Source organism: Burkholderia sp. MSMB1826 (assembly GCF_001526325.1).
Lineage (GTDB): Bacteria > Pseudomonadota > Gammaproteobacteria > Burkholderiales > Burkholderiaceae > Burkholderia.
Genome location: NZ_LOYN01000055.1, coordinates 1 through 55,559 on the forward strand (window position 1 = coordinate 1; position 55,559 = coordinate 55,559).

Sequence of the window (55,559 nt, forward strand, 5' to 3'; positions counted from 1 at the left end):
TGGGGACTAGATCCCCTTGAAGGGTCGTTCGAGACCAGGACGTTGATAGGTCGGGTGTGTAAGCGCAGTAATGCGTTCAGCTAACCGATACTAATTGCCCGTAAGGCTTGATCCTATAACAAGTCTGCCTTAACAGGACTTGTTGATTCTCGTGTGCGATACACACAACCCAAAATTACTGCTTCTTCCCGGATTGGTTGCGCTGCGAAGCAACGCAACAACCCTCTTTGCCTGATGACCATAGCGAGTCGGTCCCACCCCTTCCCATCCCGAACAGGACCGTGAAACGACTCCACGCCGATGATAGTGCGGATTCCCGTGTGAAAGTAGGTAATCGTCAGGCTCCCTAAGCCAAGAACCCCCGCCCGATCAGGCGGGGGTTTTTGCATTTCGGCGCCCAAAAAAACATGCGGAGAAGCGCCGTTGCGGCAGGAGCTGGATGTCGACCGAAGGTGTCGGCTCAAATCGGAATCACCTCCACGAAATTGGCGCAAATGCACCTCGCCTCTCGGGGTGCTTGCACGCCAGCAATGGGGGTTGCTGCACACACGGTCCTCTTACTTCTCGTTTGCGTGGGTGGTCATCAGATGCGCAACGAGAAATCGCCTTGGCACTTCTCCGTGGCAATCACCGCCCGGCCCTTGCGCGGAACCGACGCCAACGAGATGTTGCGAGCTCTCCTCATCCGATAATCGATCGGCGCGCGTCGATCGCCGGTGTATTTGGCCCATCTTCTACCTCGGTACGCTATGACTATCGTCTGGCAGCGGGATGTGTCTCGCGCTCGCTCTGTCCCCCCGCGCGTAGTTGGCAAGAACGGGCAGAATGTCGGCGCCGGTAAACGTTCGTTCCCCATGAAACCACGCGACTGAACTGCGTCAAGAGACGAACGATGTCGCTATCAAGCGCCACTTTTAGTCTATTCGCCGCATTTCACCTCTAAATAGACGTATCGGCGCGTGACCCACGCCTGAATCATCGGGGCAGGAGGTGCCCCCAGTCGACGATCGGCCGCGCCGTGTGCGTATCGCGGGCCAAAGAAGATCAAAGGTCGGCGCGGTTCTTCTCGATGGTCAGCTGCGGACCGTCCTGCCATGCGTAAATTTTCTTGATGAGCGTGGCAGCATCGCCTGCGTGGCCTCGCGCTTTTCCCATCGGTGTGAAGGGCGTGCTGTTTGCGTCGACGCCTGGAGCGAGGCTTGTATGTGTCGTATTCGGATCGCCGAACGGAGGGCCTCCCGCAGCGGGGACTGTGTGCTGTGTTTCGGCCGTGATTCCGGGTCAGCTCGAGCATTGCCGGGCAGTGCTCGTCGGATGTCGATGCTCCGGCGCCACATATCGGCTTTCCGACGTCTTCGGGAGTGGGAGGCATGGCCGAGGGTACTGGCGCCGAACCCAGCGCCGGCATTTGCGCCCAGCTGGACGAGTCGGGCACTGTACGAGCGGTTGCGGGTTGCGTGTACGCTGACGAGTCGCTGCGGTAAGTCGCTCCGACGACGACGCTGGGCGACTTGCACGACGATACGCGGCGGCGCCGACCAGCGGAACATTCGATGCGGCACCAAGGGGTGGAGCGGCCGGAACAGGGAGCTCGTCGTCACCAGGTAGCGGCCATCATCACATCGAGGCATGCAGAACCGCCGGATACATCCCGCGAGACGTCGTTGGGCCATCCCACTCCGTCCATCAGTTGTGCCGCGCGCTAGTCGACGCCCATCCAACCCCCCAAAAGCGCCCGGGACTTCGATCGCGACCGTTGAGCCGCTCCGAGCACCGAGCGCGCCTCGGTGTCCCGCAGTTCAGCGGTGAGCCACGCTGCTGTTGGATCACCAGATCAGTATCGAGCGGCACCAGGAGTCTGCCGAAGCCGTGGAATGTCCCGTTGCGACCCCAAAGGAATGCCGTTCCGGAGCAAGCGGGCATATGCGGAGGCGGGCAGGCGATTCCTGCAGGAATCGCCATCGAATCTCTCGCGAACCCCCGGCGCAGGCTCGCCGAGTCGGCCCGGCACGAAATTTGCCGAAATTTTGTGCGTACCGCTTGGCATTGCGCGAAAGAGGCCGTATGATGGCGGTCTTTCGTTTTTAGCGCAGATGCAGATCGGCGTTGAAGACGGAGTCTGACGAAGATGTGGCACCGATCGGCAACATCTCGCGCTTGCCTTAGCCGGGCGAGGGCGGGGATCGGTGGGAAGCGGAAGTCGGGAAGAGAATGAAAATAATCTTCCGGATGTGCTTGACAGGAGTGCGATGCACCCCCATAATCGTCAGTTCTCTACGGAGGGGTGCCCGAGTGGCTAAAGGGGGCAGACTGTAAATCTGTTGGCTTACGCCTACGTTGGTTCGAATCCAACCTCCTCCACCAAGATATCAGCGCAGTGAGCGGTAAGGAATCGTTAGTGGCCCGTGCGGGTGTAGCTCAATGGTAGAGCAGAAGCCTTCCAAGCTTACGACGAGGGTTCGATTCCCTTCACCCGCTCCAGACCGCTAAGTTGAAGCGTAGCGCCCATGTGGCTCAGTGGTAGAGCACTCCCTTGGTAAGGGAGAGGTCGGCAGTTCGATCCTGCCCATGGGCACCAGCAGTAAAAAGTCAGTGTCTTGTTTGCGCGCGGCGCAACCTGTGAAATTCCTTTTGGGAGTTGAAAATGGCCAAGGAAAAGTTTGAGCGGACCAAGCCGCACGTGAACGTTGGTACGATTGGTCACGTTGACCACGGCAAGACGACGCTGACGGCAGCGATCACGACGGTTCTGACGAAGAAGTTCGGCGGCGAAGCGAAGGCGTACGACCAGATCGACGCGGCACCGGAAGAAAAGGCGCGCGGCATCACGATCAACACGGCGCACGTCGAGTACGAAACGGCTAACCGCCACTACGCCCACGTCGACTGCCCGGGCCACGCTGACTATGTGAAGAACATGATCACGGGCGCAGCGCAGATGGACGGCGCGATCCTGGTTTGCTCGGCAGCAGACGGCCCGATGCCGCAAACGCGCGAGCACATCCTGCTGGCACGTCAGGTTGGCGTTCCGTACATCATCGTGTTCCTGAACAAGTGCGACATGGTGGACGACGCGGAACTGCTCGAGCTGGTCGAGATGGAAGTTCGCGAACTGCTGTCGAAGTACGACTTCCCGGGCGACGACACGCCGATCGTGAAGGGTTCGGCAAAGCTGGCGCTGGAAGGCGACACGGGCGAGCTGGGCGAAGTGGCGATCATGAACCTGGCAGACGCACTGGACACGTACATCCCGACGCCGGAGCGTGCGGTTGACGGCGCGTTCCTGATGCCGGTGGAAGACGTGTTCTCGATCTCGGGCCGCGGTACGGTGGTGACGGGTCGTGTCGAGCGCGGCATCATCAAGGTCGGCGAGGAAATCGAAATCGTCGGTATCAAGCCGACGGTGAAGACGACCTGCACGGGCGTTGAAATGTTCCGCAAGCTGCTGGACCAAGGTCAGGCAGGCGACAACGTCGGTATCCTGCTGCGCGGCACGAAGCGTGAAGACGTGGAGCGTGGCCAGGTTCTGGCGAAGCCGGGTTCGATCACGCCGCACACGCACTTCACGGCTGAAGTGTACGTGCTGAGCAAGGACGAAGGCGGCCGTCACACGCCGTTCTTCAACAACTACCGTCCGCAGTTCTACTTCCGTACGACGGACGTGACGGGCTCGATCGAGCTGCCGAAGGACAAGGAAATGGTGATGCCGGGCGACAACGTGTCGATCACGGTGAAGCTGATCGCTCCGATCGCGATGGAAGAAGGTCTGCGCTTCGCAATCCGCGAAGGCGGCCGTACGGTCGGCGCCGGCGTCGTCGCCAAGATCATCGAGTAAGCCAGTTATTCGTTGATCGACAGTTTTGGGGCTGGCAGCAGCCAGCCCCAGCATGGTTTAGGGGTATAGCTCAACTGGCAGAGCGTCGGTCTCCAAAACCGAAGGTTGGGGGTTCGATTCCCTCTGCCCCTGCCAAAAATCGCCACGTGTCCTACGTGGCATTTGTTTTAAGGTGTTATGGCGAATCCATCCGTCGAAACTGTAAATACCTCCGGCGATAAGCTGATGCTGGCCCTGGGCGTATTGCTGGTCTTGGCCGGATTCGTGGGCTTCTTCTGGCTGGCCAATCAGCAGTGGTATGTCCGCGGTGCCGCGTTGGCGGTAGGTATCATCGCCGGCGTGGCCGTCGGGCTCATGTCCGCTCCTGGCAAGGGTCTCATCGCGTTTGCCAAGGATTCGTACAAGGAAGTCCGGAAGGTCGTGTGGCCCACCCGCAAGGAAGCAACGCAAACCACACTCGTCGTGTTCGGTTTCGTGCTCGTGATGGCGATTTTCCTCTGGTTGAGCGACAAATCGATCGAATGGGTGATTTTCTCGGCGATTCTGGGTTGGAAATGATATGAGCGATACTCCGGCATCCCCGAGCGGAAAACGTTGGTACGTCGTGCACGCCTACTCCGGTATGGAGAAGAGCGTGCAACGTGCGCTTCAAGAGCGCATCGAGCGTGCCGGTATGCAGGACAAATTCGGTCAGATCCTGGTCCCGACCGAAGAAGTGGTTGAAGTCAAAGGCGGTCACAAGGCTGTGACCGAGCGTCGTTTCTTCCCTGGCTACGTGCTGGTGGAAATGGAAATGACGGACGAAACGTGGCACCTCGTGAAGAACACCGCGAAGGTCACCGGTTTCGTCGGTGGGGCACGTAACCGCCCGACCCCGATTTCCCCGAAGGAAGTCGAGAAGATCATGTCGCAGATGCAGGAAGGCGTCGAAAAACCGCGCCCGAAGACCCTATTCGAAGTCGGCGAGATGGTGCGCGTCAAGGAAGGCCCGTTCACGGACTTCAACGGCACCGTCGAAGAAGTCAACTACGAGAAATCGCGCGTGCGTGTGTCGGTCACCATTTTTGGCCGCTCCACCCCCGTCGAACTCGAGTTCGGTCAGGTCGAAAAAGTTTGATCCCGATTCGGTGGGCAGCCCAGGCTGCCCACCTTCGCGCTTACGGCCCGCGTCATGGCCGTTGAGGAGCGTCAGTAGCCAGCGGCGAAAGCGCGTTATCACTCACCGAACGCCTTCCCCGGCGTTCCAATGAGGTTTCAAATGGCAAAGAAGATTATCGGCTTTATCAAGCTGCAGATCCCTGCAGGTAAAGCCAACCCGTCGCCGCCGGTCGGTCCGGCACTGGGCCAGCGCGGCCTGAACATCATGGAGTTCTGCAAGGCGTTCAACGCGCAGACTCAAGGTATGGAGCCGGGTCTGCCGGTGCCGGTGGTCATCACGGCATTCGCGGACAAGAGCTTCACGTTCGTGATGAAGACGCCGCCGGCGACCGTCCTGATCAAGAAGGCGGCGAAGGTGGACAAGGGTTCGAGCAAGCCGCACACCGACAAGGTCGGTTCGATCACGCGCGCTCAAGCCGAAGAAATCGCGAAGACCAAGATGCCGGACCTTACGGCAGCTGACCTGGACGCAGCCGTTCGCACCATCGCTGGTAGCGCACGCTCGATGGGTATCACTGTGGAGGGCGTGTAAATGGCTAAGATCTCCAAGCGCCGTCAGGCATTTGCCGCCAAGGTCGACCGTCAGAAGCTGTACGCGATCGAAGACGCACTGAGCCTCGTGAAGGAATGCGCGAGCGCGAAGTTCGACGAGTCGATCGACGTCGCAGTCCAGCTCGGCATCGATGCGAAAAAGTCGGACCAAGTCGTTCGTGGTTCGGTCGTTCTGCCGGCAGGTACGGGCAAGTCGGTTCGCGTTGCCGTGTTCGCGCAAGGCGAGAAGGCCGAGCAGGCCCGTGCAGCAGGCGCGGAAATCGTCGGTATGGAAGACCTGGCAGAGCAGATCAAGGCTGGCCAGATGGACTTCGACATCGTGATCGCTTCGCCGGACACGATGCGTATCGTCGGTACGCTCGGCCAGATCCTCGGCCCGCGCGGCCTGATGCCGAACCCGAAGGTCGGTACGGTCACGCCGGACGTCGCAACCGCCGTCAAGAACGCGAAGGCTGGTCAGGTGCAATTCCGTGTCGACAAGGCCGGTATCATCCACGCGACCATCGGCCGTGCATCGTTCGAGCCGACCGCACTGCGTTCGAACCTGTCGGCGCTGATCGACGCGCTGCAGAAGGCAAAGCCGGCAACGAGCAAGGGCGTGTACCTGCGCAAGATCGCACTGTCGAGCACGATGGGCGTCGGCGTGCGTGTCGACCAGGCTACGCTGGCAGCACAGTAAGCAAGTATTCGGGCCGCTTCGTTCGCGAAGCGGCCCACATGGGCTTTGGGCGGTTGTTCGTGCAGCAGGGCGGACAACCGGTTATCAAAGACCGTTGGTGGGGCGCAGCAGTCAGGTGATCCCTTAATTCAAGCCAACGCAGATGGCGAACCCGAAAAAGTTTTGCAGTGGTGAAGCCGCAGGCCGCGAAGCGATTCGCGGCGTGAGGTGGAAATACTCCTAACGAGGTCGGACGCCGTTGTTGAACGAGGTACGTGAGGTTTCGACCATGCCGGTCGCGCCCAACGTATCGTTTCTGGAGGCTAACCGTGCCGCTTAATAGAGAAGACAAGCAAGCCGTCGTCGCTGAGGTTTCCGCGCAAGTCGCGAAGGCCCAGACCGTTGTGCTGGCTGAGTATCGTGGAATTGCGGTTGGCGATCTGACCAAGCTGCGCGCGCAAGCGCGTGAGAAGCAGGTGTACCTGCGCGTGTTGAAGAACACGCTGGCGCGTCGCGCCGTTGAAGGTACGCCGTTTGCTCCGCTGGCAGAGCAGATGACTGGTCCGCTGATCTACGGCATCTCGGAAGATGCAATTGCCGCTGCTAAGGTCGTCAACGACTTCAGCAAGAGCAATGACAAGTTGGTCATCAAGGCTGGTTCGTTCGATGGCAAGGTGATGGACAAGGCTGGCGTGCAAGCGCTGGCAAGCATCCCGAGCCGTGAAGAACTGCTCTCGAAGCTGCTGTTCGTTATGCAAGCGCCTGTTTCGGGCTTCGCGCGTGCTCTGGCCGCGCTGGCCGAGAAGAAGCAAGCGGAAGCTGCGTAATCGAGCGTGCATCAGCGTCACTGATCGCTGGCTGTATCCGAATTCAATTTAGGAGTATTTCAAATGGCAATCGCAAAAGAAGACATCCTGGCAGCAGTCGAAGGGATGACCGTTCTGGAACTGAACGAACTGGTCAAGGCGTTCGAAGAGAAGTTTGGCGTGTCGGCAGCTGCAGTGGCAGTCGCTGGCCCGGCAGGCGGCGGCGCAGCTGCTGCAGCAGAAGAGAAGACCGAATTCACGGTCGTCCTGGCTGAAGCCGGCGCCAACAAGGTTTCGGTCATCAAGGCCGTTCGCGAACTGACGGGCCTGGGCCTGAAGGAAGCGAAGGACCTGGTTGACGGTGCACCGAAGCCCATCAAGGAAGGCGTCGACAAGGCTGCTGCTGAAGAAGCCAAGAAGAAGCTGGAAGAAGCTGGCGCGAAGGTCGAAGTCAAGTAAGTTTCGGCGCGCTGTGCGAAGGCTGGCGGTATTTTCACCGCCGGCCTTTTTGTGCTTTGTGGGGACGTTATTCTGGCACTCATTCGGGAGCCCGAATAATCGGCCCCAGAAGCCAAAGAAAACCGCCTGATCGTTGTGATGCATCACGCACGATTGGCGGTTCTCTTTGTCTTCTGAAGCGACTGCAGAAGGCAAGTTTGGTCGGGTAGCGGGCAACACAGGCATCCGCTGCCGTCAGCCAGCGGTTGGTAGCGGCCAACCACCAAGCTTCTCGGCTCGTTCAAGCCGTCGAACGGCCATCGGGTCTCAGTCGGTGAACACTCGGGTTTGAAACGTCCAGGTATTCCGCCTCGATAGCACCCGCCGTGATTCGGAGATCGTATGCAATATTCCTTCACCGAGAAGAAGCGCATTCGCAAGAGTTTCGCGAAGCGCCCCATCGTTCACCAAGTTCCGTTCTTGCTGGCTACTCAGCTTGAATCATTCAGCACGTTTCTGCAAGCCGATGTGCCGGCGACGCAACGCAAGCCTGAAGGTTTGCAGGCCGCGTTCACATCGGTATTTCCCATTGTTTCGCACAACGGTTTCGCGCGCCTCGAGTTCGTGAGCTATGCGCTGTCCTCGCCGGCATTCAACATCAAGGAATGCCAGCAGCGTGGCCTGACGTACTGCTCCGCGCTGCGCGCGAAGGTCCGCCTCGTCATCCTCGACAAGGAATCGCCGAACAAGCCGGTCGTCAAGGAAGTGAAGGAGCAGGAAGTGTACATGGGCGAAATTCCGCTCATGACGCCGACGGGCTCGTTCGTCATCAACGGCACCGAGCGTGTCATCGTCTCGCAGCTGCACCGTTCGCCGGGCGTGTTCTTCGAACACGACAAGGGCAAGACGCACAGCTCGGGCAAGCTGCTGTTCTCGGCACGGATCATTCCGTACCGCGGCTCGTGGCTCGACTTCGAATTCGATCCGAAGGACATCCTGTACTTCCGCGTCGACCGTCGCCGCAAGATGCCGGTCACGATCCTGCTGAAGGCCATCGGTCTCACGCCGGAACAGATCCTCGCGAACTTCTTCGTGTTCGACAACTTCACGCTGATGGACGAAGGCGCGCAACTCGAGTTCGTGCCCGAGCGCCTGCGTGGCGAAGTCGCGCGTTTCGACATCACGGATCGCGACGGCAAGGTCATCGTCCAGAAGGACAAGCGGATCAACGCGAAGCACATTCGCGACCTCGAAGCCGCGAAGACCAAGTTCATCTCGGTGCCGGAAGACTATCTGCTCGGCCGCGTGCTGGCGAAGAACGTCGTCGACGGCGACACCGGCGAAGTGATCGCGAGCGCGAACGACGAAGTCACGGAAAGCGTGCTCGAGAAGCTGCGCGAAGCGGGTATCAAGGACATCCAGACGCTCTACACGAACGATCTGGATCAAGGTCCGTACATCTCGTCGACGCTGCGTGTCGACGAAACGACCGACAAGACGGCCGCGCGCATCGCGATCTACCGCATGATGCGCCCGGGCGAGCCGCCGACCGAAGAAGCGGTCGAGGCCCTGTTCAACCGTCTGTTCTACAGCGAAGAAGCGTACGACCTGTCGAAGGTCGGCCGCATGAAGTTCAACCGCCGCGTCGGCCGTGACGAGATCGTCGGCCCGATGACGCTGCAGGACGACGACATCCTCGCGACGATCAAGATCCTCGTCGAGCTGCGCAACGGCAAGGGCGAAGTGGACGATATCGACCACCTCGGCAACCGTCGCGTGCGTTGCGTCGGCGAACTGGCGGAAAACCAGTTCCGCGCGGGCCTCGTGCGTGTCGAGCGCGCGGTCAAGGAGCGCCTCGGCCAGGCCGAAAGCGAAAACCTGATGCCGCACGACCTGATCAACTCGAAGCCGATTTCGTCGGCGATCCGCGAGTTCTTCGGTTCGTCGCAGCTGTCGCAGTTCATGGACCAGACCAACCCGCTGTCGGAAATCACGCACAAGCGCCGTGTTTCCGCACTGGGCCCGGGCGGTCTGACGCGCGAGCGCGCAGGCTTCGAAGTGCGCGACGTGCACCCGACCCACTACGGCCGCGTGTGCCCGATCGAAACGCCGGAAGGTCCGAACATCGGTCTGATCAACTCGCTCGCGCTGTACGCGCACCTGAACGAGTACGGCTTCCTCGAGACGCCGTACCGCAAGGTCGTGGACGGCAAGGTGACCGACCAGATCGACTACCTGTCGGCGATCGAGGAAGGCCGTTACATGATCGCGCAGGCGAACGCCGCGATCGACGAAGACGGCCGACTGATCGACGAACTCGTGTCGTCGCGTGAAGCCGGCGAAACGATGATGGTCACGCCGGACCGTATCCAGTACATGGACGTCGCGCCGTCGCAGATCGTGTCGGTCGCAGCGTCGCTGATCCCGTTCCTCGAGCACGACGACGCGAACCGTGCACTGATGGGTTCGAACATGCAGCGTCAGGCCGTGCCGTGTCTGCGTCCGGAAAAGCCGGTCGTCGGGACGGGCATCGAGCGCACCTGCGCGGTCGACTCGGGCACGACGGTCCAGGCGTTCCGCGGCGGTGTGGTCGATTACGTCGACGCAGGCCGTATCGTGATTCGCGTGAACGACGACGAAGCGGTCGCGGGTGAAGTCGGTGTCGACATCTACAACCTGATCAAGTACACGCGTTCGAACCAGAACACGAACATCAACCAGCGTCCGATCGTGAAGATGGGCGACAAGGTCTCGCGCGGCGACGTGCTGGCCGACGGCGCCTCGACGGACTTGGGCGAGCTCGCGCTCGGCCAGAACATGCTGATCGCGTTCATGCCGTGGAACGGCTACAACTTCGAGGATTCGATCCTGATCTCGGAGAAGGTCGTGGCCGACGATCGCTACACGTCGATCCACATCGAAGAGCTGAACGTCGTTGCACGTGACACGAAGCTCGGGCCGGAAGAAATCACGCGCGACATCTCGAACCTGGCGGAAGTCCAGCTCGGCCGTCTCGACGAATCGGGCATCGTGTACATCGGTGCCGAAGTCGAAGCGGGCGACGTGCTGGTCGGCAAGGTCACGCCGAAGGGCGAGACCCAGCTGACGCCGGAAGAGAAGCTGCTGCGCGCGATCTTCGGCGAGAAGGCGTCGGACGTGAAGGACACGTCGCTGCGCGTGCCGTCGGGCATGAGCGGTACCGTGATCGACGTCCAGGTGTTCACGCGCGAAGGCATCCAGCGCGACAAGCGTGCGCAACAGATCATCGACGATGAACTGAAGCGTTACCGCCTCGACCTGAACGACCAGCTGCGCATCGTGGAAGGCGACGCGTTCCAGCGTCTCGCCCGCATGCTCGTGGGCAAGGTCGCGAACGGCGGTCCGAAGAAGCTCGCGAAGGGCACGAAGATCGACCAGGCTTACCTGGAAGACCTCGACCATTACCACTGGTTCGACATCCGCCTGGCGGACGACGAAGCAGCGGCGCAGCTCGAAGCGATCAAGAACTCGATCGAGGAAAAGCGTCACCAGTTCGACCTCGCGTTCGAAGAGAAGCGCAAGAAGCTCACGCAAGGCGACGAACTGCCGCCGGGCGTGCTGAAGATGGTCAAGGTGTACCTGGCGGTGAAGCGCCGTCTGCAGCCTGGCGACAAGATGGCAGGCCGCCACGGTAACAAGGGTGTCGTGTCGAAGATCGTCCCGATCGAAGACATGCCGTACATGGCCGACGGCCGTCCGGCAGACGTCGTGCTGAACCCGCTCGGCGTTCCGTCGCGGATGAACGTGGGTCAGGTTCTGGAAGTGCACCTCGGCTGGGCCGCGAAGGGCCTCGGCTGGCGTATCGGCGAAATGCTGCAGCGTCAGGCGAAGATCGAGGAACTGCGCGCGTTCCTGACGAAGATCTACAACGAGTCGGGCCGCCAGGAAGATCTGGAAAGCTTCACCGACGACGAGATCCTCGAACTCGCGAAGAACCTGCGCGAAGGCGTGCCGTTCGCGACGCCGGTGTTCGACGGTGCGACCGAGGAAGAAATGGGCAAGATGCTCGACCTCGCGTTCCCGGACGACATCGCCGAACAGCTCGGCATGAACCCGTCGAAGAACCAGGTCCGCCTGTACGACGGCCGCACGGGTGAAATGTTCGAACGTCGCGTGACGCTCGGCTACATGCACTACCTGAAGCTGCACCACCTGGTCGACGACAAGATGCACGCGCGTTCGACCGGCCCGTACTCGCTCGTCACGCAGCAGCCGCTGGGTGGTAAGGCGCAGTTCGGCGGCCAGCGTTTCGGTGAAATGGAAGTGTGGGCACTCGAAGCGTACGGCGCGTCCTACGTGCTGCAGGAAATGCTGACGGTGAAGTCGGACGACGTGACCGGCCGGACGAAGGTGTACGAAAACCTCGTCAAGGGCGATCACGTGATCGATGCAGGCATGCCGGAATCCTTCAACGTGCTCGTGAAGGAAATCCGCTCGCTCGGTATCGATATCGATCTCGACCGCAATTAATCGGACTACGGAGAGAAAGCAATGAAAGCTCTGCTCGATCTATTCAAGCAAGTCCAACAGGAAGAAGTTTTCGACGCGATCAAGATCGGTCTGGCCTCGCCCGACAAGATCCGTTCGTGGTCGTTCGGCGAAGTGAAGAAGCCGGAGACCATCAACTACCGTACGTTCAAGCCGGAACGCGATGGTCTGTTCTGCGCGAAGATCTTCGGGCCGATCAAGGACTACGAGTGCCTGTGCGGCAAGTACAAGCGCCTGAAGCACCGCGGCGTGATCTGCGAGAAGTGCGGCGTCGAAGTGACGCTGGCGAAGGTGCGTCGCGAACGGATGGGCCACATCGAGCTGGCCTCGCCGGTCGCGCACATCTGGTTCCTGAAGTCGCTGCCGTCGCGTCTGGGCATGGTGCTCGACATGACGCTGCGCGACATCGAGCGCGTGCTGTACTTCGAAGCGTACGTGGTGATCGAACCGGGCATGACGCCGCTGAAGGCGCGGCAGATCATGACCGAAGAGGATTACTACAACAAGGTCGAGGAATACGGCGACGAATTCCGTGCCGAGATGGGCGCGGAAGGCGTGCGTGAACTGCTGCGCGCGATCAACATCGACGAGCAGGTCGAGACGCTGCGCACCGAGCTGAAGAACACCGGCTCGGAAGCGAAGATCAAGAAGTACGCGAAGCGCCTGAAGGTCCTCGAGGCATTCCAGCGCTCGGGCATCAAGCCCGAGTGGATGATCCTCGAAGTGCTGCCGGTGCTGCCGCCGGAACTGCGTCCGCTCGTGCCGCTGGACGGCGGCCGTTTCGCGACGTCGGACCTGAACGACCTGTATCGCCGCGTGATCAACCGTAACAACCGGTTGAAGCGCCTGCTCGAGCTGAAGGCACCTGAAATCATCGTCCGCAACGAAAAGCGGATGCTGCAGGAAGCCGTCGACTCGCTGCTCGACAACGGTCGTCGCGGCAAGGCGATGACGGGCGCGAACAAGCGTCCGCTGAAGTCGCTCGCCGACATGATCAAGGGCAAGGGCGGCCGTTTCCGTCAGAACCTGCTGGGCAAGCGCGTCGACTACTCGGGCCGTTCGGTCATCGTGGTCGGCCCGACGCTGAAGTTGCACCAGTGCGGTCTGCCGAAGCTGATGGCGCTCGAACTGTTCAAGCCGTTCATCTTCAACAAGCTGGAAGTGATGGGCGTCGCGACGACCATCAAGGCTGCGAAGAAGGAAGTCGAGAACCAGACGCCGGTGGTGTGGGACATCCTCGAAGAGGTGATCCGCGAGCACCCGGTGATGCTGAACCGTGCGCCGACGCTGCACCGTCTCGGTATCCAGGCGTTCGAGCCGGTGCTGATCGAAGGCAAGGCAATCCAGCTGCACCCGCTCGTCTGCGCGGCGTTCAACGCCGACTTCGACGGTGACCAGATGGCCGTTCACGTGCCGCTGTCGCTCGAAGCGCAGATGGAAGCGCGCACGCTGATGCTCGCGTCGAACAACGTGCTGTTCCCGGCCAACGGCGATCCGTCGATCGTGCCGTCGCAGGATATCGTGCTGGGTCTGTACTACGCGACCCGCGAAGCGATCAACGGCAAGGGCGAAGGCCTGTCGTTCACGGGCGTGTCGGAAGTCATCCGCGCGTACGAGAACAAGGAAGTCGAGCTGGCCTCGCGCGTCAACGTCCGGATCACCGAAATGGTCCGCAACGAGGACACGTCGGAAGGCGCGCCGGAGTTCGTGCCGAAGATCACGCTGTACGCGACGACCGTCGGTCGCGCGATCCTGTCGGAGATCCTGCCGCACGGCCTGCCGTTCTCGGTGCTGAACAAGCCGCTGAAGAAGAAGGAAATCTCGCGCCTGATCAACACGGCGTTCCGCAAGTGCGGTCTGCGTGCGACGGTCGTGTTCGCCGATCAGCTGATGCAGTCGGGTTTCCGTCTCGCGACGCGCGCCGGCATCTCGATCTGCGTGGACGACATGCTCGTGCCGCCGCAGAAGGAAACGATCGTCGGCGACGCCGCGAAGAAGGTGAAGGAGTACGACCGCCAGTACATGTCGGGTCTCGTCACCGCGCAGGAACGCTACAACAACGTGGTCGACATCTGGTCGGCAACGTCGGAAGCGGTCGGCAAGGCGATGATGGAGCAGCTGTCGACGGAGCCGGTGACGGACCGCGACGGCAACGAGACGCGCCAGGAGTCGTTCAACTCAATCTACATGATGGCCGACTCGGGCGCCCGGGGTTCGGCGGTTCAGATTCGTCAGCTGGCCGGTATGCGCGGCCTGATGGCGAAGCCGGACGGCTCGATTATCGAGACGCCGATTACCGCGAACTTCCGCGAAGGTCTGAACGTGCTGCAGTACTTCATCTCGACCCACGGTGCACGTAAGGGTCTGGCTGATACGGCACTGAAGACCGCGAACTCGGGTTACCTGACGCGTCGTCTCGTCGACGTCACGCAGGATCTGGTCGTGGTGGAAGACGATTGCGGCACGTCGAACGGCGTGGCGATGAAGGCACTCGTCGAAGGCGGTGAAGTCGTCGAAGCGCTGCGCGACCGTATTCTCGGCCGCGTCGCGGTTGCGGACGTCGTGAATCCGGAAACGCAGGAAACGCTGTACGAATCGGGCACGCTGCTCGACGAAACGGCAGTCGAGGAAATCGAACGCCTCGGCATCGACGAAGTGCGCGTGCGCACGCCGCTGACCTGCGAAACGCGTTACGGCCTGTGCGCATCCTGCTACGGCCGCGACCTCGGCCGCGGCTCGCTGGTGAACGTCGGCGAAGCAGTCGGCGTGATCGCGGCACAGTCGATCGGCGAACCGGGCACGCAGCTGACGATGCGTACGTTCCACATCGGTGGTGCGGCATCGCGTGCGGCAGTGGCTTCGTCGGTCGAAGCGAAGAGCAACGGTATCGTCCGCTTCACGGCGACGATGCGCTACGTCACGAACGCGAAGGGCGAGCAGATTGTCATTTCCCGTTCGGGCGAAGCGATGATCACCGACGACTTCGGTCGCGAGCGCGAGCGTCACAAAGTGCCGTACGGCGCGACGCTGCTGCAGCTCGACGGCGCGACCATCAAGGCCGGCACGCAGCTCGCCACGTGGGATCCGCTGACGCGTCCGATCATCACCGAGTACGGTGGTACGGTGAAGTTCGAGAACGTCGAGGAAGGCGTGACCGTCGCGAAGCAGATCGACGACGTGACCGGCCTGTCGACGCTGGTCGTGATCGACGTGAAGCGCCGCGGTTCGCAGGCTTCGAAGAGCGTGCGTCCGCAGGTGAAGCTGCTCGACGCGAACGGCGAAGAAGTGAAGATTCCGGGCACGGAGCACGCGGTGCAGATCGGCTTCCAGGTCGGCGCACTGATCACCGTGAAGGACGGCCAGCAGGTGCAGGTCGGTGAAGTGCTCGCACGTATCCCGACCGAAGCGCAGAAGACGCGTGACATTACCGGCGGTCTGCCGCGAGTGGCGGAGCTGTTCGAAGCGCGTTCGCCGAAGGATGCCGGCATTCTCGCGGAAGTCACCGGTACGACGTCGTTCGGTAAGGACACGAAGGGCAAGCAGCGTCTCGTCATCACGGATCTCGAAGGCAACCAGCACGAGTTCCTGATCGCGAAGGAAAAGCAGGTTCTGGTTCACGATGCCCAGGTCGTCAACAAGGGCGAAATGATCGTGGACGGTCCGGCCGATCCGCACGACATCCTGCGCCTGCAGGGTATCGAAGCGCTGTCGCGCTACATCGTCGACGAAGTGCAGGACGTGTACCGTCTGCAGGGCGTGAAGATCAACGACAAGCACATCGAGGTGATCGTTCGCCAGATGCTGCGTCGTGTGCAGATCACCGACAACGGCGATACGCGCTTCATCCCGGGCGAACAGGTCGAGCGTTCCGACATGCTGGACGAGAACGATCGCATGATCGCCGAGGGCAAGCGTCCGGCTTCGTACGACAACGTGCTGCTCGGTATCACGAAGGCGTCGCTGTCGACCGACTCGTTCATCTCCGCGGCATCGTTCCAGGAAACGACCCGCGTGCTGACCGAAGCGGCGATCATGGGCAAGCGCGACGATCTGCGCGGCCTGAAGGAAAACGTGATCGTCGGCCGTCTGATTCCGGCCGGTACGGGTCTCGCGTTCCACAAGGCACGCAAGGCGAAGGAATCGTCGGATCGCGAGCGTTTCGACCAGATCGCAGCGGAAGAGGCATTCGACTTCGGCACGCCGAGCGCGCCGGCGGAAGAGCCGCAACACCCGGCAGCCGAGTAAGGGCGGGGGGCGCAAGCCGCCTTGCCTTGCTGTCATCGCTGTCACCGAAACCGCCCGGTTTTGCCGGGCGGTTTTTTTTCATCCTTCGTTCACGTGCATCACGGGCCGGCACAGCGCCGGCGCATGCGTCGCGATCGCGTCCGGTACGGGCGCGGCAGGCCCGTGATGCACGCGAACGAACCCTGACCGAACGGCCAACATCGCGCGATTCGCCCCGCGTCGCGCGAGCGGGTTGTTAAAATTGCGGTCATCGCTTAGCCGTCCCTGCTCTCATTCATGTCCCGCGCCCTCGAAATACTCGACGAAGTCTTTGGTTATTCCGCCTTTCGCGGCCAGCAGGGCGAGATCGTCGAGCACGTCGCCGGCGGCGGCGATTGTCTCGTGCTGATGCCGACCGGCGGCGGCAAGTCGCTGTGCTACCAGATTCCCGCGCTGCTGCGCCGCGAGGCCGGGCAGGGCGCCGGCATCGTCGTGTCGCCGCTGATCGCGCTGATGCAGGACCAGGTCGCCGCGTTGAGCGAAGTCGGCGTGCGCGCGGCCTATCTGAATTCGACGCTGTCGGGCGCCGAGGCGGCGGCCACCGAGCGCGCGCTGCGCGAGGGCGAAATCGACCTGCTGTACGTCGCGCCGGAGCGGTTGATGACGGGGCGTTTCCTCGAGCTGCTCGAGCGCGCGAAGATCGGCCTGTTCGCGATCGACGAAGCGCACTGCGTGTCGCAATGGGGGCACGATTTCCGCCCGGAATACATCCAGCTGTCGGTGCTGCACGAGCGCTTCCCGTCGGTGCCGCGCATCGCGCTCACCGCCACGGCCGATGCGATCACGCGCGACGAGATCATCCATCGTCTCGCGCTCGACGACGCACGCGTGTTCGTGTCGAGCTTCGACCGGCCGAACATCCGCTACCGGATCGTCGAAAAGGACAACGCGCGCGCGCAGCTGCTCGATTTCATTCGCGCCGAGCACACGAATGCCGACGGCACGACGGACGCGGGTGTCGTCTATTGCCTGTCGCGCCGCAAGGTCGAGGAAACGGCCGAATGGCTGAAGGCGCAGGGCGTGCGCGCGCTGCCGTATCACGCGGGCATGGAGTTCGAGGTGCGGCAGAAGCACCAGGAAATGTTCCAGCGCGAGGAAGGCATCGTGATGTGCGCGACGATCGCGTTCGGCATGGGCATCGACAAGCCCGACGTGCGTTTCGTCGCGCATCTCGACTTGCCGAAGAGCGTCGAAGGCTACTACCAGGAAACCGGCCGCGCGGGCCGCGACGGGCTGCCGGCGAACGCGTGGATGGCGTATGGCCTCGGCGACGTCGTCCAGCAGCGCAAGATGATCGACGAGTCCGATGCGGACGATGCGCACAAGCGCGTGCAGACGTCGAAGCTCGATGCGCTGCTCGGCTTGTGCGAGACGATCTCGTGTCGCCGCGTGCGGCTGCTGAACTACTTCGGCGAGGCGAGCCAGCCGTGCGGCAACTGCGACACGTGCCTCGAGCCGCCCGCGTCGTGGGACGCGACGCGCGAGGCGCAGATGGCGCTGTCGTGCGTGTTCCGCGCGCAGCGCGCGAGCGGCTTCAACTTCGGCTCGAGCCATCTGATCGAGATCCTGCGCGGCGGGCGCACCGAGAAGGTGTTGCAGCGCGGCCACGATCAGCTCAGCACGTTCGGCATCGGCGCGGCGCTGTCCGAGCCCGAGTGGCGCGCGATTTTCCGGCAGTTGGTCGCATACGGCTACCTGGCCGTCGACCATGGCGGCTTCGGCGCGCTGATGCTCACCGAGGCCGCGAAGCCCGTGCTGAAGAACGAGGAAAAGGTCACGCTGCGCCGCTATGTGAAGCCGCAACGCACCCGTCAGTCGTCGAGCCGAAGCGCCACGCGCGTCGATCCGACGGCTGGCATGGGCGCTCGCGAGCGCGCACGGTGGGATGCGCTGCGTGCATGGCGCGCGGAAACCGCGAAGGCCGACGGCGTGCCGGCCTACGTGATTTTCCATGACGCGACGCTCGCCGAAATCGCGCGCAATGCGCCGGAGACGATCGAGGATCTTCGCCACATCCCCGGCATGGGCGTGCGCAAGCTCGAACGCTTCGGCGACGAGATCATCGACGTCGTCGAATCGGCCTGACACAGGTGTTCCGCCCCTTTCTGTCAACCGCGCGGTCGGTCGGCGCATCACGCAAGCCGTTGACTTAGTTGGTATTTCCGGAATATCATGTTGGGTTCCGGTATTCGGTGGGCCGAGTCGCGTTCGAAGGTTCGTGTCCGTCTCGCCGGTTCGGAAGTCAACTGTGCGCCGATTCTCGCTTTGCCCGAAATCGATGCGCAGATTTTGTTCAATTTCAGGAATAAACAATGCCAACCATCAACCAACTGGTTCGCAAAGGCCGTCAGTCGGAAACGACGAAGAGCAAGAGCCCGGCCCTGCAGGACTGCCCCCAGCGTCGCGGCGTGTGCACCCGTGTGTACACGACGACGCCGAAGAAGCCGAACTCGGCACTCCGTAAGGTCGCCAAGGTTCGTCTGACGAACGGCTTCGAAGTGATTTCGTACATCGGCGGTGAAGGCCACAACCTGCAGGAGCACTCGGTTGTGCTGATCCGCGGCGGCCGTGTGAAGGACTTGCCGGGTGTGCGTTACCACATGGTTCGCGGCTCGCTGGATACCCAGGGCGTCAAGGACCGTAAGCAAGCGCGCTCGAAGTACGGCGCGAAGCGTGCAAAGGCTGCCAAGTAAGCAGTTTTTGATCAGGGATCGCCGCAGGGCGGTCAAGGCGGGAGTGCCGGATTGCCGGTGCTGTCGAGTAAGTGGTCACCCGGCCAAGCTGGTTAGTCGTGAAGATGTGATCGGGTTTGTTGGTGGCCGCGGAGCTGGTTGCAGCTCCAACTGAACAAGTAAAGGAAGAATCATGCCGCGTCGTCGCGAAGTCCCCAAGCGGGAAGTGTTGCCGGATCCGAAGTTCGGTAACGTTGATGTTGCCAAGTTCATGAACATGCTGATGCTGTCCGGCAAGAAGTCGGTCGCAGAGCGCATCGTTTATGGCGCATTCGAACAAATCCAGACCAAGGGTGGCAAGGACCCGCTGGAAGTGTTCACGGTTGCGCTCAACAACGTGAAGCCGGTGGTCGAAGTGAAGAGCCGCCGCGTTGGTGGTGCCAACTATCAAGTTCCGGTCGAAGTGCGCCCGTCGCGTCGTATGGCATTGGCGATGCGCTGGCTGCGTGAGGCTGCGAAGAAGCGCAGCGAGAAGTCGATGGCTCTGCGCCTGGCAGGCGAACTCACCGAAGCGGCCGAAGGCCGTGGCGGCGCGATGAAGAAGCGCGATGAAGTTCACCGCATGGCAGAAGCCAACCGCGCGTTCTCGCATTTCCGTTTCTAAGCGCCTGGCTGGGCTGTTTGCGGAAATAAATTCCGGGCGGGTGCGCTTTTCAGGCGCCTCGCCCGTTTGTGTTGAGGCGTGATGCAGCAGGGCTGCATCACGTCATCCCAGTAGAGGATCAAAGTGGCTCGCAAGACTCCTATCGAGCGCTACCGCAATATCGGTATTAGCGCTCACATCGACGCCGGCAAAACGACGACGACCGAGCGCATTCTGTTTTACACCGGTGTGAACCACAAGATCGGTGAAGTCCACGACGGCGCAGCCACGATGGACTGGATGGAGCAGGAACAGGAACGTGGCATCACGATCACGTCCGCTGCTACCACGGCCTTCTGGAAGGGCATGGGCGGCAACTATCCGGAACACCGCATCAACATCATCGACACCCCGGGCCACGTCGACTTCACGATCGAAGTGGAGCGTTCGATGCGCGTGCTCGACGGCGCGTGCATGGTGTACTGCGCAGTGGGCGGCGTGCAGCCGCAGTCGGAAACGGTGTGGCGCCAGGCGAACAAGTACAAGGTGCCGCGTCTCGCGTTCGTCAACAAGATGGACCGTACCGGCGCGAACTTCTTCAAGGTCTACGACCAGCTCCGTCTGCGCCTGAAGGCGAACCCGGTTCCGGTCGTGGTGCCGATCGGCTCGGAAGAAAACTTCAAGGGCGTGGTCGACCTGATCAAGATGAAGGCGATCATTTGGGACGAAGCGTCGCAAGGCACGAAGTTCGACTACGTCGACATCCCGGCCGAACTCGCAGAGACCTGCAAGGAATGGCGCGAAAAGATGGTCGAAGCGGCTGCCGAAGCCAGCGAAGACCTGATGAACAAGTACCTGGAAGAAGGCGATCTGCCGGAAGCCGACATCGTCAAGGCGCTGCGTGATCGTACGATCGCGTGCGAAATCCAGCCGATGCTGTGCGGTACCGCGTTCAAGAACAAGGGCGTGCAGCGTATGCTCGACGCCGTGATCGACTTCCTGCCGTCGCCGGTCGACATCCCGCCGGTCAAGGGCGAGCTCGAAAACGGCGAAGAAGCAGAGCGCAAGGCATCGGACGAAGAGAAGTTCTCGTCGCTCGCGTTCAAGATCATGACCGACCCGTTCGTCGGCCAGCTGATCTTCTTCCGTGTGTACTCGGGCGTCGTCAACTCGGGCGACACGCTGCTGAACTCGACCAAGGGCAAGAAGGAACGCCTCGGCCGTATTCTGCAGATGCACGCGAACCAGCGTGAAGAAATCAAGGAAGTCCGCGCAGGCGACATCGCTGCAGCGGTCGGCCTGAAGGAAGCCACCACGGGCGACACGCTGTGCGACCCGGCGAACCCGATCGTTCTCGAACGCATGGTGTTCCCGGAGCCGGTGATTTCGCAGGCGGTCGAGCCGAAGACCAAGGCCGACCAGGAAAAGATGGGCCTCGCACTGAACCGTCTGGCTCAGGAAGACCCGTCGTTTCGCGTGCAGACCGACGAAGAGTCGGGCCAGACCATCATTTCGGGCATGGGCGAGCTCCACCTCGAAATTCTGGTCGACCGGATGAAGCGTGAATTCGGCGTGGAAGCGACCGTCGGCAAGCCGCAGGTTGCGTACCGCGAAACGATCCGCTCGACGGCGAAGGACGTCGACGGCAAGTTCGTCAAGCAGTCGGGTGGTCGCGGCCAGTACGGTCACGCGGTCATCACGCTCGAGCCGAACGAACAAGGCAAGGGCTACGAGTTCTTCGACGAGATCAAGGGTGGTGTGATTCCGCGTGAATACATCCCGGCGGTCGACAAGGGTATCCAGGACACGCTGAAGTCGGGCGTGCTGGCTGGCTTCCCGGTCGTCGACGTGAAGGTTCACCTGACGTTCGGTTCGTACCACGACGTTGACTCGAACGAAAACGCGTTCCGCATGGCCGGTTCGATGGCGTTCAAGGAAGCGATGCGCAAGGCGAACCCGGTCGTGCTCGAGCCGATGATGGCTGTCGAAGTCGAGACGCCGGAAGACTACATGGGCAACGTGATGGGCGACCTGTCGGGCCGTCGCGGTATCGTCCAGGGCATGGAAGACATGGTTGGCGGCGGCAAGATCGTGCGCGCCGAAGTGCCGCTGTCGGAAATGTTCGGTTACTCGACGTCGCTGCGCTCGCTGACGCAAGGTCGTGCAACGTACACGATGGAGTTCAAGCACTACGCTGAAGCTCCGCGCAACGTTGCCGAAGCGATCATCAGCGCGAAGTCGAAGTAAATCTTTAGCTACCAATCGATTATTTTTTGAAAGAAGAGAATCATGGCAAAAGAAAAGTTTGAGCGGACCAAGCCGCACGTGAACGTTGGTACGATTGGTCACGTCGACCACGGCAAGACGACGCTGACGGCAGCGATCACGACGGTTCTGACGAAGAAGTTCGGCGGCGAAGCGAAGGCGTACGACCAGATCGACGCGGCACCGGAAGAAAAGGCGCGCGGCATCACGATCAACACGGCGCACGTCGAGTACGAAACGGCTAACCGCCACTACGCCCACGTCGACTGCCCGGGCCACGCTGACTATGTGAAGAACATGATCACGGGCGCAGCGCAGATGGACGGCGCGATCCTGGTTTGCTCGGCAGCAGACGGCCCGATGCCGCAAACGCGCGAGCACATCCTGCTGGCACGTCAGGTTGGCGTTCCGTACATCATCGTGTTCCTGAACAAGTGCGACATGGTGGACGACGCGGAACTGCTCGAGCTGGTCGAGATGGAAGTTCGCGAACTGCTGTCGAAGTACGACTTCCCGGGCGACGACACGCCGATCGTGAAGGGTTCGGCAAAGCTGGCGCTGGAAGGCGACACGGGCGAGCTGGGCGAAGTGGCGATCATGAACCTGGCAGACGCACTGGACACGTACATCCCGACGCCGGAGCGTGCGGTTGACGGCGCGTTCCTGATGCCGGTGGAAGACGTGTTCTCGATCTCGGGCCGCGGTACGGTGGTGACGGGTCGTGTCGAGCGCGGCATCATCAAGGTCGGCGAGGAAATCGAAATCGTCGGTATCAAGCCGACGGTGAAGACGACCTGCACGGGCGTTGAAATGTTCCGCAAGCTGCTGGACCAAGGTCAGGCAGGCGACAACGTCGGTATCCTGCTGCGCGGCACGAAGCGTGAAGACGTGGAGCGTGGCCAGGTTCTGGCGAAGCCGGGTTCGATCACGCCGCACACGCACTTCACGGCTGAAGTGTACGTGCTGAGCAAGGACGAAGGCGGCCGTCACACGCCGTTCTTCAACAACTACCGTCCGCAGTTCTACTTCCGTACGACGGACGTGACGGGCTCGATCGAGCTGCCGAAGGACAAGGAAATGGTGATGCCGGGCGACAACGTGTCGATCACGGTGAAGCTGATCGCTCCGATCGCGATGGAAGAAGGTCTGCGCTTCGCAATCCGCGAAGGCGGCCGTACGGTCGGCGCCGGCGTCGTCGCCAAGATCATCGAGTAATATCGACGATCCGCGGATCCCGGCGGGGTCCGCGATTCCACGGTAAGCAACTGCGTACCGTAGAAACCGGGTGTCCAGTTCGATCTGGCACCCGGTTTTTCTTTGTGGCGTGCGAGCCGCTCTATTGACAAACGCCCACCGCCGCGAATTTTCGTGTAGAATCGCGGGCTTAGCAGTGGAAGTACCGCCCGGAACCTGATGCTTCGCTCCCCGCTGGCGTCATGTTTCACGTTCTTTTAGTGTCCGGCGATGCAACATCGCCTCGCTCTTTTCAAGGAATCGTCATGCAGCAACAGAAAATCCGCATTCGCCTGAAGGCATTCGACTATCGTCTGATCGATCAATCGGCTGCCGAAATCGTCGATACCGCGAAGCGGACTGGCGCAATCGTCCGTGGCCCGGTGCCGCTGCCGACGCGCATTCAGCGTTTTGACATCCTGCGCTCGCCGCACGTCAACAAGACGTCGCGCGATCAGCTCGAAATCCGCACCCACCAGCGCCTGATGGACATCGTCGACCCGACGGACAAGACCGTTGACGCGCTGATGAAGCTCGACCTGCCGGCTGGCGTCGACGTGGAAATCAAGCTGCAGTAAGGCTTCCAGCGCCGGCCGGCGTGCCGGATGGTGCTAAGTCTTTGTATTGCTTGCGGAAATCGAGAAGTCGGGCTATACTGCTTGGCTTTTCGCGTATTCGCGTAAAAAAGTTGGGCCTTGCGTGCCCGGCATTTTGTAAATCAGCCCCGACCAATCGCAGTCGGGAATGGAGAAAATGATGAGCCTTGGACTCGTAGGTCGCAAGGTTGGCATGACCCGTATCTTCACGGCTGAAGGGGATTCGATTCCCGTCACCGTGCTGGACGTGTCGGACAACCGCGTGACGCAGATCAAGACTGTTGAAACCGACGGCTACACGGCCGTGCAGGTTGCATTCGGCTCCCGCCGCGCATCGCGCGTGACGAAGCCGCTGGCAGGTCATCTCGCCAAAGCCGGTGTCGAAGCCGGTGAAATCCTCAAGGAATTCCGCATTGACGCGGCCAAGGCAGCCGAGCTGTCGAATGGCGCCGTGGTCGGTGCAGATCTTTTCGAAGTGGGCCAGAAGGTCGACGTGCAAGGCGTGTCGATCGGTAAGGGCTACGCCGGTACGATCAAGCGTTACAACTTCTCCTCCGGCCGTGCCACGCACGGTAACTCGCGCTCGCACAACGTGCCGGGCTCGATCGGTATGGCGCAGGATCCGGGTCGTGTTTTCCCGGGTAAGCGCATGACGGGTCACATGGGTGACGTGACGGTGACGGTGCAGAACCTCGAAATCGCCCGTATCGACGCAGAGCGCAAGCTGCTGCTCGTGAAGGGTGCGATTCCGGGCGCGAAGGGCGGCAAGGTCTTCGTGACGCCGGCCGTCAAGACCAAGGGGGCGAAATAATGGAACTCAAGCTCCTGAACGAAAATGGTCAGGAAGGTGCAGTGGTCAACGCATCGGACGTCGTGTTCGGTCGTGACTACAACGAAGCGCTGATCCACCAGGTCGTCGTCGCTTACCAGGCGAATGCTCGCCAGGGTAACCGCGCACAGAAGGACCGCGAGCAAGTCAAGCACACGACCAAGAAGCCGTGGCGCCAGAAGGGTACGGGCCGCGCTCGTGCCGGTATGTCGTCGAGCCCGTTGTGGCGTGGCGGTGGTCGTATCTTCCCGAATTCGCCGGAAGAAAACTTCTCGCACAAGGTCAACAAGAAGATGCATCGCGCAGGCCTCTGCTCGATCTTCTCGCAGCTGGCCCGCGAAGGCCGTCTGTCGGTCGTCGAGGACATCATCCTCGAAGCGCCGAAGACCAAGCTGCTGGCCGACAAATTCAAGACCATGGGTCTCGACTCCGTGCTGATCATCACCGACACGGTTGACGAAAACCTGTACCTGGCATCGCGCAACCTGCCGCACGTGGCAATTGTCGAGCCGCGCTACGCTGACCCGCTGTCGCTGATCTACTTCAAGAAAGTGCTGGTCACGAAGGCTGCGGTCGCCCAGATCGAGGAGTTGCTGTCATGAGCGAGATTCGCAAGAACGATCATCGTTTGATGCAGGTCCTGCTCGCACCGGTGATTTCCGAAAAGGCGACGCTGGTTGCCGACAAGAACGAGCAAGTCGTGTTCGAAGTCGCACCGGATGCCACGAAGCAGGAAGTGAAGGCGGCTGTCGAGCTGCTGTTCAAGGTTGAAGTTGATTCGGTCAACGTGCTGGTTCAGAAGGGCAAGCAAAAGCGCTTCGGCCGTTCGATGGGCCGCCGCAAGGACGTGAAGAAGGCGTACGTCTGCCTGAAGCCCGGCCAGGAAATCAACTTTGAAGCGGAGGCCAAGTAATCATGGCAATCGTGAAAGTTAAACCGACTTCGCCGGGTCGCCGCGCGATGGTCAAGGTGGTCAACAAGAATCTGCACCAGGGCAAGCCGTACGCGGCACTGCTCGACTCGCAGAGCTCGACCGCCGGCCGTAACAACAACGGCCGTATCACCACGCGTCACAAGGGTGGTGGTCACAAGCAGCACTATCGTATCGTCGATTTCCGTCGCACGAAGGATGGCATCCCGGCAAAGGTCGAGCGTCTCGAGTACGACCCGAACCGCAGCGCGAACATCGCGCTGGTGCTCTACGCAGACGGCGAGCGTCGCTACATCATCGCCCCGAAGGGCCTGACCGTCGGCCAACAGCTGATGTCGGGTTCGGAAGCGCCGATCCGTGCAGGCAACACGCTGCCGATCCGCAACATTCCGGTCGGTACGACGATCCACTGCATCGAGATGCTGCCGGGCAAGGGCGCGCAAATGGCGCGTTCGGCTGGCACGTCGGCCATGCTGCTGGCGCGTGAAGGCGTCTACGCGCAGGTTCGCCTGCGTTCGGGCGAAATCCGCCGCGTGCACATCGAGTGCCGTGCAACGATCGGTGAAGTCGGCAACGAAGAGCATAGCCTGCGCCAGATCGGCAAGGCTGGCGCGAACCGCTGGCGCGGTATCCGCCCGACGGTGCGTGGCGTTGCGATGAACCCGGTCGATCACCCGCACGGTGGTGGTGAGGGCAAGACGGCTGCAGGTCGCGACCCGGTGAGCCCGTGGGGTACGCCGGCTAAGGGTTACCGCACCCGCAGCAACAAGCGCACGACGACGATGATCGTCCAGCGCCGTCACAAGCGTTAAGGAGTAGGCAATGGCACGTTCTGTAAAAAAAGGTCCGTTCTGCGACGCCCATTTGCTGAAGAAAGTTGAGGCGGCTGCAGCTTCGCGCGACAAAAAGCCGATCAAGACCTGGTCGCGTCGCTCGACGATTCTGCCGGATTTCATCGGCCTGACGATCGCCGTTCACAACGGCCGTCAACACGTTCCGGTGTACATCTCGGAAAACATGGTCGGCCACAAGCTTGGCGAGTTCGCACTGACCCGTACGTTCAAGGGTCACGCAGCCGACAAGAAGGCCAAGAAATAAGGGGCAATCAAGATGGAAGTGAAAGCAATTCATCGCGGTGCCCGCATCTCGGCGCAGAAAACGCGCCTTGTGGCTGACCAGATCCGCGGTTTGCCGGTCGACAAGGCGCTGAACGTTCTGACGTTCTCGCCGAAGAAGGCGGCTGGCATCGTGAAGAAGGTTGTGCTGTCGGCAATCGCGAATGCGGAGCACAACGAAGGCGCTGATATCGACGAGCTCAAGATCAAGAGCATCTACGTCGACAAGGCTGCATCGCTCAAGCGTTTCACCGCGCGCGCCAAGGGCCGCGGTAACCGCATCGAGAAGCAATCCTGTCACATCACTGTGACGGTCGGGAATTAAGGAGCCATACGATGGGACAGAAAATTCATCCGACTGGCTTCCGCCTGGCTGTCAGCCGCAATTGGGCTTCGCGTTGGTACGCGAACAACAACAATTTCGCGGCGATGCTGCAGGAAGACATCGGTGTTCGTGAATACCTGAAGAAGAAGCTGAAGAACGCTTCGGTCGGTCGGGTGGTCATCGAGCGTCCGGCGAAGAACGCGCGCATCACGATTTACAGCTCGCGTCCGGGCGTGGTCATCGGCAAGAAGGGCGAGGACATCGAACAGCTGAAGACGGAACTGCAACGCCGCATGGGCGTGCCGGTTCACGTCAACATCGAGGAAATCCGCAAGCCGGAAACCGATGCTCAGCTGATCGCTGACTCGATCACGCAACAGCTCGAGCGCCGGATCATGTTCCGTCGCGCGATGAAGCGTGCGATGCAGAACGCGATGCGTCTGGGTGCCCAAGGCATCAAGATCATGAGCGCAGGCCGTCTGAACGGTATCGAAATCGCTCGTACGGAGTGGTATCGCGAAGGTCGCGTGCCGCTTCACACGCTGCGTGCTGATATCGACTACGCGACTTCGGAAGCGAAGACGACTTACGGGATCATCGGCGTCAAGGTGTGGGTCTACAAGGGCGATACGCTCGGCCGCAACGATGCACCGGTGGTGGAAGAAGTAGCCGAAGACAAGCGTCCGCGTCGCAATGCGCGTCCGGGCGACCGTCGTCCGCGCCGTGACGGCGAAGGCGGCGCTCCGGGTGCTCGTCGTGGCGCACCGCGCCGTGGCGCCGGCAAGCCCGAAGACGGCAAGACTGGAGAATAACGATGCTGCAACCGAAACGCAGAAAGTATCGTAAAGAGCAGAAGGGTCGTAACACCGGCAAGGCGACGCGCGGCAACGCCGTGTCGTTCGGTGAATTCGGCCTGAAGGCGATCGGTCGCGGTCGTTTGACCGCACGTCAAATTGAAGCGGCGCGTCGTGCAATGACGCGTCACATCAAGCGTGGCGGCCGCATCTGGATCCGGATCTTCCCGGACAAGCCGATTTCGCAGAAGCCGGCCGAAGTGCGTATGGGTAACGGTAAGGGTAACCCGGAGTACTACGTCGCCGAGATTCAGCCGGGCAAGATGCTCTATGAAATGGACGGCGTATCCGAAGAACTGGCACGCGAAGCGTTCCGTCTGGCTGCAGCCAAGCTGCCGCTCAAGACGGCATTCATCGTGCGCCAGCTCGGCGCCTAAGGAGAAAACATGAAGGCTTCCGAACTTCTCCAGAAAGACCAGGCCGCGCTCAACAAGGAGCTGGCGGACCTGCTGAAGGCGCAATTCGGCCTGCGCATGCAACTCGCGACCCAGCAGCTCACGAACACGAGCCAGCTGAAGAAGGTTCGTCGCGACATCGCACGTGTGCGGACCGTCATGACTCAGAAGGCGAACCAGAAATGAACGATAGCGTGAAAACCTCGCTGAAGCGGACGCTGGTCGGTCGGGTCGTCAGCAACAAGATGGACAAGACCGTCACCGTGCTGATCGAGCACCGCGTCAAGCATCCGATCTACGGCAAGTATGTCGTGCGTTCGAAGAAGTACCACGCGCACGATGAAGCGAACACCTACAACGAAGGCGATCTCGTCGAAATCCAGGAAACGCGTCCTGTTTCGAAGACGAAGGCCTGGACGGTGTCGCGCCTCGTCGAAGCCGCTCGCGTCATCTAAGCGGGCAGCGCAGTAGGCAGTAACGGGCACTTCTCCACGAAGTGCTTGAAATCGCAAAGTTTTTGCTTGCGTGACCGGGATTATTTGTTATAATCCCGGTCTTCCCTCTTTATGGGAGCCCCGTCGCGGGCGAAGTTGGTGGGGGAAGCGGACTGGCGCCTGCCTGTCCGAAAGATTCACCGAATTGCGATGGCGGGTTTCGTTTGCCGTCGCTGCTGTTCCAACCCAAGCAGCCGATTGGCTGACGGGACCAAGACTGACCGAATGCATCATGGTGGTGCATCCGGATTAAGTTGGGAAAGACAAACCATGATCCAGACCGAATCTCGGCTCGAAGTAGCCGACAACACGGGTGCACGTGAAGTCCTGTGCATCAAGGTGCTCGGCGGCTCGAAGCGTCGTTATGCCGGCATTGGCGACATCATCAAGGTGAGCGTCAAAGAGGCAACGCCGCGCGGGCGCGTGAAGAAAGGCGAAATTTACAACGCCGTGGTGGTCCGCACCGCCAAGGGCGTGCGCCGTCAAGACGGCTCGCTGATCAAGTTCGACGGCAACGCCGCTGTGCTTTTGAATAACAAGCTCGAGCCGATCGGCACCCGTATCTTCGGGCCGGTGACGCGTGAGCTGCGTAGCGAACGATTCATGAAGATCGTTTCGCTGGCGCCGGAAGTGCTGTAAGGAGTCGCGATGAACAAGATTCGCAAAGGTGACGAAGTCATCGTCGTCACTGGCAAGGACAAGGGCAAGCGCGGCGTCGTGCTGGCTGTCGGTGCTGAACATGTGACGGTTGAAGGTATCAACCTCGTCAAGAAGCATGTGAAGCCGAACCCGATGAAGGGTACGACGGGCGGCGTGGAAGCGAAGACGATGCCCCTGCATATTTCGAACGTCGCACTGGTCGACGCGAATGGCAAGGCGTCGCGTGTTGGCATCAAGGTCGAGGAAGGCAAGAAGGTTCGCTTCCTGAAGACGACCGGTGCCGTACTGAGCGCCTGACGCAGCGGAGTAAAAAATGGCTCGTTTTCAAGAGTTTTACAAAGAAAAGGTTGTGCCCGGCCTGATCGAGAAGTTCGGTTACAAGTCGGTCATGGAAGTGCCGCGCATTACCAAGATCACGCTGAACATGGGTCTTGGCGAAGCGATCGCTGACAAGAAGATCATCGAGAACGCCGTTGGCGACCTCACGAAGATCGCCGGCCAGAAGCCGGTCGTCACGAAGGCCCGCAAGGCAATCGCAGGCTTCAAGATCCGCCAGGGTTACCCGATCGGCGCGATGGTGACGCTGCGTGGCCGCGCGATGTACGAATTCCTCGACCGTTTCGTGACGGTTGCCCTGCCCCGCGTGCGTGACTTCCGCGGTGTGTCGGGTCGTGCTTTCGATGGCCGTGGCAACTACAACATCGGTGTGAAAGAGCAGATCATTTTCCCCGAAATCGATTACGACAAGATCGACGCACTGCGTGGGCTGAACATCAGCATCACGACGACTGCGAAGACCGACGACGAAGCAAAGGCTCTGCTCGCCAGCTTCAAGTTCCCGTTCAGAAACTGAGGTTACCGTGGCTAAACTGGCACTGATCGAACGTGAAAAGAAGCGCGCCCGCCTGGTCGCGAAGTTCGCAGCAAAGCGCGAAGCGCTGAAGGCGATCGTCGAAGACCAAAGCAAGTCGGAAGAAGAGCGCTACGAAGCACGCCTGGAGCTGCAGCAACTGCCCCGCAACGCAAACCCGACCCGCCAGCGTAACCGCTGCGCGATCACGGGCCGTCCGCGTGGCACGTTCCGTAAATTCGGCCTCGCGCGTAACAAGATTCGTGAAATCGCGTTCCGTGGCGAGATTCCTGGCCTGACCAAGGCGAGCTGGTAATAGGAGAAACGTAAATGAGCATGAGTGATCCTATCGCCGATATGCTGACTCGCATCCGCAACGCGCAGATGGTCGAGAAGGTATCGGTCGCGATGCCCTCGTCGAAGGTCAAGGTTGCAATCGCGCAAGTCCTGAAGGACGAAGGTTATATCGACGATTTCGCCGTGAAGGCGGAAGGTGCGAAGTCCGAACTGAATATCGCGCTGAAGTACTACGCAGGTCGCCCGGTCATCGAACGCCTCGAGCGCGTGTCGAAGCCTGGTCTGCGCGTGTACCGCGGCCGTAACGACATTCCGCAGGTCATGAACGGCCTCGGTGTGGCAATCGTGTCGACGCCGAAGGGCGTGATGACCGACCGCAAGGCGCGCGCTACCGGCGTCGGCGGCGAAGTCATCTGCTACGTCGCTTAAAGCCGAGGAGAGAGAAACATGTCTCGAGTAGGTAAGAGCCCGATCGCGCTGCAAGGCGCGGAAGTCAAGCTGGCCGACGGTGCGATCACCGTCAAGGGCCCGCTGGGCACCATCACGCAAGCGATCAATCCGCTCGTGAACGTGGCGAACAACGACGGCACGCTGAATCTGTCGCCGGTCGACGAAAGCCGCGAAGCAAATGCACTGTCGGGCACGATGCGCGCGATCATCGCGAATGCCGTGCACGGCGTGACCAAGGGTTTCGAGCGCAAGCTGACGCTGGTTGGCGTCGGTTACCGTGCGCAAGCGCAAGGCGACAAGCTGAACCTGTCGCTGGGTTTCTCGCACCCGGTGGTGCACCAGATGCCGGAAGGCGTCAAGGCTGAAACCCCGACGCAAACCGAAATCGTGATCAAGGGGATCAACAAGCAACAAGTCGGTCAAGTGGCTGCGGAAGTCCGCGGTTACCGTCCGCCGGAGCCCTACAAGGGCAAGGGCGTGCGTTATGCCGACGAGGTTGTGATCCTCAAAGAAACGAAGAAGAAGTAAGGGTGCGCAATCATGGATAAGACTCAATCTCGCCTGCGCCGCGCTCGCCAGACGCGTATCAAGATCGCTGAGCTGCAGGTCGCGCGTCTCGCCGTGCATCGCACGAACACGCACATCTACGCTCAAGTGTTCTCGCCGTGCGGCACCAAGGTGCTCGCCAGCGCGTCGACGCTCGAAGCAGAAGTGCGCGCAGAACTGGCCGACAAGTCGGGCAAGGGCGGCAACGTCAATGCTGCGACGCTGATCGGCAAGCGTATTGCCGAAAAGGCAAAGGCTGCCGGCATCGAATCCGTCGCCTTCGACCGCTCGGGCTTCCGCTACCACGGCCGCGTCAAGGCGCTGGCTGAGGCAGCTCGCGAAGCTGGGCTCAAGTTCTAAGGAAGGAATTCGTCATGGCAAAGATGCAAGCGAAAGTTCAGGCTGACGAGCGCGACGACGGCCTTCGCGAAAAGATGATTTCGGTCAATCGCGTGACCAAGGTCGTGAAGGGTGGCCGTATTCTCGGCTTCGCCGCACTGACCGTGGTCGGCGACGGTGATGGCCGCATCGGTATGGGCAAGGGCAAGGCGAAGGAAGTGCCGGTCGCTGTCCAGAAGGCAATGGAACAAGCTCGCCGCAACATGTTCAAGGTGCCGCTCAAGAACGGCACGCTGCAGCACGAAGTGCACGGCAAGCATGGCGCATCCGCTGTCCTCCTCGCTCCGGCGAAGGCAGGTACGGGCGTGATCGCCGGCGGCCCGATGCGCGCAGTGTTCGACGTGATGGGCGTTCAGAACGTCGTGGCGAAGAGCCACGGTTCGACGAACCCGTACAACCTCGTTCGCGCCACGCTGGACGGTCTGCGCAAGCAGTCGACCCCGGCAGACATCGCGGCGAAGCGCGGCAAGTCCGTCGAAGATATTTTGGGCTAAGCCCGGGTGGTCACCATGTCTGAAAAAACTGTCAAGGTTCAGCTCGTCAAGAGCCTGATCGGGACCCGCGAATCGCACCGCGCAACCGTGCGTGGCCTGGGCCTGCGCCGACTCAACTCGGTTAGCGAGCTGCAGGACACGCCGGCGGTCCGCGGCATGATCAACAAGGTCTCGTACCTCGTTAAGGTCATCGCGTAAGCGGCCCTACGGATCAAGGAGTTGATATGGAATTGAATAACCTGAAGCCGGCCGCTGGCGCCAAGCACGCCAAGCGTCGCGTCGGTCGTGGCATCGGTTCGGGCCTCGGCAAGACGGCTGGCCGTGGTCACAAGGGTCAGAAATCGCGTTCGGGCGGCTTCCACAAAGTCGGTTTCGAAGGCGGTCAGATGCCGCTGCAACGTCGTCTGCCGAAGCGCGGCTTCACGTCGCTGACGAAGGAATTCGTCGGTGAAGTGCGCCTGGGCGACCTCGAGAAGCTGCCGGTCGACGAGATCGATCTGCTCGCACTGAAGCAAGCCGGCCTGGTCGGCGAGCTGACGAAGAGCGCAAAGATCATCGCGACGGGCGAACTGAAGCGCAAGATCGTCGTGAAGGGTCTCGGTGCCACCAAGGGTGCGCGCGCTGCGATCGAAGCGGCTGGCGGTTCGTTCGCCGAGTGACACGCGTAGCGCGTCGTCACTTGCATTCATCGGAGAAGGTACTTGGCTAACAGCCCGAGTCTTGCAAAACCCGGTCGAAGCACGGCGAAATTCGGCGATCTGCGCCGGCGAGCGATGTTCCTGCTCCTGGCGCTGATCGTCTATCGCATCGGCGCGCACATTCCCGTGCCGGGCATCGATCCGGATCAACTGGCTAAGCTGTTCCAGAGCCAGGCGGGCGGCATCCTGGGCATGTTCAACATGTTCTCGGGTGGCGCGCTTTCCCGCTTCACGATCTTTGCGCTGGGGATCATGCCGTACATCTCGGCGTCGATCATCATGCAGTTGCTGGCGATCGTTTCGCCGCAGCTCGAGGCGCTGAAGAAGGAAGGGCAGGCAGGGCAACGGAAGATCACGCAGTACACGCGGTATTTCACCGTGGTGCTCGCGACCTTCCAGGCATTCGGTATCGCGGCTGCGCTGGAAAACCAGCCGGGCCTCGTCACCGATCCCGGCATGCTGTTCCGTCTGACGACGGTCGTGACGCTGGTTACGGGCACGATGTTCCTGATGTGGCTCGGCGAGCAGATTACCGAGCGTGGTCTGGGCAACGGTATCTCGATCATCATCTTCGGCGGGATCGCAGCAGGGTTCCCGAATGCCGTGGGTGGGTTGTTCGAGCTGGTGCGTACGGGTTCGATGAGCATCATTTCGGCGATCATCATCGTCGTTCTGATCGCCGCGGTGACTTACCTGGTCGTGTTCATCGAACGCGGTCAGCGCAAGATCCTCGTGAACTACGCGAAGCGTCAGGTCGGCAACAAGATCTACGGTGGGCAGTCGTCGCATCTGCCGCTGAAGCTGAACATGTCGGGCGTGATTCCGCCGATCTTTGCATCGTCGATCATTCTGTTCCCGGCAACGATTCTCGGCTGGTTCAGTACCGGTCAGCCGACAGGAAGCTGGATTTCCAATACGTTGCATAACGTTGCGGAAGCGCTGAAGCCGGGCCAGCCGGTCTACGTGCTGCTGTACACGCTGGCAATCGTGTTTTTCTGCTTCTTCTACACCGCACTGGTGTTCAACAGCAGGGAGACCGCAGACAACCTGAAGAAGAGCGGCGCGTTTGTTCCGGGCATCCGTCCGGGCGATCAGACCGCACGATATATCGACCGCATCCTCACGCGTCTGACGCTGGCCGGTGCGATCTACATCGTCTTCGTGTGTCTGCTGCCGGAATTCCTGGTGCTGCGCTGGAACGTGCCGTTTTATTTTGGTGGAACGTCGCTGCTGATCATTGTCGTCGTCACGATGGACTTTATGGCGCAGGTGCAGTCGTACGTTATGTCGCAACAGTATGAGTCGCTGCTCAAGAAGGCTAACTTCAAGGGCGGCAACATCCCGATGCGTTGAAAAGGACTATGGCCAAAGACGATGTAATCCAGATGCAGGGTGAGGTCATTGAAAACCTCCCGAATGCGACCTTCCGCGTGAAGCTGGAAAACGGCCATGTCGTGTTGGGGCATATTTCCGGGAAGATGCGGATGCACTACATCCGCATCCTGCCGGGCGACAAGGTGACGGTTGAATTGACGCCTTACGATCTGTCTCGTGCGCGGATCGTGTTCCGGGCGAAGTGATTTGAAAAAAGGGTATTATCATGAAAGTGATGGCATCGGTTAAGCGCATTTGCCGCAATTGCAAGATCATCAAGCGCAAAGGCGTCGTTCGCGTGATCTGCAGCTCGGATCCGCGCCACAAGCAGCGCCAAGGCTGACCGCGCGTTTGTTTGCGCTTTTTGTTTGAGGAAAAACAATGGCTCGTATCGCAGGGGTTAACATCCCGAATCACCAGCATACCGAGATCGGCCTGACGGCTATCTTCGGTATCGGCCGCACCCGTTCGCGCAGCATCTGCGTGGCAGCTGGCGTCGATTTTTCGAAGAAGGTCAAGGATCTGACCGACGCAGACCTGGAAAAGCTGCGTGAAGAAGTAGGCAAGTTTGTCGTCGAAGGCGATCTGCGCCGTGAAGTGACGATGAACATCAAGCGCCTGATGGACCTCGGTTGCTACCGTGGCGTCCGTCATCGCAAGGGCCTGCCGATGCGCGGTCAGCGTACGCGTACGAACGCACGTACCCGCAAGGGTCCGCGTCGTGCAGCGCAAGCGCTGAAGAAGTAAGCGGAACTGACAGTTACAGGAAAACGTAATGGCTAAGGCTTCGAACACCGCGGCGCAACGCGTTCGCAAGAAGGTTAAGAAGAACGTCGCTGAAGGCGTGGTTCACGTTCACGCGTCGTTCAACAACACGATCATCACGATCACCGATCGCCAAGGCAACGCTCTGGCATGGGCGACGTCGGGCGGTCAGGGCTTCAAGGGCTCGCGCAAATCGACGCCGTTCGCTGCTCAGGTCGCAGCCGAGTCGGCTGGCCGCGTCGCGATGGAATACGGCGTGAAGAATCTGGAAGTGCGGATCAAGGGCCCGGGCCCGGGTCGCGAGTCGGCAGTGCGCGCACTGCACGGCCTCGGCATCAAGATCACCGCTATTTCGGACGTCACCCCGATTCCGCACAACGGCTGCCGTCCGCCGAAGCGTCGTCGTATCTAAGGATGTGCTGGCACGTTCGTGCTAGCGCATTGCCTGTCGCCGCTCAGCGTCGACGGGCGTTGCTTTTTTGATTGACTAAGCCCACCGTTCGCCCCAAAGGGAGCGGACTAGCGCGGATTTCGATCCGCGTGACTGATTGATAAAGGAATGCAAAGTGGCACGTTATATCGGCCCCAAAGCCAAGCTTTCCCGCCGTGAAGGCACCGACCTGTTCCTGAAGAGCGCACGCCGCTCGCTCGCCGACAAGTGCAAGCTCGACAGCAAGCCGGGTCAGCACGGCCGTACCTCGGGCGCACGTACGTCCGACTACGGTACGCAGCTGCGCGAGAAGCAGAAGGTCAAGCGTATCTACGGCGTGCTGGAACGTCAGTTCCGTCGCTACTTCGCTGAAGCCGATCGCCGCAAGGGCAACACGGGTGAAAACCTGCTGCAACTGCTCGAGTCGCGCCTCGACAACGTCGTGTATCGCATGGGCTTCGGCTCGACCCGCGCCGAAGCGCGTCAGCTGGTGAGCCACAAGTCGATCACCGTGAACGGCGTCGTCGCAAACGTGCCGTCGCAGCAAGTGAAGGCGGGTGACGTCGTCGCGATCCGCGAAAAGGCGAAGAAGCAGGCGCGTATCGTCGAAGCGCTGTCGCTGGCCGAGCAAGGCGGCATGCCGAGCTGGGTTGCAGTCGATGCGAAGAAGTTCGAAGGCACGTTCAAGCAAATGCCGGAACGCGCTGAAATCGCAGGCGACATCAACGAAAGCCTGATCGTCGAATTGTATTCGCGTTAATCCGATTGACGGCCGAGGTACCCCGATTGCGTTGCGCAAGGACGGGCCTCGGCTGTTTATTTTCTGGTTGTTACCGGTCAGCCTTATCGGTGTAACGAGCCGAGGGTATTGAAAAGGAAAGCCCATGCAAACCAGTTTGCTGAAACCCAAGATCATCGCCGTGGAATCGCTGGGCGAGAACCACGCGAGGGTGGTCATGGAACCGTTCGAACGCGGTTACGGCCACACCTTGGGCAATGCGCTTCGCCGCGTGCTGCTGTCGTCGATGGTGGGCTACGCGCCGACCGAAGTCACGATCGCAGGCGTGGTGCACGAGTACTCGACGCTGGATGGCGTGCAGGAAGACGTCGTCAACCTGCTGCTGAACCTGAAGGGCGTGGTGTTCAAGCTGCATAACCGCGACGAAGTGACGGTTACGCTGCGCAAGGAAGGTGAAGGCGTCGTGACGGCCGGCGATATCGAGCTGGCTCACGATTGCGAAGTCATCAACCCGAATCACGTGATTGCGCACCTGTCGAAGGGCGGCAAGCTCGACGTTCAGATCAAGATCGAAAAGGGTCGCGGCTACGTGCCCGGCAACGTCCGTCGCTACGGCGAAGACACGGCCAAGATCATCGGCCGCATCGTCCTCGACGCATCGTTCTCGCCGGTTCGCCGCGTGAGCTACGCTGTCGAAAGCGCGCGTGTCGAGCAGCGTACCGACCTCGACAAGCTCGTGATGAACATCGAGACGAGCGGCGTGATCACGCCGGAAGAAGCGATCCGCCAGTCGGCCCGCATCCTGGTCGACCAGTTGTCCGTGTTCGCGGCGCTGGAAGGCACGGAAACGGCAGCCGAAGCGCCGTCGCGTGCACCGCAGATCGATCCGATCCTGCTGCGTCCGGTGGACGATCTCGAGCTGACGGTTCGTTCGGCGAACTGCCTGAAGGCCGAGAACATCTACTACATCGGCGACCTGATCCAGCGCACGGAAAACGAGCTGCTGAAGACGCCGAACCTCGGTCGCAAGTCGCTCAACGAGATCAAGGAAGTGCTCGCTTCGCGCGGTCTCACGCTGGGCATGAAGCTCGAGAACTGGCCGCCGGCTGGTCTCGACAAGTAAGCCCGGTCGTAGCCTGGCTATAGCCGTAGTTGGCAAAGATGCGGATTTTCCTTTAAAATCCGCATCTTGCTTTTTTTCGTTACCGGCCCGTGCGCCTTCCGAGGTGCGATAGAAGAGCTGGACCAAAACTTTGAATCAAGGAAACTGAAATGCGCCATCGTCATGGTCTGCGGAAACTGAACCGCACGAGCAGCCACCGTCTGGCTATGCTCCGTAACATGTCCAACTCGCTGATCGAGCACGAAGTCATCAAGACGACGCTGCCGAAGGCGAAGGAACTCCGTAAAGTCGTCGAGCCGCTGATCACGCTCGGCAAGAAGCCGTCGCTGGCGAACCGTCGCCTGGCGTTCAACCGCCTGCGCGATCGTGACTCGGTCGCGAAGCTGTTCGACGTGCTCGGTCCGCGTTTCGCGAACCGTCCGGGCGGCTACCTGCGCGTGCTGAAGTTCGGCTTCCGCGTGGGCGACAACGCACCGATGGCACTGGTCGAACTGCTCGACCGTCCGGAAGTCGACGAAACGGAAAACGTGCAAGAAGCCGAGTAAGCTTCCGGTACGCAGCAGGATCAGAAAGGGGCCGAGCGTTTTGCTTGGCCCTTTTTGTTTTTGAGATGCCGGCTGCGATCGATTGTCGCAGGCCGGTGCCGGCAGCGTTGCGCGGGCTGCGCTACGATACGGGGCAACCGGTGCGGTCGCCGAGCGGGTAACCGGCGCCGACAGGAGCCGGCAGACCAGTGAGGAGGGCGCGGATGATAGTGGTGCTGATGCTGACGACGGTACCCGATGCGGCGACGGCCGCGGTGCTCGCCGACGGCGCGCTCGACGCGCGCCTTGCCGCGTGCGTGTCGGAGCTCGGTGCGATCAAGTCGCGCTATCACTGGCAGGGCAAGGTCGAAACGGCCGACGAGATCCAGTTGCTGTTCAAGACGAGCCCCGTCCGGGCGCTCGAACTGGAGCGATTTATCCTCGCGCGTCATCCTTACGAGACACCCGAAATCGTCTCGTGGCAGACGACGGCATCGGCCGCGTATGGCCAATGGGTGACCGGCGAAACTCAACGTCTATTTCATGTTTAACGGTATGGCGCTTTCGATGCGCGTGCGTGCGCTGCGGTTTGTTGCGGTCCTGTTGTCGTTCGTGATGCTGGGCGGCCTGTCCGTCGCGCGCGCGGCCGACGATTTCCTCGATCCGGCGGTTGCGTTCAAGTTCAGCGCGAGCGAATCGCCGGGGCAGGTGGACGTTCGTTTCAAGATCGCCAACGGCTATTACATGTACCGCGAGCGGTTCGCGTTCGCGGTGAAGAGCGGTCAGGCGACGCTCGGCGAACCGCAATTCCCGGCCGGCCACGTGAAATTCGACCAGACGTTCCAGAAGAACGTCGAGACCTATCGCGATGAAGTCGTTGTTCACGTGCCGGTGAAGCAGGCAGCCGGGCCGTTCGAGCTCGCGGTGACGTCGCAAGGGTGTGCGGACGAAGGGATCTGTTATCCGCCGGCCGAGCACGTCATGAAGGTCGATGGCGCCGCGCTCGGCGCCGCATCGTCGTCCGGCGATACGGCTGCCGCCGGCAATTGGTTCGACAAGGTCACGAGCGCGGATTTCGCGCAGTCGCTGCTCGAAGGCCAGGGCTTCTTCACCATCGTCGCGCTCTATTTCGTCGCGGGTGTCGTGCTGAGCCTCTTGCCGTGTTCGTACCCGATGATTCCGATCGTGTCCGCGATCATCATCGGCCAGGGCACGCGTGCGACGCATGCACGCGGCTTCGCGCTGTCGCTGACCTACGTGGTCGGCATGGCGCTGGTCTACACGGTACTCGGCATCGCGGCCGCGCTGGTCGGCCAGAGCCTCGGCGCATGGCTGCAGAACCCGTGGGTACTCGGCGCGTTCGGCGTGCTGCTGACCGCGTTCGCGGTGTCGCTGATCTCGGGCAAGGACATCGCGCTGCCGGCGCGCTGGCAGAACGGCGCGGCCGAGGCATCGAGCGCTCGCCAGGGCGGCCACTTCGTCGCGGTTGCGACAATGGGCGCGTTGTCGGCGCTGGTCGTCGGGGCGTGCATGACGGCGCCGCTGTTCGCCGTGCTCGCTTTCATCGCGCACACCGGCAATGCGTTGCTCGGCGGCGCGGCGCTGTTCGCGATGGGGCTCGGGCTCGGCGTGCCGCTGCTGGTCGTCGGCGTCGGGGCCGGGACGGTGCTGCCGCGCGCAGGTGCGTGGATGGACGGCGTCAAGGTGTTCTTCGGCATCGTGCTGCTCGCGGCCGCGCTGTGGATCGTGTGGCCGGTGCTGGCGGCCGGGCTGAAGATGGTGCTCGCGGCGTTGTGGCTGCTGATCGCGGCCGCGGCGCTCGGCCTGTTCACGCCGAATGCCGGTGCTGCGTCGGTCTGGCGCCGCCTGGGCCGCGGCGTGGGCGCCGCGCTCGCGATCTGGGCCGCGACGTTGCTCGTCGGCCTGGCCGCGGGCTCGACCGATCCCGTCAAGCCGCTGGCCGTGCTGGCGGCGCGTACGGCAGCCTCCGGCGGTGCGGCGGCTGCCGGCGCGGCTGCCGCGCAGGACGGCCCGGCGTTCGCCCCGGTGCGCTCCAGCGGCGAACTCGACACGCTGCTGAAGACGTCGGGCCGGCCCGTGATGCTCGACTTCTACGCCGACTGGTGCGTGAGCTGCAAGGAGATGGAGCATCTGACGTTCACCGACGCGCGCGTGCAGGCGCGGCTCGCGCAGCTTCACCTCGTGCGTGCGGACGTCACCGCGAACAATCCGGACGATCAGGCGCTGCTCAAGCGCTTCAACCTGTTCGGGCCGCCGGGCATCATCTTCTTCGATCGCCATGGCAACGAGATCGGCCGCGTGGTCGGCTATCAGGCGGCCGACACGTTCCTGCGCAGTCTCGATCGGGCGGTCGTTCCGACGGCATGACGGTGGCCGGCCGGAGCGAGCCGGCGAACGGAGGCTTCGGGGCCGGCTGACGGCTTCGATCGACGGTCAACGAAAAACGGCGGAACACCGAGGTGTCCCGCCGTTTTTACTGGTGCCGCCGGCGTGCGCGATCAGCGCTGCGCTTTCAGCAGACGCGCGGCATCGAGCGCGAAGTACGTGAGCACGCCGTCGGCGCCTGCACGCTTGAACGCGAGCAGCGATTCGAGCACGACCTTGTCGTGGTCGAGCCAGCCGTTCATCGCGGCCGCCTTCAGCATCGCGTATTCGCCGCTCACCTGGTACACGTAGGTCGGGAAGCGGAACTCGTCCTTCACGCGGCGCACGATGTCGAGATACGGCATGCCGGGCTTGACCATCACCATGTCGGCGCCTTCGTCGATGTCGAGGCGCACTTCGCGCAGCGCTTCGTCGCTGTTCGCCGGATCCATCTGGTAGGTCATCTTGTTGCCCTTGCCCAGATTGGACGCCGAACCGACCGCATCGCGGAACGGGCCGTAGAACGCCGATGCGAACTTCGCCGAATAGGCCATGATCCGCGTGTGGATGTGGCCGTCGCTTTCCAGCATCTCGCGGACCGCGCCGATGCGACCGTCCATCATGTCCGACGGCGCGACGATGTCGACGCCGGCTTCTGCCTGCGCACGCGCCTGGTCGACCAGGATCTCGATCGTGTCGTCGTTGATCACGTAGCCGTTTTCGTCGAGCACGCCGTCCTGGCCGTGGCTCGTGTACGGGTCGAGCGCGACGTCGGTCAGCACGCCCAGTTCGGGGAAGCGCTTCTTCAGCTCGCGCACGGCGCGCGGGATCAGGCCTTCCGGATTGGCCGCTTCGCGGCCGTCGGGCGTTTTCAACGACGGCTCGATGGCCGGGAACAGCGACAGCACGGGCACGCCGAGTTCGACGCACTGCTCGGCGACGTGCATCAGCAGATCGACCGACACGCGTTCGACGCCGGGCATCGACGGGACCGGCTGACGTTCGTTGGTGCCTTCGACGACGAACACCGGGTAGATCAGATCGTCGGTGGTCAGGCGGTTTTCGCGCATCAGGCGGCGAGAGAAGTCGTCGCGGCGCATCCGGCGCGGACGATGAAGCGGATGGAAGCTCATGGCGATTTGGCAGAAATCAGGGCAAGAAGGACCTTACGGAACCCTTAGGTCATTTTCGAGATCGTTGGTATATGATAGCGATCGAGCGGTACGCGTTGCGTGCAGCTCCCCGCTTCTCCTCCCTGAGCGGGTGCCTGTCGTTTTTCGATTAGGCTGTTTGACCCGCCGTTCAACGGCGGGTTTTTTTATGAGCCGGCCGAATTCGCAGGTGCCGTCAGGTGCGCACGACCGATCCCAGCCGCGCGTTGCCCGCTCATTGTGCTACAGGCTCGCTTTTTTCGTCGGCGACGGACGGCCGCAGCCAGCTCTCGATCAGTTCATGGGCCTCGTCGAGCCCCGTGCGCTTCAGCGCCGAGAACAGCTGGACCGTCAGCTTGCCCTGCACGCCCTGGTCGCGATACGCGTCGAGCCCCTTCTGCGTATTGCGCAACGCGTTGATGCTTTCCTGGCGCGTCAATTTGTCGCACTTGGTCAGCAGCGTGTGGATCGGCTTGCCGGTCGGCGCGAACCACTCGATCATGCGTCGATCGAGATCGGTCAGCGGACGGCGCGAATCCATCATCAGGATCAGGCCGCAAAGCTGCGAGCGCGTCGCGAGATAGGACGACAGCAGCATTTCCCAATGCGCCTTCGCGGCGCCGGGCACTTCCGCATAGCCGTAGCCGGGCAGGTCGACGAGGTTCGCGACGGGCTCGGCGGCCGGGCCGACGGAGAAGTAGTTGATATGCTGCGTGCGGCCGGGCGTCTTCGACGCGAAGGCCAGCCGCTTCTGGTTGCAGAGCACGTTGATCGCCGTCGACTTGCCGGCATTCGAGCGGCCCGCGAACGCGATTTCCGGCTGAACCGTCGGCGGCAGGTCGCGCAGATGGTTGACGGTCGTGTAGAAGCGGGCTTGATGGAGCAGAAAGGCCATGGGAACCGGAAGGACGGGCGGCGCGAGCCGCTTGGTGGAGGCGGGGTAGCCCCGATAGGCGCGGGAGCTTTCAGCACGATATTGTACAATACGGCGGTTTTACCGAAGCCCACCGGGCGCCTGCCTCGCGCTTTTATGTGGCTTCTGCGGTAGACTGGACGCCGTCGTTTTTTGCAGAACCTCAAATTCCCACAAGACGAAACAGGGTGTGCGAATGAATCGACTGTGCAAGTCTCTGATGGTGCTTCAGGTTGCAGCAGGGTTCGTAGGTTTCGTAGCGGAGGCAAATGCGGCAGATGCGGCCAAGCCGGATCTCAACCGCGGCAAGGCGATTGCCGGGCAAGTCTGCGCGTCGTGTCACGGCGCCGACGGCAATAGTGCGTCGGGCAGTTTCCCGAAGCTTGCCGGCCAGCATCCCGAATATCTGGTCAAGCAGTTGAACGACTTCAAGACGCAGCCGGGCGCGAAGGGGCCGGTGCGGAACAACGCGGTGATGGTCGGATTCGCGAGCGCGTTGAGCGCGGACGACATGCGCAACGTCGCCGCGTACTACGGGTCGCAGACGACGAAGCTCGGTACCGCACGCGATGCGGCGACCGTGCCGGTCGGCCAGAAGATCTATCGTGGCGGCATTGCGGAAAAGGGCGTACCCGCTTGCGCGAGCTGCCACGGCCCGACGGGGCAGGGGATCCCGGTCCAGTATCCGCGTCTGTCGGGGCAATGGGCCGATTACACGGTCGCGCAGTTGACCGCGTTCCAGCAGGGTGCCGGCGCGCGCAACAACAACGAGGCGATGCATCAGATCGCGTCGCGGCTGTCGGATACCGAGATCAAGGCCGTCGCGGATTACATCGCGGGCCTGCGTTGAGCGGTCGGCCGCGAATGGAATGACCGGGCGCCCGAAGGGCGGCCGGAGTCAGAACAAGAAAAGGGTGGGGCGCCGCGCCGTCGCGGTTGCCTCGCCCTTCTTTTTTGTCGGCACTCGCCGGGCCGAGCCGGATGGAGCGGCTTGCCGGCGATGGGGGGCTGCGCCCCCGAAGCGAACATAGTGAGCGTGGGGGTTGTTTCCCCTTAGTCGGAGTTTGAATGAGCGTTACCACGTCGGGGTTGCAGTCGAAGTCGAGTCAGGGTGCGTCGAAACGCGCGGTCGAGCTGCTGAGCTCGATGCGCTTCGCGATCGCGCTGCTGGTGGTGCTGTCGATTGCGAGCATCATCGGCACGGTCCTGACCCAGGACGATCCGTATCCGAACTACGTGAACCAGTTCGGGCCGTTCTGGGCGGACATCTTCCGCTCGCTCGGCCTGTACAACGTGTACAGCGCGTGGTGGTTCATGCTGATCCTGATCTTCCTCGTCGCGTCGATCTCGCTGTGCGTGATCCGCAACGCGCCGAAGATGCTCGCCGATGCGAAGAGCTGGAAGGACAAGGTCCGCGAAGGCAGCCTGCGCGCATTCCACCACAAGGCCGAGTACACGGCGTCCGGCACGCGCGCGAGCGTCGCGGCCACGCTCGCCACGTTCGTCGCGAAGGCCGGCTACAAGCACGTCGTGCGTGAAACCGACGGCGCGACGCTGATCTCCGCGAAGCGCGGCGCGATGACCAAGTGGGGCTACATCTCCGCGCACCTCGCGATCGTCGTGATCTGTATCGGCGGCCTGCTCGACAGCAACCTGCCGATCAAATTCCAGATGTGGATGTTCGGCAAGAGTCCGGTCAACACGAGCGCGACGATCAGCGAGATCTCGCCCGACCATCGCCTGTCCGCGTCGAACCCGACGTTCCGCGGCTATGCGTGGGTGCCGGAGGGTCAGTTCGTGTCGACCGCGATCCTGAACCAGCCGAGCGGCTCGCTGATTCAGGATCTGCCGTTCTCGATCCAGCTCGACAAGTTCATCGTCGATTACTACACGACGGGCATGCCGAAGCTGTTCGCAAGCGACATCGTCGTGATCGATCGCGAGACCGGCCGGAAGATCCCGGCGCGGGTCGAGGTCAACAAGCCGTTCACGTACAAGGGCGTGTCGATCTACCAGTCGAGCTTCCAGGACGGCGGCTCGCAAATGCAGATGACGGCCTATCCGATGACGGGCAGCCACGCGGCGACCTTCCCCGTGAAGGGCACGATCGGCAGCTCGGCGCCGCTGCAGGTCCCGGGCGCCGACGGCGATACGATCGAGTTCTCCGATTTCCGCGCGATCAACGTCGAGAACATGGCCGACGCGAGCGGCAAGCCCGATGTGCGCGGCGTCGCGACGACGAGTTCGCTGAAGGAAGTGTTCGACGAGCGGCTCGGCTCGGGCGCAAAGACGTCGAAGCCGACGCAGCTCCACAACATCGGCCCGTCGGTGCAGTACAAGATCCGCGGCAAGGACGGCCAGGCGCGCGAATTCAACAACTACATGCTGCCCGTCGACATGAACGGCGAGCGCGTGTTCCTCGCCGGCGTGCGCGCGAGCCCGAACGACCCGTTCCGCTACATGCGGATTCCGGCCGACAGCCAGGATTCGATCGGCGAATGGATGCGCCTGCGCGCCGCGCTCGAGGATCCGGCCGTGCGCACGGAAGCCGCCGCACGCTTCGCGCAGCGCTCGCTGCCGGGCGATGCGTCGCTGCGCGGCCGTCTGCAGGACAGTGCATCGAAGGTGCTGACCCTTTTTGCGGCGAGCGACGACAGCGTCGGTCGCGGCGCGGACGGCCAGCCGGTCGGCGGCTTCCAGGCAGTGGCGACCTTCATCGACCGCTCGGTGCCGAAGGGCGAGCAGGAGAAGGCCGCGAGCCTGCTGCTGCGGATGCTCGAGGGCTCGATGTGGGAGGTCTGGCAGATCGCCCGCGAGCGTGCCGGCGAGCCGGCGGCGCAGCAGGGCACCGACACGATCCGCTTCGTGCAGAACGCGATCAATGCGCTATCCGACAGCTTCTTGTATGGATCGCCGGTCTATTTGCAGCTTGACTCGTTCAAGCAGGTGCAAGCTTCGGTATTTCAGCTGACGCGCGCACCCGGCAAGAATCTGGTGTATCTTGGCAGCCTGTTGCTGGTCGCCGGCATCTTCTCAATGTTCTACGTGCGCGAGCGGCGACTCTGGTTCTGGCTGAAGGACGCCGGTTCGGGCGTCGATGTGGTGATGGCAATGTCCACGGCCCGCAAGACCTTCGATTTCGAGAAAGAATTCGTGCAGACGCGCGACGCGGCCGGCGCCGCCTTGCGCGCCGCACCTCGCGACGCCGCGCCCGCCGGTGCGGCGTCGACGGCCCGACCGCCTGCCGGCGGCGGTTCCGATTCCGAGAATTCCACCCGGTAACATCATGGATCTCACGCAAGTTTCCTCTTCCCGTACGGCGCCGGCTGCGGCGCCGGCATCGTCGCCGCTGTTCGACGACCGTCCGTTCCTCGCGCGCCTGTCGCTGTTCGACTGGCTGTTCGCCCTGGCGCTGGTGGCGGGCGCGGGCTATGCGCTCGTGCACTACAACGCGCACATGGATTACTACGACAAGGCGGTGATGGTCGGCACCGTGCCGGCGCTCGTCGCGCTCGGCTGGCGCTGGAAGCCCGCGCGGCTGATGATGGCGTCGATCGCCGTGCTGTCGCTGCTGTCGATCCAGATCTACCAGGGCGATCTCGCCCGCGCCGATTCGGCGTTCTTCCTCAAGTATTTCCTGTCGAGCCAGTCGGCGATCCTGTGGATGAGCGCGCTGTTCGTGCTCGCGACGATCTTCTACTGGATCGGCCTGCTCGCCCGCTCCGAAACGGGCGCCGCGATCGGCCAGAAGCTCACGTGGGTCGCCGTGCTGATGGGCTTCACGGGGTTGATGGTGCGCTGGTACGAGTCCTACCTGATCGGTGCGGACGTCGGGCACATTCCCGTGTCGAACCTCTATGAAGTGTTCGTGCTGTTCAGCCTGATCACCGCGCTGCTTTATCTGTATTACGAAGGCCACTACGGCACGCGCTCGCTCGGCGCGTTCGTGCTGCTGGTCATCAGTGCGGCGGTCGGCTTCCTGATGTGGTACTCGGTCGCGCGCGATGCGCAGCAGATCCAGCCGCTCGTGCCGGCGCTGCAAAGCTGGTGGATGAAGATCCACGTGCCGGCGAACTTCATCGGTTACGGCAGCTTCGCGCTGTCGGCGATGGTGTCGGTCGCGTACCTGATGAAGGAGCGCGGGATCCTCTCCGATCGCCTGCCGACGCTGGAAGTGCTCGACGACGTGATGTACAAGTCGATCGCGGTCGGTTTCGCGTTCTTCACGATCGCGACGATCCTTGGCGCGCTGTGGGCGGCCGAAGCGTGGGGCGGCTACTGGAGCTGGGACCCGAAGGAAACCTGGGCGCTGATCGTATGGCTGAACTACGCGGCGTGGCTGCACATGCGGTTGATGAAGGGCCTGCGCGGCGCGGTGGCCGCGTGGTGGGCGCTCACCGGCCTGCTGGTCACGACGTTCGCGTTCCTCGGCGTCAACATGTTCCTGTCCGGGCTGCACAGCTACGGCAAGCTGTAAGATTTCCGCCGCTCGTCCGACCCTACGACCGCCGGTGCACTGCGTGCCCGGCGGTTTTCTTTTGTAACGGGCGGGCGAACCGGGCGTCGAACGGCGCGTGACGGGCCGGGTCGAACGCTCATGAAGCATGCGCGCCGCGCATGTGGGAGGAACTGCACGATGTGGATCAAACGCCCTTTGCGTAACGTACTGACCGGCGCGGATATCGCGCCGAGCGAGATCACCCCGCGCGCGGTGTTCGAGAACCGGCGGCGCGTGTTGCAGGCGGCCGGCCTCGCGGCCGCGGGCGGCCTGTTCGGCGCCAGCGGCGCGGCGCTCGCCGCGTATGCGTCGCCCGACCCGCGGGCGGCGAAGCTCGCGGCAAAAACGAACCCGACATTCGTCGCCATCGACAAGGTGACGCCGTTCAAGGACATCACGTCCTACAACAACTTCTACGAATTCGGCACCGACAAGCGCGATCCGGCGCAGAACGCCGGCACGCTGCGGCCGCGCCCGTGGCGCGTGAGCGTCGAAGGCGAGGTGCAGCACCCGAAGGTATTCGATCTCGACGAGTTGCTGAAGCTCGCGCCGCTCGAGGAGCGCGTGTACCGGCTGCGCTGCGTCGAGGGCTGGTCGATGGTGATTCCGTGGATCGGCGTGCCGCTGTCCGAGCTGATCAGGCGCGTGCAGCCGACCGGCAACGCGAAATACGTGCAGTTCGTCACGCTGGCCGATCCGTCTCAGATGCCGGGCCTGTCGACGCCCGTGCTCGACTGGCCGTATTCGGAAGGGCTGCGCATGGACGAGGCGATGCATCCGCTGACGCTGCTGACGATGGGCGTCTACGGGCAGGTGCTGCCGAACCAGAACGGCGCGCCGGTGCGGATCGTCGTGCCGTGGAAGTACGGCTTCAAGAGCGCGAAGTCGCTCGTGAAGATCCGCTTCGTCGACAAGCAGCCGAAGACGAGCTGGAACACGTACGCGGCGAACGAATACGGTTTTTATTCGAACGTGAACCCGAACGTCGATCATCCGCGCTGGAGCCAGGCGACCGAGCGGCGTATCGGCGAGGACGGCTTCTTCACGCCGAAGCGCAAGACGCTGATGTTCAACGGCTACGGCGATCTGGTCGCATCGATGTATCAGGGCATGGACCTGAAGAAGAATTTCTGAGCGCGCCCGTGAGAAACGACATGCCTCCTTCGACGCTCACGTCCGCCCGCGCCGCGGGCGACGGGCCGGCCGCGCGCATGGCGCGGGCCGGTGCGAGCCGTCCCGCCGCGCCGCGCTGGCTCGCACCGGCCAAGGTGCTGGTGTTCGCGGCCGGCCTCTATCCGCTTGCGCGCATCGTGCTGTTCGGGCTGACCGATCGGCTCGGCGCGAACCCGATCGAATTCGTCACGCGCTCGACGGGCTTGTGGACGCTCGTCCTGTTGTGCATCACGCTTGCCGTCACGCCGGTGAGGCGCATGACGGGTTTCGCGCCGCTGCTGCGCTTTCGCCGGATGATCGGGCTGTTCGCGTTCTTTTACGCGACGCTGCATTTCACGACCTACCTGTGGTTCGACAAGTGGTTCGACGTCGTCGCGATCCTGAAGGACGTCGGCAAGCGCCCGTTCATCACGGTCGGATTCGCGGCGTTCGTGCTGCTGATTCCGCTCGCCGCGACGTCGCCGCGCGCGATGGTGCGCCGGCTCGGTCGCCACTGGGCGACGCTGCACCGCGCGATCTATGCGATCGCGCTGTTCGGCGTGCTGCACTTCTGGTGGATGCGGGCCGGCAAGCACGATCTCGCGCAGCCGAAGCTCTACGCGGCGATCGTCGCCGCGCTGCTCGGCTGGCGACTGGTTGCGTGGGGATGGCGGCGCGTGCGCGCATGACGGGGCGGCCCGGAAAAAGCAAAAGGCGATGACCGAATGGTCATCGCCTCGTTTCGAGCGCCGCGCGGGCGGCAGCGCGGCGTTACTTCGTGGCGGCCGAGCCCGATGCCGGGGCGGGCAGCGTCGATGCACTGCTCGACAACTCGGGCGACAGCGCGAGCGGCGAGCCGGACGTGTCGGGCGTCTCGTCGGACGACGCGTTTTCGTCGGTCGGTTTCACGTCCGACGGCGGCGTGTCCTGTTGCTGGATCGGCTTGGGCATCGGCGGCACGGTGGGCAGATAGAGCGCGCCGCTTTGACCGCAGCCGGCAAGAATCGCCAAAGCCGCTACAATCGCGCTCATCCGGAAAACGACTCGCATGATCGTCCCTGAACAATTTAACCGATAGAGTTTAGCATGTCCGATACCGAATACCTGGCCCGTGCAGAGGCCGTGCTGGCGGCCGTCGAGCGTACCGTGGACGTCGCGAACGACGGCGATCACGACATCGACCTGGAGCGCAACGGCAGCGTGCTGACGCTGACGTTCGAGAACGGCTCGAAGATCATCGTCAACCTGCAGCCGCCGATGAAGGAAGTGTGGATCGCCGCGAAGGCGGGCGGATTCCACTACCGTTTCACCGACGGCGCATGGCGCGATACGCGCACGGGCACCGAGTTCTTCGCGGCGCTCACCGAGTACGCGACCCAGCAGGCAGGCCTGCCGATCACGTTCAGCGCGTGACGGCCGGGGCACTGCCCCCCAACGTCGTGCCCAACGAAAAAGCGCCCCGTGGGGCGCTTTTTTCATGGCCGGGGCCGCGGGTCAGTGGCCGCGGAACAGGTTCATGATGTCCTGCTTTTCCTGTTCGTCGACGTGCGGTACGGCCTCGTCGACGTTCTGTGCGGCCGGCGCCTGCGGCACGCCGACCGTCGACACGAAGCCGTGACCCGGCGTGAACTCGGTGAAGTACAGCTCGCCGCCGAGCGATTCGACGCCGTCGGGCGCCGTCGGCTTGAACTCGGGCACGCCCTTGAGCGCCGCACCCATGTAGTCGATCCAGACCGGCAGCGACAGGCCGCCGCCGGTTTCGCGATCGCCGAGGCTGCGCGGGTTGTCGTAGCCGATCCACGCGATCGCGGCGAGCGTGTGCTGGTAGCCGGCGAACCACGCGTCGTGCGAGTCGTTCGTCGTGCCGGTCTTGCCCGCGAGGTCGGTGCGCTTCAGCACGTTGGTCCGCGCGCCCGTGCCGCGCTGCGCGACGCTCTGCAGCAGGCTGTTCATCACGTAGGCGTTGCGCGCGTCGATCGCGCGCGGCGCGTTCTGCTCGGCGACGAGCGGCTGCGCGCGCGCGACGATCGCGCCGTTCGGATCGGTGACTTCGGCGATCAGGTACGGATTGATGCGGTAGCCGCCGTTCGCGAAGACCGAATACGCGCCCGCCATCTGCAGCGGCGTGACCTGGCCGGCGCCGAGTGCCATCGGCAGGTAGGCGGGATGGCGCTCGGCGTCGAAGCCGAAGCGCGTGATGTATTGCTGCGCGTATTTCGTGCCGATGTGGTTCAGGATTCGGATCGAAACGAGGTTGCGCGAGCGCTGCAGCGCGGTGCGCATCGACATCGGGCCCTCGAAGCCGCCGCCGTAGTTCTTCGGCTCCCACGGCTGGCCGCCGGTTTCCGCGGCGCTGAAATACAGCGGGCCGTCGTTGATCACGGTGGCCGGCCCGAGGCCCTTGTCGAGCGATGCCGAGTAGATGAACGGCTTGAACGACGAACCCGGCTGCCGCCACGCCTGCGTGACGTGGTTGAACTTGTTCTTGTTGTAGTCGAAGCCGCCGACGAGCGAGCGGATCGCGCCGTCCTGCGGGACGATCGACAGGAACGCGCCTTCGACCTGCGGCAACTGCGTGATCGACCATTTGCCGGCGTCGTTCTTCACGACGCGGACGATCGCGCCGGGGCGGATGCGGCGGTTCGGCTGCGCGTTGGCGGACAGCGCGCCCGACGCGAAGCGCAGGTTGTCGCCCTCGATCGTCGCCGTGCTGCCGTCGATGAACGCAACCGTGATCTGGCGCGGGCTCGCGGCCGTCACGACCGCGGCGATCAGCTCGCCGTTGTCGGGGTGCTCGAGCAGCGCGTCGTCGATCGCCTGTTCGCGATCGTCGGCACCGGCCGGCAGCTCGATGAAGCCCTCCGGCCCGCGATAGCCGTGGCGACGCTCGTAATCCATGATGCCCTTGCGCAGCGCGGTGTACGCGACCTGCTGGTCCGCGGAATCGATCGTCGTGACGACGTTGAAGCCGCGCGTGTAGGTTTCCTCGCGATACTGCGCGTACATCATCTGTCTGACCATTTCGGCGACGTACTCGGCATGCACGCTGAAATCGCGGCCCGGCCCCTTGACGACGAGCGGCTGCGCGGCGGCTTCGTCGTACTGTTCGCGCGTGATGAAGTTCAGCTCGAGCATCCGCTGCAGGATGTATTCCTGACGCACCTTCGCGCGCTTCGGGTTCACGACCGGGTTGTACGCGGACGGCGCCTTCGGCAGCCCCGCGAGCATCGCGGCTTCCGCGAGCGTGATGTCCTTCAGGTCCTTGCCGAAATAGACCCGCGCGGCGCTCGCGAAGCCGTACGCGCGCTGGCCGAGATAGATCTGATTCATGTAGACCTCGAGAATCTGATCCTTCGTCAGCGCGCGCTCGATCCGGTACGCGAGCAGCATCTCGTAGATCTTGCGCGTGTAGGTCTTCTCGCTCGACAGGAAGAAGTTGCGCGCGACCTGCATCGTGATCGTGCTCGCGCCCTGCGACGCATGGCCGTTCGTCAGCGCGACGAAGCCGGCGCGGATGATGCCGGTGAGATCGACGCCGCCGTGATCGTAGAAGCGCGCGTCCTCGATCGCGAGGATCGCCTTCTTCAGCGAGTCGGGCACGTCCTTGAAATGGACGACGTCGCGGCGCTCCTCGCCGAATTCGCCGATCAGCACGTGATCCGACGTATAGATGCGCAGCGGCACCTTCGGCCGATAGTCGGTCAGCGCGTCGAGCGACGGCATGTTCGGCCACGCCACGACGAGCGCGTAGCCGAGCACGAGGCCGCCGGCCACGACGAGGGCCACGCACATCGCGGCGAAGCCGAGCAGGACTTTTTGCCACCAGGGTCGCTTCTTCGGCTCCGGGGCGGGAGGCGGGGACGTAGGAGTCGTGGATTGCATAGGCATACCGGAAAACAGTCCCGCGATTATAGCTGCCCGGTAAGACCGGTCCTGACGCGGGGGCCGCCCGTCGGAAAGCCGCGGGTCGGCGTGCCGTCAGCATAGTCCAGGCGCGGCCGCCACGAGCGGATACTGGCCGTCTGGCCGACTGTCGGCCGCACGCGTCGCTTTGCAGAATCAGGTCTCGGAAACGCGGCGTGGGCCGCGACGATCTCGGGAGGCTGGGATGGTAGGACGATGGGTGGCGCGGTTTGCACCGGGCAGGCATCGGTCGACGGGAATCGACGTCGGTGCGCACGAAGTGAGGGTGGCCGTGCTGAGCCGGCGCGGCCGGGACGCGGACGTGCGCGTCGAGGGGCTCGAGCGTGAACCGGTCGGGTTGGCGGACGGGCCGGAAGACGCGCGCTGGGCGGCGGTCGCGCGGTCGCTGGCGGCAGCCGTGGCGCGGCTGTCGGCGTCCGATGTGCGGTGCGACGCGCACGGCGTGATGGCGCTGCACGACGACGAGATGCGCACCGCGACGCTCGATCTGGCCGGGCGCGGCGACATCCCGGATGCCGCGCGGCAGGCGGCCGAGCGCATCTCGGGGCTGGCGCCGGACAGTCTCGCGTTCGACTGGCGGCACTACGGCGGCGCGCGGTCCGGCGAGATCGCGGTGGCGGTGGCGCCGCTGGCACTGCTCGAGCGGCGGATCGACGTGGCCGCCCAGGCCGGTATCGACCTGACGGTGATCGACGGCGAGTCGGCCGCCGTGCTGCGCGCGCTGCGCTATGCCGCGCAGTTCGAACTCGACGCGCAGGGCGCCTACGCGGCGCTCTGGTTCGGCGACACGGGCGTGCGCGGCTGGCGAATCGAGGGCCCGTCGACCACCCCTGCGCTCGCGCTGTCCGGCACGTTGCCGGAGGCACTTCCCGATGCGTTGCGCCGACGTGTGTTCGGGGCCGTGCGTTGCGTACTCGTTGCCGGGGACGAGCGATCTATCGCCCGCTTCGATACGTCCGTCGCCGAGATTGGCGACGTGCTCGGCACGGCGGCGGTCCCGTTCGACTGTGCGGGCTGGGACGGCCAGCCGCGCGCGCGCGCCGGCATGCCGGGCGGCCCGGCGTTTGCCGTCGCAGTCGGGTTGGCGTTGCGCGGGGTGTGGGAATGACGGCCGATCACGTGGCGGCGAACGGAGGCGGGGCGGTGGCGGCCGGGCAGGCGGGACGGGCGATATTCGGCGACTTCAACCTGCTGCCGTACCGCGAACGATTGGCGCAGGCCTTACGGCGCCGTCGGGCCGCGCAGTGCGGTGTGGCGATCCTGCTCGGCATGCTCGGCGCCGGCCTGTGGACGGGTGCCGCCGTGTTGTCGCGGTGGCGAGTGGACGCCGAGCGCGCCGGCGTGGAGGCGCGGCTGCGGCAGTTGCAGCCGCAAGTGGCCGTTGCGACGCGCGCCGCCCATGCCGCCGCCGCCATCGCGCAGCGCGAAGCGCAGGCGGCTGCGCTGGCTGCGCCTTACCGGCGCGTGGCAGGATTGCTGGCAACCCTGAAGCAAGTGCGCGCCGATCATGTCCGGCTCGACGCACTGCGCATGACGACGACCGGCGCCGTGCTCGACGCGCGCGCCGCGAGTTACCGGGCGGCTGCGCGGTGGCTCGCCGCGATGGCGCGCGAGCAGCGCGACTGGCGGATCGATATCGAGACGTTGAAGCCTGCGTCGGATGCGCCGGCTTCCGCGGCCGGGATGCCGTTCCTTTTCTCGGTGCAGTTGCGCTGGCACGACGCGATGTCGTCGCGGACGGTGTCGGGTGGTGGCGCATGACGGCGCTCGTGCATCGGCCGGCGCTGCACGCAGGCGCCGGGCTGGGCCGCATGCCGCGCGTGTCGCCGGCGGCCGTGCACGTCGCGGGTTGCGTGCTGGCATTCGTTGCCGTGTCGGCCGGCGGCATTCATTTGGCGAATACGGCCGACTGGAGCGGGCTGGCACACGGTCGCGCGTTGCTCGCCGCAGCGCAGGCGCGTGAGGCCGACGCGCAACGCGTGCTGGCTTCCGCCGGGCAACGGCGTGACGGGCATCGTGCGTCGACGCGCAACGATCGGTTGCCGGATGCGCCGGAATGGGCCGAGTTGATGCTGGAGCTGGCCGATGTCGCTGCATCGAGCGGGCTGCAGGGTGTGTCGATCGAACCGCAGCGCGCCGATGGCGCGGCACCGGACGGCCGGCGCACCGTGCGCATCGTCGCGGATGGCGGCTTTGGCGCGCTCGTGCAAATGGTCGGCGGGCTGGCGCGCTTGCCGGTGTTGGCCGTACCGTCGGCGCTGCGTATCGAGCGTGGCATGTCGGCGGTGCGGGTGGATATGTCCGTCGACGTGTTTCCGGCGCTGCCGGCAGCCACCGCCGCGGCGGCCGACACGCCGGTTCGTGCCGCTGCGTCCGACGCCGATCCGTTCGGCGAGGCTGGCCCGACCGAAGCGGCGGGGCGCGCAGCTCGTCTTGCCGGCACGATTCGCAATGCGCGTACCGGTCTCGCGTTGTTCGACGACGGCGACGGCGCGTTCACGACCGTCGCGCCCGGCGAGGTGCTGGGGGCCGCGCGCGTGGTGCGCGTCGATCGCGCTGCCGTGACGCTTGCGACGGCGGACGGATCGCAGCGGCTCGTCCTGGACGACGGAGGCCGGCCATGACGAAACACGGCTGGTGGGTGTTTGTCGTCTGGGCCGGCATGACGACGGCTGATGCAAGCGCGTCGTTGCCGCCGCTGCCGGCGGTCTGGCCGGCCGGGTCGACGGAGGTATCGGTGCCGGGCCTGTCGCAGCCGTTGCGCGTGGCTGACGGCGTGGACGGCGCGGTAGCGGAGGACGCCGACCCGTCGCCGTTCGATCAGGCGGCGCGTGCGGCGCGGCAGACGGAAACCGCCGCACCGCTCCCCACGCTGGAGGGGCCGCCGATCCCGCTGGCGCCACCGGCCCGAATGAGCGACCCCGCGGCGCGGCAACCCGGCGATGCAGACGACGCGCGGCGGATCTCGCTGAATCTGCAGGGCGCCGGCCTCGCGGCTGCGTTCGACGCGATCGCGCGGTTCACGGGGCTCAATATCGTCGTCGGCGAGCAGGTGCGCGGCACGGTGACGTTACGTCTGAACAACGTCCGCTGGCGCGAAGCGTTCGACACGCTGCTCGACACGCACGGGCTCGCGATGTCCCGGCGCGGCAACGTGATCTGGGTCACGCCGGCAACCGAACTGGCTGCGCGCGAACGCGAGCGCTTCGAAATGCATGCGCGGGCCGCCGATCTGGAGCCGCTCGCGAGCCGTACGTTCGCGCTGCACTATCCGCGCGCGCAGGACGTGCAACGGCTGCTGGCCGGCGCGACCGGCCAGCGCCTGCTGTCGAAGCGCGGCGCCGCGGCGGCCGATCCGCGCACGAACCTGCTGTTCGTGACCGATCTCGCGCCGCGCCTCGCTCAGATCGCGGGCCTGATCGACGCGATCGACCGGCCGTCGCGGCAGGTCCGCATCGAGGCCCGCATCGTCGAGGGCGAGCAGGGTTTCTCGCGCAACCTTGGCGCGCGCGTCGCGCTGCGTGCGCAGGCGCGGCCGTCGTCGGCCGAGGGTGCGTCGTTCACGGCGGATGCGCGC

59 protein-coding genes, 4 tRNA genes and 2 rRNA genes (1 of these 65 running past the window's edge) are annotated in these 55,559 nt (G+C 63.0%); 61 read left to right on the forward strand and 4 right to left on the reverse strand.

From position 1 onward, the window contains the following. From WS95_RS29085 to dsbD, 51 genes are all read left to right on the forward strand, one after another. Positions 1–115 (forward strand): 23S ribosomal RNA (locus tag WS95_RS29085); the annotation flags it as partial. Between the two features lie 115 nt (positions 116–230). Further along, positions 231–343, forward strand: a 5S ribosomal RNA gene (rrf, locus tag WS95_RS29090). Positions 344–2,278: 1,935 nt separating this feature from the next. Then, a tRNA-Tyr gene (locus tag WS95_RS29095) sits at positions 2,279–2,364 on the forward strand. Between the two features lie 43 nt (positions 2,365–2,407). Further along, positions 2,408–2,481 (forward strand) — tRNA-Gly (locus WS95_RS29100). Between the two features lie 22 nt (positions 2,482–2,503). Beyond that, a tRNA-Thr gene (locus tag WS95_RS29105) sits at positions 2,504–2,578 on the forward strand. 66 nt (positions 2,579–2,644) lie between these two features. After that, positions 2,645–3,835, forward strand: a complete 1,191-nt coding sequence (gene tuf, locus WS95_RS29110; protein ID WP_034209732.1) for an elongation factor Tu — start codon at positions 2,645–2,647, stop codon at positions 3,833–3,835. Positions 3,836–3,894: 59 nt separating this feature from the next. Next, positions 3,895–3,970, forward strand: a tRNA-Trp gene (locus tag WS95_RS29115). A 42-nt stretch (positions 3,971–4,012) separates the two neighbouring features. After that, the gene (gene secE / locus WS95_RS29120) at positions 4,013–4,393 is read left to right on the forward strand and encodes a preprotein translocase subunit SecE (RefSeq protein WP_006753590.1); all 381 of its coding nucleotides are present in this window, start codon (positions 4,013–4,015) and stop codon (positions 4,391–4,393) included. A 1-nt stretch (position 4,394) separates the two neighbouring features. After that, on the forward strand, positions 4,395–4,952 hold the full coding sequence (gene nusG, locus WS95_RS29125) for a transcription termination/antitermination protein NusG (RefSeq protein ID WP_006400672.1): 558 nt from the start codon (positions 4,395–4,397) through the stop codon (positions 4,950–4,952). 141 nt (positions 4,953–5,093) lie between these two features. After that, complete coding sequence (rplK, locus tag WS95_RS29130) at positions 5,094–5,525, forward strand: 50S ribosomal protein L11 (protein WP_006477201.1); 432 nt, start codon at positions 5,094–5,096, stop codon at positions 5,523–5,525. Beyond that, positions 5,526–6,224 (forward strand): 50S ribosomal protein L1, encoded by a 699-nt coding sequence (gene rplA, locus WS95_RS29135; protein WP_034209724.1) that lies wholly within the window; start codon positions 5,526–5,528, stop codon positions 6,222–6,224. A 308-nt stretch (positions 6,225–6,532) separates the two neighbouring features. After that, the gene (gene rplJ, locus WS95_RS29140; protein ID WP_034209725.1) at positions 6,533–7,030 is read left to right on the forward strand and encodes a 50S ribosomal protein L10; all 498 of its coding nucleotides are present in this window, start codon (positions 6,533–6,535) and stop codon (positions 7,028–7,030) included. A gap of 63 nt (positions 7,031–7,093) precedes the next feature. Then, a complete protein-coding gene (gene rplL / locus WS95_RS29145; RefSeq protein ID WP_006482911.1) occupies positions 7,094–7,468 on the forward strand; it encodes a 50S ribosomal protein L7/L12 in 375 nt (124 codons plus the stop codon). A 381-nt stretch (positions 7,469–7,849) separates the two neighbouring features. Beyond that, positions 7,850–11,956: a DNA-directed RNA polymerase subunit beta gene (gene rpoB, locus WS95_RS29150; RefSeq protein WP_034209726.1), complete on the forward strand. Its 4,107-nt coding sequence runs from the start codon at positions 7,850–7,852 to the stop codon at positions 11,954–11,956. 21 nt (positions 11,957–11,977) lie between these two features. Further along, complete coding sequence (gene rpoC, locus WS95_RS29155; protein ID WP_034209727.1) at positions 11,978–16,219, forward strand: DNA-directed RNA polymerase subunit beta'; 4,242 nt, start codon at positions 11,978–11,980, stop codon at positions 16,217–16,219. Between the two features lie 276 nt (positions 16,220–16,495). Further along, the gene (gene recQ / locus WS95_RS29160; protein WP_059780718.1) at positions 16,496–18,343 is read left to right on the forward strand and encodes a DNA helicase RecQ; all 1,848 of its coding nucleotides are present in this window, start codon (positions 16,496–16,498) and stop codon (positions 18,341–18,343) included. A 227-nt stretch (positions 18,344–18,570) separates the two neighbouring features. Next, positions 18,571–18,951, forward strand: coding sequence for a 30S ribosomal protein S12 (gene rpsL / locus WS95_RS29165; protein WP_006400662.1), 381 nt, complete (start codon positions 18,571–18,573; stop codon positions 18,949–18,951). Between the two features lie 172 nt (positions 18,952–19,123). Further along, positions 19,124–19,594 carry a 30S ribosomal protein S7 gene (rpsG, locus tag WS95_RS29170; RefSeq protein WP_034209730.1) on the forward strand — a complete coding sequence of 157 codons (471 nt, stop codon included), beginning with the start codon at positions 19,124–19,126 and terminating at the stop codon, positions 19,592–19,594. A 123-nt stretch (positions 19,595–19,717) separates the two neighbouring features. Then, positions 19,718–21,820: an elongation factor G gene (gene fusA / locus WS95_RS29175; RefSeq protein ID WP_034209731.1), complete on the forward strand. Its 2,103-nt coding sequence runs from the start codon at positions 19,718–19,720 to the stop codon at positions 21,818–21,820. A 42-nt stretch (positions 21,821–21,862) separates the two neighbouring features. Further along, the gene (gene tuf, locus WS95_RS29180; protein WP_034209732.1) at positions 21,863–23,053 is read left to right on the forward strand and encodes an elongation factor Tu; all 1,191 of its coding nucleotides are present in this window, start codon (positions 21,863–21,865) and stop codon (positions 23,051–23,053) included. Between the two features lie 284 nt (positions 23,054–23,337). Further along, on the forward strand, positions 23,338–23,649 hold the full coding sequence (gene rpsJ / locus WS95_RS29185) for a 30S ribosomal protein S10 (RefSeq protein ID WP_004199280.1): 312 nt from the start codon (positions 23,338–23,340) through the stop codon (positions 23,647–23,649). Between the two features lie 178 nt (positions 23,650–23,827). Beyond that, positions 23,828–24,478, forward strand: a complete 651-nt coding sequence (gene rplC / locus WS95_RS29190) for a 50S ribosomal protein L3 (protein WP_006482922.1) — start codon at positions 23,828–23,830, stop codon at positions 24,476–24,478. Continuing rightward, the gene (gene rplD, locus WS95_RS29195; protein WP_006477192.1) at positions 24,478–25,098 is read left to right on the forward strand and encodes a 50S ribosomal protein L4; all 621 of its coding nucleotides are present in this window, start codon (positions 24,478–24,480) and stop codon (positions 25,096–25,098) included. Before rplC ends, rplD begins: the two co-directional genes overlap by 1 nt. Beyond that, a complete protein-coding gene (gene rplW / locus WS95_RS29200; protein ID WP_004199275.1) occupies positions 25,095–25,409 on the forward strand; it encodes a 50S ribosomal protein L23 in 315 nt (104 codons plus the stop codon). Before rplD ends, rplW begins: the two co-directional genes overlap by 4 nt. A 2-nt stretch (positions 25,410–25,411) precedes the next feature. Beyond that, complete coding sequence (gene rplB / locus WS95_RS29205) at positions 25,412–26,239, forward strand: 50S ribosomal protein L2 (RefSeq protein ID WP_034209733.1); 828 nt, start codon at positions 25,412–25,414, stop codon at positions 26,237–26,239. 10 nt (positions 26,240–26,249) lie between these two features. Next, on the forward strand, positions 26,250–26,525 hold the full coding sequence (rpsS, locus tag WS95_RS29210; RefSeq protein WP_004199273.1) for a 30S ribosomal protein S19: 276 nt from the start codon (positions 26,250–26,252) through the stop codon (positions 26,523–26,525). A gap of 12 nt (positions 26,526–26,537) precedes the next feature. Next, a complete protein-coding gene (gene rplV, locus WS95_RS29215; RefSeq protein WP_004199272.1) occupies positions 26,538–26,867 on the forward strand; it encodes a 50S ribosomal protein L22 in 330 nt (109 codons plus the stop codon). An 11-nt stretch (positions 26,868–26,878) separates the two neighbouring features. After that, entirely contained in the window at positions 26,879–27,679 is an 801-nt protein-coding gene (rpsC, locus tag WS95_RS29220) for a 30S ribosomal protein S3 (protein WP_006482899.1), read from the forward strand. A gap of 2 nt (positions 27,680–27,681) precedes the next feature. After that, on the forward strand, positions 27,682–28,098 hold the full coding sequence (rplP, locus tag WS95_RS29225; RefSeq protein ID WP_006765417.1) for a 50S ribosomal protein L16: 417 nt from the start codon (positions 27,682–27,684) through the stop codon (positions 28,096–28,098). A 9-nt stretch (positions 28,099–28,107) separates the two neighbouring features. Next, entirely contained in the window at positions 28,108–28,302 is a 195-nt protein-coding gene (gene rpmC, locus WS95_RS29230) for a 50S ribosomal protein L29 (protein WP_006400652.1), read from the forward strand. Further along, positions 28,299–28,571 (forward strand): 30S ribosomal protein S17, encoded by a 273-nt coding sequence (gene rpsQ, locus WS95_RS29235; protein ID WP_006477189.1) that lies wholly within the window; start codon positions 28,299–28,301, stop codon positions 28,569–28,571. The genes rpmC and rpsQ overlap by 4 nt, the downstream gene beginning before the upstream one ends. A 309-nt stretch (positions 28,572–28,880) precedes the next feature. Further along, positions 28,881–29,249, forward strand: a complete 369-nt coding sequence (gene rplN, locus WS95_RS29240) for a 50S ribosomal protein L14 (RefSeq protein WP_006482918.1) — start codon at positions 28,881–28,883, stop codon at positions 29,247–29,249. Positions 29,250–29,258: 9 nt separating this feature from the next. Then, on the forward strand, positions 29,259–29,567 hold the full coding sequence (gene rplX, locus WS95_RS29245) for a 50S ribosomal protein L24 (protein ID WP_006477187.1): 309 nt from the start codon (positions 29,259–29,261) through the stop codon (positions 29,565–29,567). 16 nt (positions 29,568–29,583) lie between these two features. After that, on the forward strand, positions 29,584–30,123 hold the full coding sequence (rplE, locus tag WS95_RS29250; RefSeq protein WP_006482882.1) for a 50S ribosomal protein L5: 540 nt from the start codon (positions 29,584–29,586) through the stop codon (positions 30,121–30,123). A 7-nt stretch (positions 30,124–30,130) separates the two neighbouring features. Then, positions 30,131–30,436 carry a 30S ribosomal protein S14 gene (gene rpsN / locus WS95_RS29255; protein WP_006482884.1) on the forward strand — a complete coding sequence of 102 codons (306 nt, stop codon included), beginning with the start codon at positions 30,131–30,133 and terminating at the stop codon, positions 30,434–30,436. Between the two features lie 14 nt (positions 30,437–30,450). After that, positions 30,451–30,846: a 30S ribosomal protein S8 gene (rpsH, locus tag WS95_RS29260; protein ID WP_006477185.1), complete on the forward strand. Its 396-nt coding sequence runs from the start codon at positions 30,451–30,453 to the stop codon at positions 30,844–30,846. Between the two features lie 18 nt (positions 30,847–30,864). After that, a complete protein-coding gene (rplF, locus tag WS95_RS29265; RefSeq protein WP_006477184.1) occupies positions 30,865–31,395 on the forward strand; it encodes a 50S ribosomal protein L6 in 531 nt (176 codons plus the stop codon). Between the two features lie 12 nt (positions 31,396–31,407). Next, positions 31,408–31,773 (forward strand): 50S ribosomal protein L18, encoded by a 366-nt coding sequence (gene rplR, locus WS95_RS29270; protein WP_006477183.1) that lies wholly within the window; start codon positions 31,408–31,410, stop codon positions 31,771–31,773. Positions 31,774–31,787: 14 nt separating this feature from the next. Further along, positions 31,788–32,306 carry a 30S ribosomal protein S5 gene (rpsE, locus tag WS95_RS29275; protein ID WP_006752931.1) on the forward strand — a complete coding sequence of 173 codons (519 nt, stop codon included), beginning with the start codon at positions 31,788–31,790 and terminating at the stop codon, positions 32,304–32,306. A gap of 15 nt (positions 32,307–32,321) precedes the next feature. Continuing rightward, positions 32,322–32,504, forward strand: a complete 183-nt coding sequence (rpmD, locus tag WS95_RS29280) for a 50S ribosomal protein L30 (protein ID WP_006400644.1) — start codon at positions 32,322–32,324, stop codon at positions 32,502–32,504. A gap of 26 nt (positions 32,505–32,530) precedes the next feature. Then, positions 32,531–32,965 (forward strand): 50S ribosomal protein L15, encoded by a 435-nt coding sequence (rplO, locus tag WS95_RS29285; protein WP_006482880.1) that lies wholly within the window; start codon positions 32,531–32,533, stop codon positions 32,963–32,965. 42 nt (positions 32,966–33,007) lie between these two features. After that, positions 33,008–34,357, forward strand: a complete 1,350-nt coding sequence (secY, locus tag WS95_RS29290; RefSeq protein WP_006482915.1) for a preprotein translocase subunit SecY — start codon at positions 33,008–33,010, stop codon at positions 34,355–34,357. Positions 34,358–34,365: 8 nt separating this feature from the next. Next, positions 34,366–34,584 carry a translation initiation factor IF-1 gene (gene infA, locus WS95_RS29295; RefSeq protein ID WP_004521905.1) on the forward strand — a complete coding sequence of 73 codons (219 nt, stop codon included), beginning with the start codon at positions 34,366–34,368 and terminating at the stop codon, positions 34,582–34,584. 20 nt (positions 34,585–34,604) lie between these two features. Beyond that, positions 34,605–34,721 (forward strand): 50S ribosomal protein L36, encoded by a 117-nt coding sequence (gene rpmJ, locus WS95_RS29300; RefSeq protein WP_004199844.1) that lies wholly within the window; start codon positions 34,605–34,607, stop codon positions 34,719–34,721. A gap of 38 nt (positions 34,722–34,759) precedes the next feature. Next, positions 34,760–35,125, forward strand: coding sequence for a 30S ribosomal protein S13 (rpsM, locus tag WS95_RS29305; protein WP_006400641.1), 366 nt, complete (start codon positions 34,760–34,762; stop codon positions 35,123–35,125). Between the two features lie 28 nt (positions 35,126–35,153). Then, on the forward strand, positions 35,154–35,555 hold the full coding sequence (gene rpsK / locus WS95_RS29310; RefSeq protein WP_004197937.1) for a 30S ribosomal protein S11: 402 nt from the start codon (positions 35,154–35,156) through the stop codon (positions 35,553–35,555). Positions 35,556–35,709: 154 nt separating this feature from the next. Then, on the forward strand, positions 35,710–36,333 hold the full coding sequence (gene rpsD / locus WS95_RS29315) for a 30S ribosomal protein S4 (RefSeq protein ID WP_006477177.1): 624 nt from the start codon (positions 35,710–35,712) through the stop codon (positions 36,331–36,333). Positions 36,334–36,457: 124 nt separating this feature from the next. After that, complete coding sequence (locus WS95_RS29320) at positions 36,458–37,435, forward strand: DNA-directed RNA polymerase subunit alpha (protein ID WP_006477176.1); 978 nt, start codon at positions 36,458–36,460, stop codon at positions 37,433–37,435. 149 nt (positions 37,436–37,584) lie between these two features. Continuing rightward, a complete protein-coding gene (gene rplQ / locus WS95_RS29325) occupies positions 37,585–37,980 on the forward strand; it encodes a 50S ribosomal protein L17 (RefSeq protein WP_006477175.1) in 396 nt (131 codons plus the stop codon). 203 nt (positions 37,981–38,183) lie between these two features. Beyond that, on the forward strand, positions 38,184–38,510 hold the full coding sequence (gene cutA, locus WS95_RS29330) for a divalent-cation tolerance protein CutA (protein WP_059780717.1): 327 nt from the start codon (positions 38,184–38,186) through the stop codon (positions 38,508–38,510). Beyond that, entirely contained in the window at positions 38,503–40,347 is a 1,845-nt protein-coding gene (gene dsbD, locus WS95_RS29335) for a protein-disulfide reductase DsbD (protein WP_059827542.1), read from the forward strand. The genes cutA and dsbD overlap by 8 nt, the downstream gene beginning before the upstream one ends. A gap of 131 nt (positions 40,348–40,478) precedes the next feature. Here the strand turns inward: dsbD and hemB are convergent, their stop codons facing one another. Both hemB and yihA read right to left on the reverse strand, forming a co-directional pair. Continuing rightward, positions 40,479–41,477, reverse strand: a complete 999-nt coding sequence (gene hemB / locus WS95_RS29340) for a porphobilinogen synthase (protein ID WP_034209736.1) — start codon at positions 41,475–41,477, stop codon at positions 40,479–40,481. 253 nt (positions 41,478–41,730) lie between these two features. After that, positions 41,731–42,390, reverse strand: coding sequence for a ribosome biogenesis GTP-binding protein YihA/YsxC (gene yihA, locus WS95_RS29345; protein ID WP_034209737.1), 660 nt, complete (start codon positions 42,388–42,390; stop codon positions 41,731–41,733). A 214-nt stretch (positions 42,391–42,604) separates the two neighbouring features. On the opposite strand from yihA, the gene WS95_RS29350 reads away from it, so the two are divergent. The 5 genes from WS95_RS29350 to msrQ all read left to right on the forward strand — a co-directional run bounded on the left by WS95_RS29350 (position 42,605) and on the right by msrQ (position 48,747). Then, positions 42,605–43,258, forward strand: a complete 654-nt coding sequence (locus WS95_RS29350; protein WP_059827545.1) for a c-type cytochrome — start codon at positions 42,605–42,607, stop codon at positions 43,256–43,258. Between the two features lie 218 nt (positions 43,259–43,476). After that, a complete protein-coding gene (locus WS95_RS29355) occupies positions 43,477–45,690 on the forward strand; it encodes a cytochrome c biogenesis protein ResB (RefSeq protein ID WP_034209739.1) in 2,214 nt (737 codons plus the stop codon). Positions 45,691–45,694: 4 nt separating this feature from the next. Continuing rightward, entirely contained in the window at positions 45,695–46,885 is a 1,191-nt protein-coding gene (ccsB, locus tag WS95_RS29360) for a c-type cytochrome biogenesis protein CcsB (RefSeq protein ID WP_059827547.1), read from the forward strand. Between the two features lie 159 nt (positions 46,886–47,044). After that, complete coding sequence (msrP, locus tag WS95_RS29365; protein WP_059827647.1) at positions 47,045–48,040, forward strand: protein-methionine-sulfoxide reductase catalytic subunit MsrP; 996 nt, start codon at positions 47,045–47,047, stop codon at positions 48,038–48,040. A 20-nt stretch (positions 48,041–48,060) separates the two neighbouring features. Beyond that, positions 48,061–48,747, forward strand: a complete 687-nt coding sequence (gene msrQ / locus WS95_RS29370; protein ID WP_059827549.1) for a protein-methionine-sulfoxide reductase heme-binding subunit MsrQ — start codon at positions 48,061–48,063, stop codon at positions 48,745–48,747. 82 nt (positions 48,748–48,829) lie between these two features. On the opposite strand, the gene lptM is transcribed toward msrQ, so the two are convergent. Next, on the reverse strand, positions 48,830–49,108 hold the full coding sequence (lptM, locus tag WS95_RS29375) for an LPS translocon maturation chaperone LptM (protein WP_059827551.1): 279 nt from the start codon (positions 49,106–49,108) through the stop codon (positions 48,830–48,832). A gap of 36 nt (positions 49,109–49,144) precedes the next feature. Here lptM and cyaY point away from each other — a divergent pair, with 36 nt between their 5' ends. Then, on the forward strand, positions 49,145–49,471 hold the full coding sequence (gene cyaY / locus WS95_RS29380; RefSeq protein WP_059780713.1) for an iron donor protein CyaY: 327 nt from the start codon (positions 49,145–49,147) through the stop codon (positions 49,469–49,471). 81 nt (positions 49,472–49,552) lie between these two features. Here cyaY and WS95_RS29385 read toward each other — a convergent pair whose 3' ends face one another. Then, positions 49,553–51,940 carry a penicillin-binding protein 1A gene (locus WS95_RS29385; protein ID WP_156443625.1) on the reverse strand — a complete coding sequence of 796 codons (2,388 nt, stop codon included), beginning with the start codon at positions 51,938–51,940 and terminating at the stop codon, positions 49,553–49,555. A gap of 226 nt (positions 51,941–52,166) precedes the next feature. On the opposite strand from WS95_RS29385, the gene WS95_RS29390 reads away from it, so the two are divergent. The 4 genes in view from WS95_RS29390 to WS95_RS29405 are tightly spaced (each overlapping or abutting the next) and all read left to right on the forward strand, a layout consistent with a single transcriptional unit that may run on beyond the window. Further along, on the forward strand, positions 52,167–53,090 hold the full coding sequence (locus WS95_RS29390) for a hypothetical protein (RefSeq protein WP_059827555.1): 924 nt from the start codon (positions 52,167–52,169) through the stop codon (positions 53,088–53,090). Then, positions 53,087–53,743 (forward strand): hypothetical protein, encoded by a 657-nt coding sequence (locus WS95_RS29395; protein WP_059827557.1) that lies wholly within the window; start codon positions 53,087–53,089, stop codon positions 53,741–53,743. The genes WS95_RS29390 and WS95_RS29395 overlap by 4 nt, the downstream gene beginning before the upstream one ends. Further along, positions 53,740–54,606 (forward strand): hypothetical protein, encoded by an 867-nt coding sequence (locus WS95_RS29400; protein WP_059827559.1) that lies wholly within the window; start codon positions 53,740–53,742, stop codon positions 54,604–54,606. Before WS95_RS29395 ends, WS95_RS29400 begins: the two co-directional genes overlap by 4 nt. Continuing rightward, positions 54,603–55,559 carry the 5' portion of a type IV pilus secretin PilQ gene (locus tag WS95_RS29405; RefSeq protein ID WP_059827561.1) on the forward strand. It continues 675 nt past the right edge of the window, so 957 of the gene's 1,632 nt are visible here — the first part of the coding sequence; the start codon lies at positions 54,603–54,605; the stop codon falls past the right edge of the window. The genes WS95_RS29400 and WS95_RS29405 overlap by 4 nt, the downstream gene beginning before the upstream one ends.

Coding starts and splice junctions, on each gene's coding strand:
- rplF (WP_006477184.1), top strand. CDS start 30,865: ATGTCTCGAGTAGGTAAGAGCCCGATCGCGCTGCAAGGCGCGGAAGTC.
- dsbD (WP_059827542.1), top strand. CDS start 38,503: ATGTTTAACGGTATGGCGCTTTCGATGCGCGTGCGTGCGCTGCGGTTT.
- rpsG (WP_034209730.1), top strand. CDS start 19,124: ATGCCGCGTCGTCGCGAAGTCCCCAAGCGGGAAGTGTTGCCGGATCCG.
- rpsQ (WP_006477189.1), top strand. CDS start 28,299: ATGAACGATAGCGTGAAAACCTCGCTGAAGCGGACGCTGGTCGGTCGG.
- rpsH (WP_006477185.1), top strand. CDS start 30,451: ATGAGCATGAGTGATCCTATCGCCGATATGCTGACTCGCATCCGCAAC.
- msrP (WP_059827647.1), top strand. CDS start 47,045: ATGTGGATCAAACGCCCTTTGCGTAACGTACTGACCGGCGCGGATATC.
- tuf (WP_034209732.1), top strand. CDS start 21,863: ATGGCAAAAGAAAAGTTTGAGCGGACCAAGCCGCACGTGAACGTTGGT.
- rplC (WP_006482922.1), top strand. CDS start 23,828: ATGAGCCTTGGACTCGTAGGTCGCAAGGTTGGCATGACCCGTATCTTC.
- rplK (WP_006477201.1), top strand. CDS start 5,094: ATGGCAAAGAAGATTATCGGCTTTATCAAGCTGCAGATCCCTGCAGGT.
- rpmJ (WP_004199844.1), top strand. CDS start 34,605: ATGAAAGTGATGGCATCGGTTAAGCGCATTTGCCGCAATTGCAAGATC.
- msrQ (WP_059827549.1), top strand. CDS start 48,061: ATGCCTCCTTCGACGCTCACGTCCGCCCGCGCCGCGGGCGACGGGCCG.
- secE (WP_006753590.1), top strand. CDS start 4,013: ATGGCGAATCCATCCGTCGAAACTGTAAATACCTCCGGCGATAAGCTG.
- rplB (WP_034209733.1), top strand. CDS start 25,412: ATGGCAATCGTGAAAGTTAAACCGACTTCGCCGGGTCGCCGCGCGATG.
- WS95_RS29395 (WP_059827557.1), top strand. CDS start 53,087: ATGACGGCCGATCACGTGGCGGCGAACGGAGGCGGGGCGGTGGCGGCC.
- rpsC (WP_006482899.1), top strand. CDS start 26,879: ATGGGACAGAAAATTCATCCGACTGGCTTCCGCCTGGCTGTCAGCCGC.
- rpmD (WP_006400644.1), top strand. CDS start 32,322: ATGTCTGAAAAAACTGTCAAGGTTCAGCTCGTCAAGAGCCTGATCGGG.
- rplW (WP_004199275.1), top strand. CDS start 25,095: ATGAGCGAGATTCGCAAGAACGATCATCGTTTGATGCAGGTCCTGCTC.
- rplX (WP_006477187.1), top strand. CDS start 29,259: ATGAACAAGATTCGCAAAGGTGACGAAGTCATCGTCGTCACTGGCAAG.
- rpoC (WP_034209727.1), top strand. CDS start 11,978: ATGAAAGCTCTGCTCGATCTATTCAAGCAAGTCCAACAGGAAGAAGTT.
- WS95_RS29355 (WP_034209739.1), top strand. CDS start 43,477: ATGAGCGTTACCACGTCGGGGTTGCAGTCGAAGTCGAGTCAGGGTGCG.
- rplD (WP_006477192.1), top strand. CDS start 24,478: ATGGAACTCAAGCTCCTGAACGAAAATGGTCAGGAAGGTGCAGTGGTC.
- nusG (WP_006400672.1), top strand. CDS start 4,395: ATGAGCGATACTCCGGCATCCCCGAGCGGAAAACGTTGGTACGTCGTG.
- rpsJ (WP_004199280.1), top strand. CDS start 23,338: ATGCAGCAACAGAAAATCCGCATTCGCCTGAAGGCATTCGACTATCGT.
- rplO (WP_006482880.1), top strand. CDS start 32,531: ATGGAATTGAATAACCTGAAGCCGGCCGCTGGCGCCAAGCACGCCAAG.
- tuf (WP_034209732.1), top strand. CDS start 2,645: ATGGCCAAGGAAAAGTTTGAGCGGACCAAGCCGCACGTGAACGTTGGT.
- WS95_RS29400 (WP_059827559.1), top strand. CDS start 53,740: ATGACGGCGCTCGTGCATCGGCCGGCGCTGCACGCAGGCGCCGGGCTG.
- yihA (WP_034209737.1), bottom strand. CDS start 42,390: ATGGCCTTTCTGCTCCATCAAGCCCGCTTCTACACGACCGTCAACCAT.
- cyaY (WP_059780713.1), top strand. CDS start 49,145: ATGTCCGATACCGAATACCTGGCCCGTGCAGAGGCCGTGCTGGCGGCC.
- rpoB (WP_034209726.1), top strand. CDS start 7,850: ATGCAATATTCCTTCACCGAGAAGAAGCGCATTCGCAAGAGTTTCGCG.
- ccsB (WP_059827547.1), top strand. CDS start 45,695: ATGGATCTCACGCAAGTTTCCTCTTCCCGTACGGCGCCGGCTGCGGCG.
- rpsS (WP_004199273.1), top strand. CDS start 26,250: ATGGCACGTTCTGTAAAAAAAGGTCCGTTCTGCGACGCCCATTTGCTG.
- rplV (WP_004199272.1), top strand. CDS start 26,538: ATGGAAGTGAAAGCAATTCATCGCGGTGCCCGCATCTCGGCGCAGAAA.
- rplA (WP_034209724.1), top strand. CDS start 5,526: ATGGCTAAGATCTCCAAGCGCCGTCAGGCATTTGCCGCCAAGGTCGAC.
- rplE (WP_006482882.1), top strand. CDS start 29,584: ATGGCTCGTTTTCAAGAGTTTTACAAAGAAAAGGTTGTGCCCGGCCTG.
- rplN (WP_006482918.1), top strand. CDS start 28,881: ATGATCCAGACCGAATCTCGGCTCGAAGTAGCCGACAACACGGGTGCA.
- rplR (WP_006477183.1), top strand. CDS start 31,408: ATGGATAAGACTCAATCTCGCCTGCGCCGCGCTCGCCAGACGCGTATC.
- rpsM (WP_006400641.1), top strand. CDS start 34,760: ATGGCTCGTATCGCAGGGGTTAACATCCCGAATCACCAGCATACCGAG.
- infA (WP_004521905.1), top strand. CDS start 34,366: ATGGCCAAAGACGATGTAATCCAGATGCAGGGTGAGGTCATTGAAAAC.
- WS95_RS29350 (WP_059827545.1), top strand. CDS start 42,605: ATGAATCGACTGTGCAAGTCTCTGATGGTGCTTCAGGTTGCAGCAGGG.
- lptM (WP_059827551.1), bottom strand. CDS start 49,108: ATGCGAGTCGTTTTCCGGATGAGCGCGATTGTAGCGGCTTTGGCGATT.
- recQ (WP_059780718.1), top strand. CDS start 16,496: ATGTCCCGCGCCCTCGAAATACTCGACGAAGTCTTTGGTTATTCCGCC.
- WS95_RS29385 (WP_156443625.1), bottom strand. CDS start 51,940: ATGCAATCCACGACTCCTACGTCCCCGCCTCCCGCCCCGGAGCCGAAG.
- rplQ (WP_006477175.1), top strand. CDS start 37,585: ATGCGCCATCGTCATGGTCTGCGGAAACTGAACCGCACGAGCAGCCAC.
- rpsE (WP_006752931.1), top strand. CDS start 31,788: ATGGCAAAGATGCAAGCGAAAGTTCAGGCTGACGAGCGCGACGACGGC.
- rpmC (WP_006400652.1), top strand. CDS start 28,108: ATGAAGGCTTCCGAACTTCTCCAGAAAGACCAGGCCGCGCTCAACAAG.
- hemB (WP_034209736.1), bottom strand. CDS start 41,477: ATGAGCTTCCATCCGCTTCATCGTCCGCGCCGGATGCGCCGCGACGAC.
- rpsL (WP_006400662.1), top strand. CDS start 18,571: ATGCCAACCATCAACCAACTGGTTCGCAAAGGCCGTCAGTCGGAAACG.
- rpsK (WP_004197937.1), top strand. CDS start 35,154: ATGGCTAAGGCTTCGAACACCGCGGCGCAACGCGTTCGCAAGAAGGTT.
- rplL (WP_006482911.1), top strand. CDS start 7,094: ATGGCAATCGCAAAAGAAGACATCCTGGCAGCAGTCGAAGGGATGACC.
- WS95_RS29390 (WP_059827555.1), top strand. CDS start 52,167: ATGGTAGGACGATGGGTGGCGCGGTTTGCACCGGGCAGGCATCGGTCG.
- rplP (WP_006765417.1), top strand. CDS start 27,682: ATGCTGCAACCGAAACGCAGAAAGTATCGTAAAGAGCAGAAGGGTCGT.
- WS95_RS29320 (WP_006477176.1), top strand. CDS start 36,458: ATGCAAACCAGTTTGCTGAAACCCAAGATCATCGCCGTGGAATCGCTG.
- cutA (WP_059780717.1), top strand. CDS start 38,184: ATGATAGTGGTGCTGATGCTGACGACGGTACCCGATGCGGCGACGGCC.